Genomic DNA, 56,469 nt, shown 5'->3' with positions numbered 1-56,469 from the left:
GATCAAACTCTCCAATAAAGTGTTTGACTTGCTCATTTCTTAACTGACGAGAATTTGTTCAATTCTCTTTATGCTCGATCACCCAACAAACCAAGGCTTGTACATGATGATTTCGCAATGGATTTCACTAGTGAAATCCTTACTCACTCGTTGTTCAGTTTTCAAAGATCAATCATTTTTTTGTTTGTCATCCGCATCTCAGCGGCGACTTTTATAATATATCATACTAGCTTGCTGTTGGTCAAGAAGTTTTTTTGATTATTTTTTCAACCAATTGTCTACCTGACCGGTGAATCTCTATCACCCAGAATCAAACGGGCGAACATTAATGTATCATAAAATATAAGCCTGCGTCAACTACCTAATATCGTTATTTTTAATCCAACAAGAAGGGCCACGCCCGGCAAGCCCAGAACCATGACGGTTCCTATGGTCATCGGATTCAGAGGAATATACGTTTCGGCCGCCAATCCCGAGAAATTCACAACATAGATAGCCACTGCCGAGAGAGCAAGATGGGCACCGAATACGGTTAACCATCCCAGCCCAAGCTTTTTTCTAAACACAACATAGATAAGCAATAAGAGCGATATGCAAAGCGTGCCCAGTACAATCAATTTCATAGTTACCCCTCCTTTAAGTCATTACGAATCCTCTCATCTCTCATTTAGCCGTTCTCTCTTTTTTGCTCGATATATTGCATCCTCGCTCCATCCAGATTGAGCTGTTTGGCTTGCTTGAGATTCATCTGGTATTTGCGCTCCGCTGCCTCCAGCATATAGATTGCATAATCAATCTGATCCTGTCCCGTAGCCTCTTGAAACAGCAAGTGCGCCCGCTCCCACTCCATCTGGGACCTCTGGACATCCAGGAATACATGCCACATCCGTTCCTGATCCTCTGCCGTGATATACGTTTCCTCCTCTTGCTTCTTCGACTGCTTCCACCATATCTTCATCACGTTCACTCCCTATGAATATGAATGTAGACACTGCCCTTAATAAGACCGTCTGTAACATTCATATCGAGAGAGGGACAAACTTAGAACCAAAAGAACTCTTCCACCCTCTACTTTTGCACGATGTAATAAATAAAAAAACGAGCCATCAGAATCTCTTCCGATGCTCGTTCTCGTATATATGCTTTCAAATCTCAAACAGATGTTGCAGGAATTACAAAATATCAGTTCAGCTCTCTTCGGCCCTCAAGCGCCTTGGATAAAGTCACTTCATCTGCATACTCCAAGTCACCGCCAACAGGCAGTCCATGGGCAATTCGGGTCACCTTAATGTCAAAAGGACGGACCAGGCGCGATATGTACATCGCCGTTGCCTCTCCTTCGATATTGGCATTCGTGGCCAGAATCAGCTCTTTCACTCTCTCATCGCTAAGACGCGTCAGCAGCTCCTTCAGACGGATTTCATCCGGTCCGATCCCTTCCATCGGAGATATGGCTCCGTGGAGGACATGATAGTAGCCATCGAATTCCTTCGTACGCTCCATCGCCACAAGATCCTTGGCATCCTGTACAACGCAGATGGTCGAAGCATCCCGGGTCTTGTCCTGACATACCCGGCATGGATCCGTATCGGTGATGTTGCAGCAGACGGAGCAGTAGTGCAGATTCCTTTTGACACTGACTAGCGCTTTGGCAAAATCAATAACGTCATCTTCCTTCATGTTCAGAACATGAAAAGCCAGGCGGGCGGCCGTCTTCGGCCCCACACCCGGCAGTCGCGTAAAGGCGTCGATGAGCTTCGCGATCGGTTCAGGATAGTACAAATGTAACTACTCCTTCTAGGTTAGATTAGAACAAGCCCGGAATTTTCATGCCGCCTGTGAATTTGCCCATATCAGCATTTGCGATTTCTTCAGCCTTGGCAAGTGCATCGTTAACCGCAGTCAGTACCAGATCCTGCAGCATTTCCACATCATCCGGGTCAACCGCCTCAGGCTTGATGTTGATGGACAAAATTTGTTTATGTCCATTCGCTTCCACGGTAACCACGCCACCGCCGGAAGTTCCTTCAACGGTTTTCGTAGCGAGCTCTTCCTGAGCCTTCAGCATTTGCTCCTGCATCTTTTTCACTTGCTTCATCATTTGGTTCATATTATTCATGATTCATCTCTCCTTATAATAGGGTGCACGTAGGGACGTGCTAGTCTTTTATGACAACGAGGTCTTCTCCAAACAACTGGATCGCCTCATCAATCCATGGTTTCTCCCCACCGGCCTCCGCTTCTTCATGCTCAAGCTTAAGCTCCTCTGCCTGAGGCTTGCCCACTCCTTCTACCGCGTCACTCCAATCACGAAGCATCATGGTAACCAGATGATACGGCTTGCCAAGCGTGGACTCAAGAACCCCTTCAATCACCTGTTTGTTGGCAGGTTTCTCCGTGGTTTCGCGGTGGATGTTGTTTTTAAAAGCGACAAGAACCTTGTCTTCCCATACGGACACAGGTTCTCCATCCATCAACCAAGCGTGGACCGTCACCTTCTCCTCTTTCACATTCTGCAAAATTTGGGCCCACTGCCGATGAACAGAAGTATAATCCTCCCCCGTTCGGCAAGATATATACTGATCCATATGCTGCGGGATCTTGGCTGATGAAGCTGCTTTCGGTGCCGGTGTACGGGTAGACTTGGCCGGTTCACGTTGACCAGATGCAGGAACACCGTTTTGTATCAGTCGCTCCAGCTTTTTCTCAAGTGAGGCTACATGCTGCTTCAGCTGAGCGAGCTCCCCCGCATCGGCTGTATTCTGAGCTCTGGCCCCACCCGCTGATTGAGTTATACCGGAAAGCTTGAGCAATGCCACCTCAAACAGAGTCTGCGGCTGCGAGGCGTATTTCATCTCACTCTGATACCGGTTCAGCGTATCAATCATTTGAAATAGTTCGTCTCGGCTAAAGGCATTCGCCATCTCCTGAAACTCTGCCGGATTCAAAACCCGGTCGGTCAGCTTATCGGCGCTAGGAACCATCTTGATCATCAGCAAATCGCGGAAATAATACAGGAGATTCTCCATGCATTTATCTGCACTTTTTCCCTCCTGCATGAATTGCTCCACGATCTGCAGCACAAGTCCGGCATCCCCCTGTTTCACGGCACTGGCCAGACGGCCAAACTGCTCCGAGGCAATCCCGCCCGTCATGTCCATGACCTGCTGGTAAGATACCGTGCCTCCTGTGAAGGAGGCAATCTGATCCAAAATGCTCAGTGCATCCCGCATACCGCCATCCGATAGACGTGCGATATACTGCAGTGCTTCAGGCTCTGCCGTAATGCCTTCTTCTCCGCAAATCTGCTCCAGACGCCCGGTCTGTTCGTCCAAGGAAACCCTCCGGAAGTCAAACCGTTGACAGCGTGAGATGATCGTTGCCGGAAGCCTGTGCGGCTCTGTTGTCGCTAGTATAAACATCACGTGTGCCGGCGGTTCCTCCAGCGTTTTTAATAATGCATTGAACGCTTCCGTCGTCAGCATGTGTACTTCATCGATAATATAAACCTTACGCCGCACCTCGGTCGGTGCGTATTTGACTTTCTCCCGCAAATCACGGATTTCTTCGACACCGCGGTTGGATGCAGCATCGATCTCCTGAACATCCATGACGGCTCCGGACGTTATACGCCGGCAGGCCTCGCATTCATTGCAGGGTTCCTCAGCCGGACCATGCTCGCAGTTCACGGCTTTGGCCAAAATTTTAGCGGCACTGGTCTTGCCCGTACCCCGTGGACCGCTGAACAGGTAGGCATGGGAAACCCGCTGCTCGCGAATGGCATTCTGCAGGGTCTGGATAATATGCTGCTGGCCCACCATGTCGCCGAACGACTGTGGTCGCCAAGCACGATATAACGCGATATGTTCCACTGTGCTTTACCCTCTTTCAACTTCCACTTCACGAGATCGAGAAAACCTTAAGTTTATACTAAACTCGATCCTCGCGTGCTTTACTGTTGCATTCATGGTCATTCCCAGCCAAAAAGGCGTGAGTTTAACGGTTATATTATACTACATTCTATACTACTTTCCCCTGCCTTAGCAAAACGTTTACTTGGAAAACTTTATCCAAAGTGCACATGAAGGATCAGCTTGAATGGATAGCCGTTTCGACAAAAAACACCCTTGCCAATATGGCAAAGGTGTTATGTGCAGATATGTATACCGTGCACCTGTTATTGATAATTGCGATCCGAGCGGCAATCCTGAGCAACAACTCGGGCTAGGCACCCCTCCGGCACAAAAGCGATCTTGCTTATGGCTGCTTCCTTCCGGACCTGACCAGGTTCACAAGTGCTCATTGCGGAGGACCCAACCGTCAACGTTGAGCGCAGGGACCAGCCTCACATCGACAATACCTCTAACAGGAATTCAACCTCGCTACAGCGGATTGCGAGTTACAGGGCACCGCTACCTCCCCGTCTAGCACGGCGAACTTTAGTATATCGCATGGCTATCAAAAAAGCAACCAACGGAAGAAGTTGCATACTCCTCCAGCCCTGTAAACAGACAAAAACCCTTCGACCACAAGGGCGAAGGGTTTGTTTATTAGATACCGTATTTCTTCTTGAATCTATCAACACGACCGCCAGCATCCAGGAATTTCTGTTTACCTGTGAAGAACGGATGACAGTTCGAGCAAATCTCTACACGAAGATCTGGTTTTACAGAACCTGTTTCAAACGTATTACCGCAAGCACAAGTAACTGTAGTAACGTGATATTTCGGTTGAATATCTTGTTTCATTGTAGCTTTCACCTCTTTCCGCCCTGAGCCTCATGCGGACCCAGAGTTATATGGACACATAAATGGAGTATATCACGAGCAAAATGAATGCGCAATAGCTCATACACAAATCATCAGACAAGTCCACAATTGGAATTTCAACCTGTTTTTAACACATCCGATATTCAGTACGGTTCTGTTAAATAATCGAGGATCTCTTCTTCGGTCTTGCCTGTCCTGCAGGCGGCACATGCGTATAGGAGCCAATCACCACATCTGGCAATTCCTCCTGCATAATCTCAATAGCCTGCTTCATCCCCAGAATCTCGCCTTGTGCAGGCGGAATAAGCTCGAGATAGCTCTCAGGGTCAATGTTGAGATTGCGGAGTTGAATCAATTTGAGACCGGTGCGGCGGGCAAACTCAATCATGGCTTCCAGCTCTTCCTCGCGATCAGTTACGCCCGGGAAGATCAGATAGTTGATGGAGGTATACACACCTTGATCGGTTGCATAACGAAGAGATTTCTCCACATTGGCCAGCGTATAGCCCCTTGGCTTGTAGTATGCGTTATAATGATCATCCAATGCACTGATCGTGCTGACCCGCATCAGATCAAGACCCGCATCCACGATACCACGGATAAAATCGGTCAGTCCCGCATTGGTATTAATATTGATGTATCCCATATCAGTCTGTGCCCGAACTTCTCTCATGGCTTCTATAATGATCTTCGCCTGCGTGGAGGGTTCTCCCTCACAACCTTGGCCAAAGCTGATGATCGACTCCGGTGTCTTCAGATGCTCCAGCATGACCTGCACCAACTCATCCACTCTCGGACGGAAGTTCATACGGGTCTGTGGCGAGACAAAGCCGCTGTCATCCGGCTGTTCCGAAATACAACCGAAGCAACCGGCATTGCAAGAGTATGATACGGGAACAGCGCCTTCCCAGCGATTCAGGAAGGTATTGGATGCCGTCAGGCATTCATATCCTAATGCACAGTTAGACAGATGCTCATAGAGCCGATTCTCCGGATATTTCTCCTTCAGCGTCTTAACCCCGAGCTCAAGATCGTTCAGATCGCAGTTCACCGGGTTCCACTTCTCCGGGTCATCGGATAAACGCGCTGTTGTATAGAAAGCGCCATCCTTCCATACCACCGCCGAGTAACCAAATAGCGGCAGCTTATATTCCTTGTCCGACTTCACGTATCCTGGCAAGCACAACCGGGTATAGCCTTGCGGCAACAGCGCTCCGACAGCAGTGTACCCGTCCTCAAGCGGCATCATATCACCGGTCTCTGGATCCATTCCGATCGCTCGGGTGCTCGGTAGTCCGACCAATGTAGCCCCCTCTGGCAAAGGGATTAATTCATCATCCAATATCTCAACGATCATATCTCCGCTGCGGGCAAGCCCGAACAGATCGGAATGATCATATACATTCCCTTGCTCATCTGCATAAACCAAATACATGTTGATCTCCTATTCTCCGGTTGATTCAGGACTAGCTCTGAGGGGCCGTCGCAGCCGATGCGCGCGATGGGCGTCTAGCTGTCTGGCCCTGAGTCCCGGTTCCGCTCCCGTTATTGGCATTCACATCAAATGATGCCAAGAACTCTGCGTTATTCTTGCTGTCACGCATTTTTTTGAGGAATCCTTCCACAAAGTCAGCAGAGTCGTTCATATTTTTACGGATCGCCCAAATGGTATCCAATTCATCCTTGTTCAGCAGCACCTCTTCACGCCGGGTACCGGAGCGACGAATGTCGATCGCCGGAAAAATACGGCGTTCCGCAAAGCGACGGTCTAGGTGCAGCTCCATGTTGCCTGTACCTTTAAATTCCTCATAAATAATGTCATCCATCCGCGATCCGGTTTCAACCAAGGCTGTAGCCAGAATCGTCAAACTTCCGCCTTCCTCCACGTTACGCGCCGAACCGAAGAAACGTTTCGGACGATGGAATGCCGCAGGATCAATACCGCCGCTCAGCGTTCTGCCGGACGGAGGAATGACCAGGTTGTACGCACGGGCAAGACGGGTGATGCTGTCCAGCAATATAACAACGTCCTTCTTATGCTCCACCAACCGCAAGGCACGGGACAATACCAGTTCCGCCACTTTAATATGGTTCTCCGGAAGCTCGTCAAAAGTAGAAGCAACCACCTCGCCCTTAACGGAACGCTGCATATCCGTCACTTCTTCAGGCCGTTCATCGATGAGTAAAACAAACAGTTCAATCTCTGGATTGTTGGTTGAGATGCTGTTGGCGATTTCTTTTAAGAGGAGCGTTTTCCCTGCTTTTGGCGGTGCTACGATCAAACCGCGTTGTCCTAAACCTACAGGTGCAAGCAGATCCATAATTCGGGTTGACAACTGATTAGGGGATGTTTCAAGAACAAGCTTTTCTTGCGGATATAGAGGAGTCAAGGCTGGGAAGTGCAATCGTTCCGCTGCGACGGCAGGATTCTCACCATTCACGGCGTTGACCTGCAGCAGCCCGAAGTAACGTTCGTTCTCTTTAGGTGTCCGGCATTTGCCCGAAACCAAATCTCCGGTCCTTAAATCAAATTTACGAATCTGGGAGGCCGAAATGTAGATGTCCTCCGTGCTCGGTAAATAGTTGATCGGTCTAAGAAAACCGTAACCTTCCGGCAAAATCTCAAGTACACCCTCCATGAACATCAAGCCGCTCTGTTCAGCCTGCGCCCGGAGAATGGCAAATATCAATTCTTTTTTCTTCAACTGGCCATAATAAGGGATCTGATACTTTTTGGCTAGCTTATACAGATCCGTCAGCTTCATGCCTTCCAAATCGGCTATTTGTAAATCCATTCAATAACCACCTATTCAATTATTTGTTTCTGTCACAGCAAGTCCCTGCTGCATGTAGTCTATTATTCTATGAGAGCTTTACTAGGAGCATTACCCAAATCAGAGGGAGATATGCAGTTTTAACCACATATTTCCCTCATTTTGGTAAAAAAATCATTCTTCCTCAGTCTCACGCCATACGTCGGCACCCAGCATACGCAGATTGGATACCAGATGGTCATAGCCGCGGTCAATGAATTCTACGCCACTTACCTCCGTTACCCCTTCGGGTACGGTTAGTCCAGCAATGACAAGAGCCGCGCCTGCGCGCAGGTCGGTCGCTTTGACTTTGGCTGCGTTCAGCGGACCGCCTTCTATAATAGCAGAACGTCCCTCCACGCGGATTTTGGCACCCATGCGAACTAACTCCGGAACATGTTTAAATCGGTTACTATATACAAAATCACTAAGGACACTAACGCCTTCCGCTTGCGTAAGCAGGCTGGTCATCGGTGATTGCAAATCCGTTGCAAATCCAGGATATATAAGCGCCTTAACGTCCACATGCTGGTATCGATCCTTACCGATCACGCGAATGCTTTCGTCCAACTCCTCAATACCAACACCCATCTCGATCAGCTTGGCCGTAAGGGCTTCAAGATGTTTCGGGATGACATTGTCAATCAGAACATCGCCGCGTGTAGCTGCGGCAGCAATCATATATGTACCGGCCTGAATCCGGTCTGGAATAATGGAATGTCGGCAGCCATGCATCTCAGTTACGCCTTCAATCCGGATCGTTTCCGTTCCAGCGCCCTTAATGACAGCTCCCATGGAGTTTAAAAGTGTTGCAACATCTATAATTTCAGGCTCTTTCGCCGCATTTTCAATAATTGTGGAGCCTTTGGCCTTAGCAGCCGCCAGCATAATATTAATGGTTGCACCAACACTGCTCACATCCAGATAGATCTTCGCGCCCCGCAGCTCTTTGGCATGCAGATGAATCGAACCGTGTTCATTGGTGACGGTTGCGCCAAGCGCTTCAAAACCCTTGATGTGCTGATCGATGGGACGAGGTTCAAAATTACAGCCGCCCGGCAGGCCGATCACGGCTTCTTTAAATCTTCCAAGCATGGCGCCCATCATATAGTAGGACGCGCGCAGTTTCTTAACGGGTCCGTTAGGCATCGGAATAGATTTGATATCAGAAGGGTCAATTCTCATCTGATTGCCTTCCCATGAAACTTGCCCGCCCAATTCTTCCAAAATCTCAGCATAAACAGCCACATCGCTGAGAAGCGGCAAATTATCAAGTACGACTTCCGATTCCGCCAGGATTGCGGCGGGAATTAACGCAATAGCACTGTTTTTGGCACCACTGATTGTTACAGTACCTCGCAGTGGGCGTCCACCGCTGATCATCAATTTTTCCATAAGCTTTCGGGTCCCCCTACATCACTTCGCAGCCGGAAATGGTTCTGATGGCCGTCATACAAGAAAAACGTCTTATCGACGTTCCTAAAGGATGACAGACCGCATTTTGCGTTCTTTTTTGTTCTCGATTATCCGGTTGTGAAGCTCACAACCCGCTTGTACTTTTGATACTTAATAAATGAAATGGAAAAACACCGGCTATGCGGTGTGCTTTCCATTTCATTGTATACAGCATAAGACAGCCTAAATATCTTAGGTGATTCCAATCATCATGTTGTGGCCATTAGGACTACAAACGACTTTATTAAGCTTGATTGTTGGAACCAAACTCACGGATTTTGCCAACCACAGTTTCCTTGATTGCCTCACGGCCTGGTTTCAGGAATGTGCGTGGATCGTAAGCTTCTGGTTTAGCAGCAAGCACTTCACGAACAACTTTAGAGAACGAAATTTGGTTCTCGGTGTTCACGTTGATTTTGGAAGTACCCAAGGAGATAGCTTTCTTAATGTCATGCGTCGGGATGCCTGTACCACCATGAAGCACCAACGGAAGTTTCACAGCATTGCGAATCTCTTCCATCTCTTTGAAACCAAGGTTTGGTTCGCCTTTGTAAGGACCATGAACAGAACCAAGCGCAGGTGCCAATGTGTCGATGCCTGTTTCGTTCACGATGCGAACGCAATCGTCAAGCTTCGCGTACATTACATCACCGATGACGTCATCTTCTTGTCCGCCGACCATGCCGACTTCAGCTTCAACGGAAACGCCTTTGGCATGAGCATACTCAACGACTTGTTTCGTTGTTGCAATATTCGTCTCAATCGGGCTGTGGGAATCATCGATCATAACCGAAGTGAATCCTGCATCGATTGCTTCTTTACATTTCTCAACACTTGAACCGTGGTCAAGGTGAATGGCAACAGGAACTGTAACTTTCAGGTCCTCCATCAAACCTTTTACCATGTGTACGACGGTGCTGAATCCACCCATATAACGAGCTGCGCCTTCGGAAACACCAAGAATTACCGGTGATTTCTCTTGCTCAGCCGCTTCAAGAATCGCATATGTCCACTCCAGGTTATTGATGTTGTATTGACCAACAGCATATTTACCTTCGAGTGCTTTGTTCAGCATGTCTGTCATTGATACTAATGGCATGGTTTCATCCTCCTATAGATGCTTAGTTTGTCTATGGTTTTTAGCCGATATAACACACGGACTTATTATACCACATCGCGTCATAAATACTAAACAAGCATTTCCTAAAATGCTGCGAAGGACCTCACATTCTGGCAAAAAAAAGAATTCCGCCCTTTGAGCAGAATTCATCATTCAACCGATATTATTGGCGGTCCCTTTCAGCTGCATATTGACGGCTTGCCGCATCTCATCAATATCAAAGGGTTTGGTAAAATGCATCAACGCACCAAGATCGGTTGCTTCCTTGATCATGTCAAGCTCTCCATAGGCAGTCATCATGATCACCTTAATGTCCGGATTCATCTGTTTAATATGCTTCAAAATCTCAAGCCCGTCCATTCCAGGAATTTTCATATCCAGCAGCACCAAATCCGGGGCATGCATCTTCACAATTTCAAGTGCAGCCTTGCCATTCGCCGCTTGAAACGTCTCATATCCTTCACTGCTGAACACTTCTACAAGCAGGATGCGGATACCATTCTGGTCATCCACAATCAGCACTTTGTGTTTGCTTTCTTTGCTCATCCCTTCAACCTCCCCGATACTTAAATCGTACAATGAGTATATGCAAACTCGAAAGTTCCTAACTTTCCCATAAACCGACCATTATTTGTATTCGCCTGTAGATGTCGAATTCCTTCCTGTCCTAAAAAAAGTAAGAAAAAAAGATGTATGAATTTGTTGTATCCGAAAGCGACAGCTCCGGACATCCGATCTGAACATTCGGCTTACCCTGTCCACAATTATGACAACGGCTTTATACGCAAAAAAGAGCCTCTTCAAAAGAGGCTCTTCCCATTATGCCTGATGCTGGATCGAGGCTTTTACAAATTCACGGAACAGCGGCTGCGGACGGTTCGGACGGGAAGTGAATTCCGGATGGAATTGCACAGCAAGGAACCAAGGGTGTCCTGGCAGCTCTACAATTTCAACCAGACGTCCATCCGGAGAAGTACCGGATATACGCAGGCCTGCTTTTTCAATATCTTCGCGGTATTGATTGTTGAACTCATACCGGTGGCGATGTCTTTCATAAACCAGCTCGTCCTGGTAGCAAGACTCTGCAAGTGATCCTGGAACCAGCTTACATGGATACAGACCCAGGCGCATCGTTCCGCCAAGATCCTCGATATCCTTCTGCTCCGGCAGTAGGTCGATGACTGGATATTCGGTAGCCGGATCAATTTCCGAGCTATTCGCGCCGTTCAGGCCGACAATCGAACGGGCATATTCAATAACGGACACCTGCATCCCAAGACAAATGCCGAAGAATGGAATATTGCGTTCGCGAGCATAACGGATCGCGCTGATCTTGCCTTCGATACCCCGATCTCCAAATCCACCCGGTACAAGGATACCGCCAATGCCACTCAACGCCTCTTCCACGTTGTCTGCCGTAATTTCTTCGGCATTCACCCAGCGGATCTTCACGTCGGCATTAGCATCAAAGCCTGCATGAGACAGGGATTCAACAACACTGAGGTAGGCATCGTGCAGTGCGACATACTTACCGACAATCGCAATCTCAACGGTCTTCTCCAGCTTGGATACACGCTCCACCAGATCCTCCCACTCGCTCATATCCGGCGCAGGGGTGGTCAATTTCAAATGATTGACAACAATTTCATCAAGGCCTTCTTCACGCAGATTCAGCGGTACCTCATACAGCGAGGAGGCATCGCGACATTCTACAACCGCGTTAGGGTCAATGTCGCAGAAGAGCGCGATTTTTGCTTTCATCTCGGTTGAAAGCTCATGCTCCGTACGGCACACGATAACATTCGGCTGAATGCCGATACTGCGGAGTTCTTTTACACTGTGCTGGGTCGGCTTGGTTTTCACTTCACCGGCTGCCTTAATATATGGAATGAGGGTTACATGAATATACATCACGTTCTCACGGCCAACGTCACTCTTAATCTGACGAATAGCCTCAAGGAAAGGAAGGCTTTCGATATCGCCAACCGTACCGCCGATTTCGGTAATAACCACATCCGAACCTGCTTCACGGCCTGCACGGAACACGCGCTCCTTGATTTCGTTCGTAATATGAGGGATTACCTGCACGGTACCGCCCAAATATTCTCCCCGACGTTCCTTGCTGATAACAGAAGAGTATACTTTCCCTGTTGTCACATTGCTGTTCTTCGACAGGTTAATATCGATGAAGCGCTCATAGTGTCCCAGGTCCAGGTCGGTTTCCGCACCGTCGTCCGTAACGAATACTTCGCCATGCTGGTAAGGACTCATGGTGCCCGGATCTATATTAATGTACGGATCGAATTTCTGAATCGTTACCTTGAGCCCTCTGTTCTTAAGCAATCTACCGAGCGAAGCGGCGGTAATTCCCTTACCAAGAGATGACACGACCCCGCCTGTTACAAAAATATACTTTGTCACTGTTAAAAACCCTCCTATATAATCTCCATAACTTCAGGCGACATATGATGTTTATCCTAACCCGTTTTCCCCTGATTCATCAGAGGGACCAACAAAAAGCATCGCTCGCTTCCAAAAATGGTGAGCGAGCTGACCTCCGACCTATTACAAACCGCATATATTGAAGCTTAAATGATCCTCATATCGAGCCGCTTAACCCGGCATACGTTATGAGGCTTCAAGACGAGCGGTTCCCATACCTCATCTTAAACAACTTGGAATATTCACTGCAAGAAACCATGAAAGTCCAGTCCACACAAGAAGGATGCTTCCACAGCCCGAAGAAAAAATGTCCATCGACAAACTTCCAGAAGACAGACTGCTTTTGATAAGGTAGTTTCTCTAGCGTTATTAGGTTCAGAAGCTAGCGTCGTTTCCACTTTCTGAGCCTTAAAAACAAAAAAAGTGACCCCGAATAAATAACGGGGCACTTTTATATTAAACATATTTAATCCACAATCATAAGCCCAAGCAATAGTTTACTCTGTGCCTTGTCTGCTTGTCAAGAGAAGAAGCAACCTCAAAATTGCCCAATTGGCTGACACTGTAAAACACAGTCATTATCAGCGCAGACAAGTCCTAAAGACCCTGCTGTATGACGGATTAATCCTTATCGTCTTCCTCAAAGGCTTCCTCTTCCAGATCATCTTCCTCTTCGGATTCCGAATCCTCGTCATCCAATTCGTCATCATCCAGAACAACCTCTTCGTCTACATCGTCCTCGGCATCGTCATCATCCGGGAAGAGATCATCGTGATCATCATCTTCGTCATCGATGCTGTCGAAATCCTCCTCGGCATCGTCACCGCTGTAAGTCTCCTCTTCATCGGTGAAGTCATCGTCATCATCATCTTCATCGTTGATGATCCGCGGACGCTTGGCGTTCGCAATCGGATCTTCGGACTTCTCCAGCGGATACCAGCGCTTTAGTCCCCACAGATTCGTTCCTACACATGCGAAACGTCCGTCTATATTGATCTCGGTATATAACTGGGCAATCGTTTCGTTAATTTCCTTTTCCGTAAAGCCACGAAGCTTGGCCACCTCATTCATAAGGTCACGGTAATAATACGGCGTATTTGCCGCCTTCAGAACCATAAAAGCCAGGTCAACCATTGGGATTTCCTGAATCTTCTCCGGATCGATCTTTAAATTGAGCGGATTACTCACTAACGCACACTTCCTCTCACACAATCTTCACGTTATACCCTCAACATATCCATTATCAAAACTAAGTAAAACCTATTTGGAAATAAAAATCAAGTTTTTATGCACCATTACCCATCAGATACCAAAAAGGAAAAAGACGGAGACAATTGTCCCCGTCTTCTGACTGTACCCGCCCCAAGGATCGACTCCTTACGGGATTAGATAAGAGAACCTTGATGTTCTCTTCATGTATCTTATGTTAGCCCTGCTGCTTTGACACGGTAAACAGGGCCTATTTCCCGGAAAAAGGGCAACATCCCATTCGGGCACTCTCCCCGGTTCATACAATACTGAAGCAACGGTTCATCGAGAAGGGAGATTGCCACATATGGATTACACCCGGATCATGCAATCACTACTTACAGAGACGAACCCTATGCGGAACGTCCGGGAAATGAACCGGCGGCTCCTTACGTTTCATGACCCTCAGCTGTACCAAGAATGTATCCGCGAATGGAATCGACTTGTCGGGGAAAGGCGTTTCCGGAGTTTAGTCAGCTGTTCGCCGCTTACCCAAACCATCATCGCTCCAGCTCCCCAAACCGCGAAGTTTGAAGCGGAGTTTCGGAATGAACTGATGGTTGAAGAGGATGACCAGGTTCATATCCAAGCCACACAAGGGACAATTGGAACGCTAACCGGAATCCCATGGGGTATCAAGCAAATTAAAGCCCCTCAAGCCTGGTCTATCTCGACAGGACACCGCGTGAAGATTGCCGTTATCGACACGGGGGTGGATTTTGCTCACCCCGATCTGAAGTATTCGCTGACTCGAGGGGTTAACCTCGTCCACCGAAACCTACCGCCATATGATGACAATGGGCACGGAACACATATTTCGGGTACCATCGCTGCTGCGAACAGCACGCAGGGAATGATTGGCGTTGCTCCAAGATCTGTAGTGTATCCAGTCAAAGCCTTTGATCATAACGGATCCGCCTTTGTGTCGGATATCATTCTGGCCATCGACTGGTGCGTACGAGCCGAGATCGATATCATTAATATGAGTTTCGGTATGCAGACCCGAAGCCGTACGCTGCTGGATATTGTAGGCAAGGCCAACCAAGCAGGCGTCATTATTGTTGCCTCCTCCGGCAATGACGGTAAACGCCGTACCGCGGACTATCCTGCCCGTTATCCTCAAACCATATCCGTCGGAGCTACCGACCGCAGTCGGAAGATCCCTTCCTTTAGCAATCGTGGACAATTTGTCGATATTTATGCACCTGGAGATAAAATCGTGTCCGCGTGGCTGCAAGGAAAATACCACGAGATGAGTGGCACCTCCATGGCGACTTCACACGTCAGCGGAGCGATTGCCCTGCTGCTTGCGCAAAAGCCTGACCTGAAAAAAACGGCTACCCTTAAGGCCCTGCTGCGACGCACCTCCTCTCCCCTAAAGCTCAAAAAAGGACACAGCGTCTCCGATGGAGAGGTAAATGCCTTGAAATTTTTGCGCGAGGGCATGAAATTATAAACTGATTCTTCAACAACTATAAAAGAACGTCCGTTTATAAATTAAAAACAGCCGCCTTTCCTCGGAAAGACGGCTGTTGTCACATATTAAAGCAAATTCCATTACATCCGTTCCGGCGCCGATACGCCCATCAGGCGAAGCACGTTAGCGATGACCGTACGAACAGCTCGAAGCAAAGCCAGGCGAGCCTGAGTTTGATCCGCATCCTCCGTAATCACGCGCTCGGCTCGATAGTAGCTGTGGAACAAGGAAGCCAGCTCATATACATACCGAATGAGTCGGTGCGGAGCATAGTTCTCAGCAGCAAGCGACACTTCCTGCGGGAGCTCTCCTATTTTGCGCAAAATGTCGTACTCATGCTCGGTTGTAAGAACGCTCAGGTTCACATCGGAAAGCGGCAGGAGGTTAACGCCTTGCTCCTCCGCTTGGCGGAATACGCTGCAAATACGTGCGTGGGCATACTGCACATAGAAGACCGGATTCTCATTGGACGTAGACACCGCCAGATCCATATCGAAATCCAGGTGCGAGTCCATGCTGCGCATGGTGAAGAAATAGCGGATTGCGTCCACGCCGACTTCATCCATCAGATCTTCCATCGTGACCGCTTTACCGGTACGCTTGGACATCTTCACTTTCTCGCCATCCTGGAACAGACTGACCATCTGGGCGATCAATACAATCAGTTTGTCCGGATCATTGCCGAGTGCCTCCATAGCAGCCCTCATCCGTGGAATATAACCATGGTGATCGGCTCCCCAAATATTAAGAATCTTGTCATAGCCGCGCTCGTATTTATTGCGGTGGTATGCAATATCCGGCGTCAGGTAAGTATAGGTTCCGTCATTCTTCACGAGGACGCGGTCTTTGTCGTCCCCATAGTCGGTTGTACGAAGCCAGGTTGCCCCATCCTTCTCATAAGCTTCGCCCTTCGATTTCAGCTCTTCCAGGGATTTCTCCACGAGTCCATTCTCATACAGGGATGTCTCACTAAACCATTCGTCAAAATGAACGCGGAATCGATTCAAATCGCGTTTGATTTTCTCCAGTTCCTTCTCAAGTCCGAACTGACGAAGGAATGCCGTTCTCTCGCCTGGATCCATGGACAGCAAAGATTCGCCCTTCTCAGCTACAAGCTCTTTGGCAAACCCTTTGATATCTTCGCCGTGGTATCCATCTTCCGGCATTTCGGCATTCTGACCGAGCTCCTGCAAATAACGGGCTTCGAGGGATTTGATCAGGTTCACCACTTGATTGCCAGCATCATTTATATAGTATTCGCGCGTAACTTCGTATCCTGCAAAATCAAGCACATTGCAGAGGGCATCGCCTACCGCCGCTCCGCGGGCATGCCCCAGGTGCAGACTTCCGGTGGGATTAGCGCTAACAAACTCCATCTGAACCTTTTGCCCCTCGCCCGTAGCAATCCGTCCGTAGTTGTCACCCTGTTCTTCTACCAATGCAACGATCGGATAGAGGTACCCCTTGTCCAAGGTAAAATTAATGAATCCTGGTCCGGCTATTTCTGCTTTTTCAATCGAAGCTTTCGCCATGTCCAAATGTTCCAAGATAGACTCCGCAATTTGCCGCGGGTTCTTCTTGGCGATTCGTGTCAACTGCATCGCTACGTTCGTAGCCAGGTCGCCATGCGACTTATCCTTGGGAACTTCCAGGGTTATGCCCGGCAATTCCTCACGGGAAACCAGTCCTGCAGCAACGGCAGCGTCAGCCACCGCTTCTGCAACCAGCCCGTTAATGTGATCTAATGGATTCATTGTCATGATTCATGTGCCTCCTGAATAGTCAAACTAATAGAAAAGTGTCCCGATAACTCGCCCGACACATATAAATCGTACGCCCAAGCTGCTCGTCCGGACACGCCTTCAAGCGCTAGCTCCAGACGCTGCGTGTACGTAGAGAGATTAAATGAAGTGAACGGGGAGCGATAATACCCCGGCAATCGTTGGCCTAATCGAAACGACTGCTCGGACTCCACCTCGCCGTGACGGATTAACTTCAGCTCGTCCTCCGTCAGCTTAAGCATCGCCCGGGTCTCCCCTTGATGCGGTCCAAGCGCTGGTTCTGTATAGCGAACATACAAGACATTCCCTTTAATAAACGCCTCTGCCGGAAGCTCCTGTATCGTATTCTCCCCTTCGTGAAGGCTTTGAAGACGGATGCTCACTTGTTTTCGGTCGTTCATGTACGTTCCTCTTTTCCTTACCTATTGTATTACTATATCCAGTATAGCCTTGCAATTCAAATGAGGATTTTAGCAAAATGAGAAGAAAAAACACCGAACAACGCATACTCACTAAGACAAACCGTGTGCAAAGGGTTTCTTCCCGCGTTTATCGAACGTTTCAGCCTGGCCCGGCCTAGCTAATCTACTATATAGAATACCAAAACATTACACACTATGTGCATAAGAACAATGGAATAGCCTGATTCTGGAACGAATCAGGCATTCACGTAACTACTTAGGTTACAACGGCAGCAGGGATACCATCTTCCGTGCCTCCAGCTGGGTCATCATATCGACCCAAGCTTGAGGTTTCTCCGGCAGCACCGAATAGTAGCGTTTCAGGAAGTTCACAATCAACTCGGCTGGAAGTTCAGCAGCAGCATCGTCCCCCGGCATGAAACAGAGATCCAGGCCGCTTACCGCTTCGCCACCCTGGCTCCACGAAGGATGAACATAATCAATATCCGTGCGTTTGTAGCCAAGATGCGACAATACCTCGCGACGGACGAAAGGGTCCATCGGCTTTACCCCGCCAAATTCATAATCCTGCACCCGGTACGGATCGTAAATCTCAGCAAACATGCCTAGCAGCTCTTTGCCGTTTGCTGCCGCCAATTGATTTAGATCCTTCAAGCGATGCTGTGCCAGGAATCGTCCGATCCCGAGCCCTTCACGCCCGATAATGGTAAAATCGGTCATCGCTACATTCCAGTCCTCGTAATACCGATATTCCGTCGTACCGACCACCTCGCCCTCATGCAAGGCAACAAATACCCGAATGCCCGGATCTTCAAGCGGCTCCTTCCATAGACTGAACTCCAGCACCTCTTCCGGAGGGAACACTTCCTTCATCAGATTGTGCATGCTGCGGAACAAAGGATCATCAATGCTCGTAATGCGAATATATTCCATTAAATGAAACCTCCTCATTAGTAAAGTAATTTAATCTGTATACTTGGCGGAATAACTTCGATCTTAATATACCTTGAATTATGATATCTCAATGTCCCACTTTATGAGATTGAACATCCATGATCTGCAAAGCACCAAACACGAGAAAAAATATTGTCATGATAATAAGCGAAATGCCGATCCACATAAACCATCTCTTATCCTTTTTATCTTTCTTTGATTTAACAATAAAAAGGATTCCTATTACCAGAAATAATAACGCAATGATAATTACCAATGAAACAACCTCCTCTTTGGTTGAAGCCGTGTTCAAATATCCGGTGTAAAATGAAACGATTATCCTCTAAATGGACTCTTCCATTCCATTAAGGCCCCGTAATTGCAGGACTCCTCATCCTCCAAATACTCTGCCGCTACCCCAACGGGCGTCCGGCCGCAACGAAGCAGGAAGGTAATCACCGGATCCTTGAGATCACCCCGGACAACAGCGTCCAGATACTCCGCAGCCGACATTTCATGGGCATGCCGATGATAGCCGGGCATCCGTCCGCCGCCAAGCAGTCGGTCCAGTCCCCGATTCACCGTCACATGATACAGCGACTGAATCAGCCATTTGCCGAGTCCAAGCTTACGGAAGCGCGGCCTGACACAAATGTCGGCAATGTATAGCGTATTCCCGTCCGGCTTATGGGTCCGGATATACCCGTTATCCGTGGTCTCCGCCCAGGAGTGCGCAGGCTCCCGTGGATCGTAATCCACAATGAGCGAGGTGATCGACCCGGCGAGCATCCCGCCCACTTCAACGCACAGAGCGCCCTCAGGGAACAAGGTGACATGCTGATTCAGCTGCTCCTTGTTCCACCACTGCTCCGGCGGATATGGGGGCGGGAACGTCTCGGATTGAATGAAGATCAGCTCGTCAAAATCCGCTTCCGTGTAGCTTCGAATGACAACCGGCACCGGCCGGGCGGCGTCAAATACGTAAAACTGTTGATGAAACCGGGCCATTTCCTCTGCACCGCCTTTGTCCTATTTTCCTCAAGTGATGATAAACGGGCTTATTCCCAATCCGGATACAAATCCGTGCGGCGATCGCGCCATGTCGTGACGGAACCCTTCTCACGCACTTGATACAATAAATCCAGATCAAGATCGGCGGTAATGATCATGTCGTTGTTCAGCTCTCCCTCGGCCAGCAGGCCCTGCGGAGGAAACGGGATATCGTTCGGGGTAATGATGGCCGCCTGTCCGAAGTTGGCACGCATCAGATCCACGGTTGGCAGCGAGCCAACGGTACCGGTCAGCACCACATAGATTTGATTCTCAATGGCGCGGGCATGGCTGGTGTAACGCACGCGGTGGAACCCGTGACGATCATCTGTACAGGATGGACAGAAAATGACGTCAGCCCCTTTAGCCTTGGCCATGCGCACAATCTCAGGGAATTCGATGTCATAGCAGGTCAGCATCGCAATGGTGCCTTTTTCCGTTTCGAACACTTCGAGTCCTTCACCCGCTCCCATATTCCATCCGCTAATCTCCGAAGGCGTGATATGGATCTTGGCTTGCTCCGCAATGCGGCCGTCCGGATAGAACAGATGCGCTACATTGTACAGCTTCCCTTCCCGCCGAATGACGTGCGTCCCGCCAATGATATGCATGTTATATTGCTTCGCAAAGCCTTGAAACAGCTCGCGGTAACGGTCTGTGAAATCCGGAAGGTCATTGATCGTCAATGCCTTGCCCTGATCATCCCCGATGGACATCAGTTGGGTTGTAAAAAATTCCGGAAACAGCACAAAATCGACTTCAAATTCCTCCGCCGTCCGGATATAATGCTCCGACTGACGGGCAAAATCGTCAAAGGATTGAATGGTGTGCAGATGATATTGCACGGCAGAAACGCGGAATTTCATGCTTCTCCTCCTTAGGCATGGTTAGATGCTTTCATTATATCGGATTCCGGGCTTCGAGAACATGGGGACATGAAGTCATCATCCCTTGGAAACCATAACCTTACGGAGCGTGCTACCAACACACTTAAACGGTTATCATCAAATCCACTTGCGACAAAGAAAGTTCAATTTATGAAAAAATACATGTCATTCATACCCACGCTTAACAATTCTCCTGTATACTGTCGTATGTAAGCCTCTTGTCTACACTATGAATCTCGGCCCTTACAAGCATATATTGCAGCCTATTTAACTTTGGGCTGACTGCTTACAAAATTATAATGAGAGGTGTTCTGTTCACAATGATTACTCGTTCGATGGATTGGCTTCAGCAACATGACCACCTTATCTTCCGCTGGTTAAACCGCAAGATCAGCAACAAAACGGTGGATTCGATGCTCGCGCTGGTCACCCATATGGGGGGTGCTATCTTTACCATTGTGCTGACACTTTCGATAGCGTTTTTTGCACCTGAGCCATGGAATACGATGGGGTGGCAGAGTTTTATTGCACTTTCCCTCAGCTTCCTGATTACGGCCCTCATCAAAAAGAAGATGCGGCGCATCCGGCCCTATCTGGCACTTGAAAAGGTGCGGTTCGAAAAAAAACCGATGAAGGACCACTCGTTTCCTTCCGGACACTCGACGGCCATCTTTTCCATTATCACGCCGTTTCTGTTCATAACGCCTTGGCTGTCATTGCTCTTGATCCTGCTGGCCCTTACGGTCAGCCTGTCACGCATTTATCTTGGCTTCCACTATCCTTCGGATTGTTTGGCCGGCTGTTTCGTCGGAACCACCTCGGCGCTGCTTATCGTGCTCAGTTAAAAAAACAGGTGTCCCCACATGGCTTTACGGCTATGGATGGGATGCCTGTTTTTTTATTCCTCCCCGCACTCTGTAAATTTTCCGAAAAAAGATTGAACCATTTGGGCTGGTAAATCGTACTAATTAAGTACATTCATAATAAGGAGGAATTTATTCATTGAAGAAAAGACTATCACGGATGCTCGTAACCCTTCTCGCAGTCACACTGGTTCTTCCTGCTGGGGTAATGGCAGCAGATAACAGCCAAGTTGCCGCTGGAGGAGGCCTTCAGAAAACCGCCGCAGAGAAAGCCAAGCTGCTCACCGAGACTTATGGTACGACAAGCGTTCAATATGCCCTTATCGACAACGGAGTGATTACCGTGTCCGGGCAAGCGGGCGTCAATGATATCGAAGGAAAGAAACCGCTGACCAAGGATACGATGTATGGCATCGGCTCCACGAGTAAAGTGTTCACCGCCGCTGCGGTCATGAAATTGGTGGATGAGGGGAAAATCAACCTGGATACGCCTCTGGTTCAGTACATACCCGAATTCACGATGAAAGACGAACGCCACAAAAAAATTACGCCGCGCATGCTGATCAACCATTCCTCCGGACTGCAGGGTTCCAGCCTGAACAATGCATTTTTGTTCGAAGATAATGACCCTCATGCACATGACACGCTGCTCAAGCAGTTGTCCACCCAAAACCTAAAAGCGGACCCGGGTGCGTTCTCCGTTTATTGTAATGATGGATTCACGCTGGCCGAGATACTGGTAGAGAAAGTGAGCGGCAAGGATTTTACCGCATTCATTCATCAATATTTTACCGAGCCGTTAGATTTGGACCACACGAAGACATCCCAAGATACGTTGGAGTTAAGCCAAATGGCGGGTCTGTATTATCCTACTCACCAAGGGCAACTTCCTAACGAGACGGTCAATGTGATCGGAACCGGCGGCATCTATTCTACGGCTGAAGACTTGGTGCAGTTTGCGCAGATCTTCACCGGGGAAGCCGAAGGCATTCTTTCCGACAAATCCGTCAAAGCCATGGAGCAGGAAGAATATAAAAAGGGTCTGTGGCCCGAAGATGCTGATAACTCGTTCGATTATGGGCTTGGCTGGGACAGCGTAAGACTATTCCCGTTCAATCAATATGACATGAAGGCCGTAACCAAAGGCGGAGACACTATCTTGTATCACGCTTCGCTCGTAGTTCTTCCAGAGCAAAATATGGCTGCCGCTGTTTTATCTTCCGGGGGTTCCAGCTCAACCAACCAATTGTTGGCTAATGAGATTTTGCTGCATGCTCTTAAGGAGAAAGGCACGATCAAGGAATTCAAGCCGGAAAAATCCTTCGGCAAACCGGTAAAGGCTGATATGCCAAGCGACATCACCAAATATGCCGGTTATTATGGCGTGACGAATCAGCAAATGAAAGTCGACCTCAAGGACGGCGAACTGTCCATTACCGTTCCCATGATTCCGGATTATCCTGCGGAGAAATATGTATACACCGCGGATGGAACATTTGTCAGCGCGGATGGCAGCACGAAGGTCAGCTTTGTCAAAGAAAAGAATGACCGTATCTACTTATGGGTAAGACAATATGTTTCGATTCCTGGACTGGGACAGATGGCTTTATCGCAATATTTGGCCGAAAAAATGGAAGCGAACTCGCTGTCCAAGGAGACTGCTGCCGCATGGGCCAAGCGCGAAGGTGAAACGTTCTATCCATTGAACGAGAAATTCACATCGCTGATGTACTTCATCACGAAACCGACGGTAGAGATTAACAGCAAGAGCGGTCTGGAAGGATATCTGATCGACAAGAAGATCATCGACTCGGATACCGCGGTAAGCCAGCATCAGGTTCCGGCAATCGGCAGCCGGGATACGTCCGAATTCCGCTTCTATAAGGAAAAAGGCGTAGAGTATCTCGAAGGGGCAGGAGCCCTGTTTGTGAGCGGTAAGGACGTTAAGCCGCTTTATAAAGGAAAAAAATCAACCGTCACCCTGCAAGCCGATGGCTACGCCAAATGGTACACCGTCCCTAAACAAGCTGCAGGCAAAACGATGACCGTCACCCTGCCAGCACAAGGTGCATTCGCCGTGTATGACGAAAAAGGTACCGTTGTGAACTACAGCATCGTCAGCGGCAGTAATGAAGTGAAGCTCCCAGCCAATGGAGCTGTCGTATTTGCCGGTGCCCCAAGCTCAGCATTCGGTATCACCCTGAAATAACACGAAAGCAAGCAACCCGATTAGCCGCTAGGCTTAAGTAGGGTTGCTTGCTTTTTTTACTGTTAAAGGGACGTTGTGAGGCGCGCAGCCTGTCCGCTATCATTCAGTAAAGACCGCGAGATTCTCAAGCGTAGAATCCAAGCCCTCTTCGTGATCTTCCTGCCGTATGCCCTCAGGAACGTCCTCGCAAACAATCGTCACATCCGTGCCTTCCGCAAGTGCTGTCAACGTCCAAGTCATGGTCATCAAGCCCCCGTAAGCGGGATCTTCCGACTCAAATTCAACACATTGCACGATTTTCTTGTTTGGCACCAACTTCAGGAATTTACCTTGGACGATATCCGTGCCTTCCGATGATTTACCTAGGTTGGCGTGGTCCGTTCCATTATAGGTGAGTACCATTCGATAAGTCCCGCCTTCACGGGCATCAAAGGTGTCGATCTGACCTGACATCCCCTCTGGCGGAAGCCACGACACCCAAGCCTTGGGGTCAGTAAATGCCTGATATATGGTTTGTGGCGATGCCTTAATCAATCTAGAAGCAGAGTCAATTCTCTTCTTACTGGACGAATCTGCCATTGATGTTAACCTCCTTATTGGCGTCATCAAAATCCGGGTCAAGCTTTCTTAAGTTTATAACATATGACCACCCATAATTTCTTCTCAATTGCTCAGTTGAAAAAGCAAGCCGACCCCGATAGCCGCAGGCTTAGATAGGGAAGGCTTGCTTTTTCTTCAACAGCCGAGGGGCGAAGCCTCGGCTGCTCATGCACGCAATGCATGCCCTCGAGCCGCCCCGCCAGGGAAGCTGTCGAGAGGGCCGCGCCCACGCGAAAAAGCAAGCAACCCCGATAGCCGTAGGCTTAGATAGGGGAAGCTTGCCTTTTTCTTCAACAGCCGAGGGGCGAATAGCTCGGCTACTCATGCACGCAGTGCAGGCCCTCGAGCGACCCGCCAGGGAAGCTGTCGAGAGGGCCGCGCCCACGCGAAAAAGCAAGCCGACCCCGATAGCCGTAGGCTTAGATAGGGGAAGCTTGCTTTTTCTTCAACAGCCGAGGGGCGAATAGCTCGGCTGAAATATGGACGCTATAGAGGCCACGAGGACGTCCCCGCCAGGGGAGTCCGAGCGGTGGCCGGGCACAAGCACCAGCCCGCTCAGATCCTCATACCAACTCCGAGCACCAAAGTTCCGGGTGTCCAGAGGGCAGCGCCCTTGGGGCCCTCCCTGGCAGGGAGGGTTTGGGTGGGTGGACTACTTAACGAATCCCAACAACATCTCACGAATCAACTTCGCAGCTACGATCTGGGTCTGCTCCGAAGGATCATAGATCGGCGCCACTTCCACGAGATCGCAGCCGACCACGTTCACGTCGGAGCCAGCAATGAGGTGCACGGCTTCCAGCAGCTCCTTCGATGTGATGCCGCCTGCTTCTGCAGTACCGGTGCCCGGTGCGGCAGATGGGTCAAGCACATCGATGTCGATGGTCACGTAGACCGGACGGTTGCCCATGGAAGGCAAGGCTTCCTTAAGAGGGGCCGCGACTTCGAACGGATAAAAGTTAATGTTCTCCCGTCCATATTGGAACTCCTCGCGGGAGCCGGAACGGATACCGAATTGATAAATATTCTTGCCGCCCATAATGCCCGCCGCCTTGCGGACCGGTGTGGAGTGGGACAACGGCTCTCCCTCATAATGCTCGCGCAGGTCAGCATGGGCATCGATATGGATCAGAATAAGATCCGGATACTTCTCATACACCTTCTGAATGATCGGCCAGGATACGAGGTGCTCGCCGCCAAGTCCGATCGGGAATTTCCCGTCATCCAGCAGTTTGCCTACATAATCGCCAATCACTTCGAGACTGCGGCCCGCATTGCCGAAAGGCAGCATGAGGTCGCCTGCATCGAAATACGTCATGTCTTCAATGCTTTTATCTAAGTACGGGCTGTACTCCTCCAAGCCTACGGAAGCCTGGCGAATACGAGCTGGGCCAAAACGGGAACCCGGACGGTAGCTAACCGTGAAATCCATCGGCATACCGTAAATGACAGCCTTGGACCCCTCATAATCCTCAGAACTCAAAATAAACACGTTGCCGGAGTAACCTTGATCCAGTTTCATCAGTTTATCGCTCCTCCTTATTTCACCAGGTCTTCAACAAATTTAGGCAGCACGAATGCGGCTTTGTGCAGGCGGGGCGAATAGTACTTCGTATCCATCTCATCAATCGTGGACTCGTCCACTTCAAGCGGATCATACGTTTTGCTGCCCATGGTGAAGGTCCACAGACCACTTGGGTAGGTTGGAATGTTCGCTCCATACACACGGACGATCGGGAAGATTTCCTTCACGTCTTTGTTGACCTGCTGAATCAGGTCCGCTTTAAACCACGGGTTGTCCGTTTGCGCCACGAAAATACCATCTTCCTTCAGCGCTTCGTAGATCCCTTGGTAGAATCCGCGCTCAAACAATGGAGCGGCCGGGCCCACAGGCTCGGTGGAGTCTACCATAATGACGTCGTATTCGTTCTTATTCTCAATGATGTGCATATATCCATCGTTAACCAGTACTTCGACCTTCGGATCATCCAGCTTGCCGGCGATCTCAGGCAAATACTGCTTCGAATATTCAATAACTTTTCCATCAATTTCAACGAGTACTGCTTTCTCTACGCCCGGATGCTTGATCACTTCGCGAATGACGCCACCGTCTCCTCCGCCGACAACAAGAACCTTCTTCGGATTTGGATGCGTGTTCAGCGCGGGGTGAGCGACCATCTCATGATAGACGAATTCATCCTTAATTGTAGTCATAACCATACCGTCCAGAACGAGCATGCGCCCGAATTCCTCAGTATCGATCATATCCAGTTGTTGAAACTCCGTCTTCTCATGTACAAAAGTCTCCCGGATTTTAGCCGTGATGCCAAAAGTCGGGGTTTGCTTCTCTGTGTACCATAATTCCATCGTCGTCACTACCTTCTTTCCGCTAGAATAATGTTCAGCCGTCCAGATCCAAGCCGCAAAACTTTATTCGGGGCAGATGCCTTTAGCTTACAGTTTCACACTTTTCCTATTGTACCAAACAAATTAGATTATATTAAATCAAGCCCAAATTGCAACCAAAACTTCCGGCACAGATGAATGGAAGCAAAAACATCATCGCTTTCGATGAATATCCTTCCCTCAGCAGCCCCATACTATATAGAAAAAGAAGGCAACCAAGGAGAATTTGAGTATATCTCCATTGTTGGCAGCGTAAAAGCCTCGACTCTACAAAAAGGACTGGAAGGAGAACCACTGATGCCGGGACAAAAAAAATCACCCAAGCGCAAACGTCGTTTCGTCCGGCTTGCTACATTTCTGTTTGTACTCCTTGGCATTTCTATCATCGCCGGCGGCATTCTGCTCGCCTATTTATTTATAACGCCACTGCCCGTCGCGGAAACATCCCGCTACTCCCGTCTGCTTGACAGCCAAGGAGATTTAATCGCCACCTTCTCGACCACGGGGCATACATCCGAGCAAGTGAGCTTGAACGATATATCTCCTCATCTGATCCAGGCTACCTTGGCGGTGGAGGACCGGAAATTCTATGATCATCCGGGGTTTGATATGAAGGGCATGGCCCGAGCCATATTGGTCAACCTGCAGCATATGGATCGCAAACAGGGCGCCAGCACATTAACCCAGCAGCTTGCACGAAACTTATACCTATCTCATGAAAAAACATGGACACGCAAACTCAAGGAGGCCAAATTCACCGCCCAGCTTGAGATGAAATATACGAAAGATCAAATCCTTGAAATGTACCTCAACGAAATTTATTACGGCCACGGAGCTTACGGTATCGAATCGGCGTCCCTGCTCTACTTCGGCAAGTCGGCAAAAAAACTGACTTTGGCCGAAAGCGCGATGCTGGCCGGCATTCCAAAGGGTCCGACGTATTACTCGCCCTACAATCATATGGACAACGCGCTCAAAAGACAGCAGATTGTCCTGAATGCCATGGCGGAGACCGGATTCATTACCGAGACCGAGGCCGATAAAGCCGCCTCGGCCAAGCTCGCCCTGCTCCCTCAGGATCGTCAGGAGAATAAAGTGATTGCCTCCTATTTCCGGGACTATGTCCGGAGCCTCGTCACCAAACAGCTGAACATTACGGATCAGCAGCTCGAGCAGGGCGGCCTCAACATCTATACGACCCTGGATCCGCGGGCCCAAAAGGCAGCCGAAGAGGCTGTATCCGAAGGTATGGACAACAAGAGCGAGCTGGAAACGGCTCTCGTGTCCGTCGACCCGCGTAACGGGCACATCAAAGCCATGGTTGGCGGTAAGAACTACCGGGAGAATCAGTACAACCACGCGTTGGCCAAAACAAGGCAGCCCGGGTCGTCATTTAAGCCGATTATGTACTTAACAGCCATTGCATCCAAGGAAATGACGAGCACCAGCGTGTTCAACAGCCAGCCCACTCTGTTTCATTACGATAACAACCGCAAAACGTATCAGCCCAGCAACTTCGGCGATAAATATTTAGGAGAAATTCCCATGCGGGAAGCCATCGCCGCTTCGGATAATATTTATGCCGTGAATACCATCATGAAGATCGGCCCGGAAAAAGTAGCCGACATGGCGAAAAAGATGGGCATCACAAGTCCGCTTGCGCCTGTACCCTCGCTGGCCCTGGGAACCTCACCCGTCAGCCCGCTGGAGATGGCCTCCGCTTACGCGGTTATGGCTAACAACGGCAAACGGGTCTCGCCTGTCGCCGTGCTGAACATCACCGATGCCGCCGGCCGCAGCTTGTATACAGCGCCGGAAGAGTCGGGTGAACAAGTGGTTGAACCTGCTGCGGCTTACGTGATGACACGCATGATGGAGGGGGTATTCGAGACAGGTGGCACGGGCAACCGCGTCTCTACCCTAATGAAACGACCGGTTGCCGGGAAGACAGGCACCACCGACTCCGACGCTTGGCTCGTGGGCTATACACCGGAGCTGTCGACGGCGGTTTGGGTTGGATATGATAAAGGGCGGGAAATCAGCAAAGTCGACGGGCGGCGGGCAGCGCCGATTTTCGCGCAGTATACGGAGAAAGCGCTGGAGAATGTACCGCCGAAGATTTTTCCGATCCCGGATGAAGTCATCAGCGCTTATGTGGATCCCAAGACCGGGAAGCTCGCAGGCACCGACTGTCCTGGCAAAATTCTGGAGGTCTTCGTTAAGGGTACGGAGCCTACCGAATATTGTGATGAACACGGAAACGGAGAGCCTGCGAAGAAGGCGGACCCTGCAGATGCGGCCGAGAAACAGGAAGAACGTTCCTGGTGGAAGGATTTCAAACGATGGTGGGTTGAGTAACTCGGATCGAACCGTCACATCAAAAAAACAGCAAGCTCCTATTACGGGACTTTCCCGCAAGAGGGCTAGCTGTTTTTCTCTTTTTCACGATAAGTTATGTAGGTGACTTCATTATAAAACGGTTATATATTCGATCATGGAACTGCCCAGAATCACGATTACGAGCATTAGTGCAACGTAGACCAGCAGGATCGCATACAGCGGATCCAGGCCGCCAACCATTCTTCTCTTGTAGCTGGTCATGACGAATAAAGGCACGGTCATCACGGTGCTGATGAACGACAGAAGGATGATAACCTTCGATATATCACCATTCAGGAACAGGAACAGAAAACTAACCACATACAATACGAGGAATATGGGCAGCAAAGCGCCGAATCTTGCCATCACTTCTTTTAGCTTGGCAGTCGGGTTGAAGGACAGCTTGACCGCAGCGAAGGTAAAGACGTTCAGCAAGAATAAGAAAATCGCAGTCCATATGATAGGCTTTAGGACCAGATCTGCAAATGCCCCCTCAGGCAGCCCTTGCAGTTCATGATGAAGCGCTGCATACAGCGCGAGTGGAAAAAGAACAACATAGAGCATCATGGACACGATCGCATTGAAGAACTGACCGCTCTCCGTTCCGGCAGCTGCGCCAAAGGGATGTCTGAGTCCCTTCAGAAAATAATCCCCGTAGAGCTGCCCGTACAATTTTAAGCTGGTCCAATAAGGATTAGGCTCCTCTTCTTCTTCGGCATGCTGCCGGCCTGCCGCTCGGAACGGAATATCCGGCGGGGTATACACCGGCAGAGCCGATTCGATCTGGCGTGCATGAGGTATCTCCCCTTTACTGCTGGCACTTCGTCTATTCACACTATAGACCTCCGACGTTGCTGCTTGCTCTTTCATGGAGGCAAATACGGGTGAATCCTCGATAATCAGTCTTGCCCCGCATTTCTTGCAATACTTCCCATCTCCCGTTTCATATCGACATATTGGACAAGTCATACTCTGGCCTCCCCTATTCATACACATCCGCAAATCGAAGGATAGGTATTAGATAATGTACACATACGAATCGAAACGTTTGGCCCGTGCAAAGATGTTATGCAGCGCATGAGGTGTCCTGGACCCAGGTATGCTTCCTATGCGAATTTACATCTTTTTGCTAATAGTATAAGTTGGCGTGATATGAAATGGAAGGATTTTCTGAGGAGCGACGCTGCACCTAACCGTTGGTATTGGTTAATACTATAAGACTTGTCGATTCATTCTTGGACTGTGAAATGCTTGTGAACAATCAAATATCCGTTTGAATATTCTGTGTAAATCGGGTATATTATGACTAACAATCAAATCAACGTTTGAATATAAAGAATAAAGAGCACTTATTGCTCCTAATCCAAGGAGGTTGTTCCTATGAATGCCCGGACGATGAACGAAGAAGTCTCCCTTGAGCTGTGTGAAACGGAATGTCCTTCAACCGAAAGGGTTGCTTTGTTAAAAGAAACGATCTCCGATGATGATATGATCGGCATGGCAGAAATCTTCAAGGCTTTGGCCGATCCGACGCGGGTCAAGGTAGCCTATATGCTGGACCGTGGCGGCGAGCTATGTGTTTGTGATGTAGCCGAAGTACTCGGAAGTTCAACGGCAACAGCCTCCCATCATCTGCGTACGCTGAAGAACAAAGATATCGCCAAATCGCGGAAAGCCGGAAAGAATGTATACTACTCGCTCAAAGATGACCATATCCGGACACTGCTTCACATGACGCTGGAGCACCAGAAGGAGAAGATGTAGATGAGCACAGACAACCATCAACGTTCCAAATCATCTCCGGAGGTAAGCGGAGAACTTATTGAATACCGGGTACAGGGCCTCTCATGCCCTAACTGTACACGCGAAATGCAGGAAGAGATCCAGAAGCTGGATCATGGGAACAATGCCCGACTGAGTTACAACAGCGGGAAGCTGACCCTCTCTCCCCATGTGAATCTAAGCCGGGTAGAGACCATTCTGAAAAGTGACGGTGCGCGCATCGTTCATGCTCCGCAGACAGCCTTATCGGCCGCCGGCGCTGAAGCACAGCCTGCCCATTCATCGCATTCTCACGGATCGGCACAAGGTCATGATCACGAACATAGCCATGGTCATGCTCATGAACACAGTCATGGCGGCGAAGGGAACATGAAATGGCTGCTGTCGATCTCCGCTGTTTTCTATCTCTTAACCTTTCTATTAGAAGGAAAAGTCCCTGAACCGATTGTGATCGCATTATATGCAGGGGCTATGATTTTGAGCGGATATACGACATTTTTGCGCGGACTGCGCAATCTGACCCGCTTCAAATTCAATATGGATACTCTGATGACCGTTGCGCTCGTGGGCGCCGTCATCATCGGGGAGTGGCGGGAAGCCACGCTGGTTGCCATTCTATTTGGTCTTAACGAGCTGCTGGAAGGCTACGGCATGAATCGGGCCCGACAATCGATGGAAGCCCTGCTGGCTGCAGCACCGAAAGAAGCTGATCTATGGAAAGATGGTCAAACCCAGCGCGTACCGATCGAGAGCCTCTCTCCCGGAGACGTTGTCCGGGTAAGACCCGGGGAGAAGATTCCTTCGGATGGGGCCATAACCCAAGGAACCGGGGCGGTGAACGAAGCCGCCATTACCGGGGAATCGGTACCTGTTACGAAACGGGAGGGCGATGCTGTATTTGGCGGCAGTGTAAGTACCGATGGCGTTCTCTATATCGTCATATCGAAGGCCTATGAGGATTCCTCCCTTGCCAAGATCATGCATCTTGTACAGGAAGCACAGGACAGCAAGACGCCAACAGAGCTCTTCATCGATAAGTTTGCTAAATACTATACTCCGGCGATTATGATCATCGCGCTGGCGGTTACGCTAATTCCTCCACTGCTGCTGAATCAGCCCTGGATGACCTGGATCTATCAAGGGCTGTCCATCCTCATTGTCGGGTGCCCTTGCTCGCTTGTGCTTTCTTCTCCGATTGCACTGGTCAGCGGGATGACCCGCGCGGCACGCAACGGGATTCTGATCAAAGGCGGGGTCCATCTGGAGCAGCTTGGCCGACTGGAAGCCATCGCTTTTGACAAGACAGGAACCTTGACCAAAGGCGAGCCTGCCGTCTATGCGGAGACGGTATATGATGAAACCAAATTTTATGCCGTTGTAGGCGCACTGGAGCAATCCTCTCTTCATCCGTTGGCTAAAGCGGTCATGAAGCATCTGGAGATCAAGAATCCGCAGTGCATGTTTAATGAACCTCAACAGATAACGGTACTGCCAGGTGAAGGCATTCGAGCTGAAATTGGTGGGAAACTGTTCTGGGTCGGAAGCGAGGAAGTGTTGAAGCATGTGAACGGCCCGCAAGATCATATTAGCGCCGTAGAGGAAGACATTCGGCGTATGAAGGCCCAAGGCTATACGATCGTTGCCGCCGTGAGCGAGGATCGCGTATTAGGCCAGTTCGGCCTTGCCGACGAGATCAGACCGGAGACCGAAGCCGTTGTCCGTAAGCTCCATGAGGCCGGTATCACGGATACGGTCATGCTGACAGGCGACCACGAGCAGTCCGCACAGGCGATCGCGAAGCAATCCGGTGTATCTCGGGTATTCGCAAGCCTCCTGCCGGAACAGAAGGTTGCCAAGATCAAGGAGCTTTCTTCCCGCAAAAAAACCGGCATGGTAGGTGATGGCATTAACGATGCCCCTGCATTGGCCGCTGCCGATCTGGGTATCGCGATGGGGAAAGGAACTGACAGTGCCATCGAAACGGCCGACGTCGTATTAATGCAGGATCACCTTGGCAAGCTGCCGGGGGCCATCCAAACCGCAAGACGGGTCAATCAGATTATTAAGTGGAATATCGGGCTTTCCTTGTCGCTGAAGGCCGTTGCTTTACTGCTTACGATCCCGGGATGGTTGACCCTGTGGATCGCCATCATTTCGGACATGGGCGCAACCATTATCGTTACCTTGTTAGGTCTCACCATTCTGCTTGGCAAGGATCAGGAGCTGAAATCAGGATATTGATATCACCGGAGCTTCGCCCCATTAGGGCAGCTCCGGTTTTTTAGTTCGCCCTTTTGCGCGCCAGCTCTAATCCTTCGCCAACGCGTATATCATTTTTTACATGATTTTGCGATTGGGGTGAAACATTTTCCATTATTTAGCCGTTTATATAGGCGGGAGTGAAAACCAGAAGGAGGAAATGATATGAAATCCGTGCAAATCATCAAATTAGCAGGTACCGCATCCATAGCCATGTCTTTATTGCTTACGTCCTCATCGCTCACAACGATTCCTGCCCATGCGGCAGCAGCCTCCACATCACAGAGCAAGGTAACATGGAGCACGCTGGATGTGAAACATAAACCTTATACGAATAAAGGCGTCGTGTTCGTTCCACTAAAGGAAGTTTCCGAACAGCTGCAGCTGCAGTTGACGACCCCGGGAAAAAACGAGCTGTACATTAACAGCCCGACACAGTCTGTTCGCATTACCATCGGACAGTCGCGCGCAGTCAATGCCAAAGGGACCGCTCTGAAGCTCGAGGCCGCTCCGGTTGTGAAGAAAGGCGTGACTTATGTTCCAGCCAGTCTGATTACCAGGGCCTTTGGCATCCCTCTGAAGTATGACAGCAAATCCGGACTTAGAACGACCTTTGATGCTTGGTCAAAATACGCCTATGCTTTCAAAGCCAATATGCTATTCTGGGTAAATCGCGAGAATGGGATGCTGTCCATGGGTAAAGCTGGATCCATGCCAGCCCAAGTTGGCAAAATCCCCGTTGAGGAGATCGATCAAGTCAGCTTAAGCGCACACCGTATCAACAGCAATACCTATGTCGTTGACTTGTCCAATTATTACGGCGAACCTCATATTCATGAGGGAAGATACCGGGTGCTCATTCAGGACAACAAAATCCTGAAGCTATCCAAAACCAATCATTCCAATTTTGCCGGAATAAACTACAAACCGGACCAACTCAGCTTCAAAGGCAATATTGCCATGATGAACGGCAGTACGCTTGCGCTGGTTCACCCGACAGGCAAAACGGTCAAATCTTATGACCTGGCCGCGCTCACGGGAGTAAAGGATAGTTTTATCGTAGAAGCAATCGAACAAGACTTCCTGCTCGTCCGACCCTACACAAAGGCGACCCTGTATATCGTTCATCCGACAGGCAAGACAGCTGAGCTTATCTATCCTGAACTTCTGGACGAGGAAACCATCAAGGTCATTGAGGAAATGCCGCCGAACGAGGTGGGCTTCATTGGTGACGGTTTAACGTATATCGGATATGCCGGCGGCAAGCTGACGTTCCAATACAATAATCCGTTTCTCGGTCAAAAAGAAAAACGGACCTACACCCTTCCATTCTAACCATACGCAATGACAAAAAGACCGGCTGGATTCGTTCATGAATCCAACCGGTCTTTCCACTTTAGCATCTAGAATAATCACTTTTATTTATGGTATCATGCCTCGGTTCGAAGGGCTTCCTTGAATTCCTCTGGTGATGCATCCCACCATTCCTCGTTACGTGAAATCAGCAGCTCACGCAGTGCATTCTTCTCGACGTCGCCAAGTCCATCCAGAATGATCTTGCGCTTCATCGCCGCATCCATTTTATTCACATGATCGGCGAGGATCTTCCAGCCGCGGCGGGCCTCCTGGTCGATCCACATTTCACAGGCGGTCATGCCTGCATAATGCTGTCCTTCGGCGGTACGGTCTACAGCTACCCACACGATCCATACCTGGCGTCCATTCGGCACTTCATCCCGGTTCATGCTGAAACGGATACCCTTCTCCACCTTACTCTTCGCATGCATGGCTCCAATATCCACTCGGGCCTCGCCATTGTCGATAATGACGGGCGACAGACTGTTCAGATCGATGGAGCCTGATCCAAACCCTTTATGCTTACTCTTACTATTAATAATATTCAAAGCAATCGGTTTCTTCGCACCCTGCTTCTGCTCTTCATTCTCCACTGCTGCCGACCTCCTATATCAGAGCCGATTCTTAAGTATCAGCTGCTAAATTGATAACCTTTGTCCCAATAATTTTATTTTAACTAATAATCCCCCAAAAGCAAACATATACATGCACTAGATGCTTGTCAACGGGAGGTTGTTCGATATGGTCCCACCACGTGCCAAAGTCTTTCTATCATCCCTGCTTGCCATAGGTTTGCTTGCAGGATCGATGCCGATATTTCTGAATCCAGGGTCCTCAGCGTCTGCTCTTGCCCCAAATGCGGGCAAGCCCTCCGTCTCTGCTGTGGAGAAGGCCCCTCTCTCACCGCCTAAGGTGCAGCCTAATATTCCCGCTCCGGCCTTAAGCGACCGACTAGTGGAATATCATATGGATGTTCGGTACGAGCCTGAGGAGAACAAGCTTAAGGGCAAACAGACGCTCACTTGGACTCATCCAGGCAAAAAAAGCGTAAACGAGCTGTACTTTCATCTGTATCCCAATGCATTTGCTTCCAATGATACGACTTTTATGAAGGAATCGGGTGGCCGGCTTCGTTCCGATCCCATGCCAGACGACGGATACGGCTCCATGACGATTACCAGCGTGAAAACAACCGAAGGTCTGGCCCTGACCCATCGCCTTCAATTTGTCCAACCCGACGACGGTAACATCAAGGATCACAGCCTTGTTAAGCTCCGATTGCCTAAACCCATCAAGAGCGGGGAGAGTGTCACCATTCACTTGGAGTTTGAGGTCGAGCTCCCCAAAATATTTGCTCGCATGGGTACCACCGAGAATTTTATTATGGCGGGGCAATGGTTTCCTAAAATTTCGGTCTATGAACCGGCTGGTCTTCGCGGAAGAACAGAGGAAGGCTGGAATCTTCATCAATACCATGGCAATTCCGAATTCTATTCTAACTTCGGCATTTACAGCGTTCGCATCAGAGTGCCCGAAAATTACATTGTAGCCGCGACCGGATTCCCTACCAAGCCTGCCCAAAAAATTAACGGGGAAAAAATTTATCAGTTCTATGCGGATGATGTGCATGATTTTGCCTGGTCGGCATCGCCGAACTTTGTCACGGCAGAAGAAGCATTCTCCGCACCAGGCGTACCGGGCGTCCGCATCAAGCTGTATCTCGATCCAGCCCATAAAGACTTAAAGGAGCGTTACTTTGATGCTGCCAAGTCGGCCCTTGCTTCGTTTGGAAAATGGTACGGAACCTATCCATATTCCACGTTGTCCATTGTCGTTCCGCCGGAATCGGGCAACGGTGCAGGCGGCATGGAATACCCGACGCTGGTCACGGCCTTCGGGGCCAAAAACGATTCGCCGGGATATGAGCTGGAGCGGACCGTCATTCATGAAATTGCCCATCAATATTTTTACGGAATGATCGCAAGTAACGAATTTGAGGAAGCATGGCTGGACGAGGCCTTTGCAACCTATGCAGAAGAACGAGTGATGGAAAAAGAATACGGGATTACCTCCAATACGGCGGCTCAGGGAGCATCCATCACTTCCCCTGCACCGCTGAAGATGGAATCCTGGAAATACAGCTCGCACGAAAACTACGCACTGAATGTTTACACGAGGGGCAAGCTGGTGCTGCAAGGCATCGAACGACAGGTCGGTCCGCGGATGATGGAGAAGATTCTTCATACGTACGCCCAGAAATACCGCTTCAAGCACCCGACCACGTCCGACTTCCAGAAAGTTGTAGAGCAAGTAAGCAAAACGTCCTGGCAGCCGTATTTTGACCAATATGTATATGGAAGCCAGATGGCGGACGTTGCCATCGACGTGATCAAAACCAAAAATAAAGGCACGGCGGAACATCCTCGGTATGAATCTACCATCAAGATAACGAGCAAGGACGGGGATATAACCGATGTGCCAATCGTGTTCGCCTTTGAGGACGGCAAAACGGTGGAGCGAACCTGGAGCGGCAAAGACGGCAAAGTTACTTACACCCTGGAGTACAGCACTCCGCTCGCCTGGGCCATGGTTGATCCGAAATACTCCATCGTCCTGGAGAATAAACACATCAATAACTATATGAAGACAGGAATGGATCCGAAGGTGGTTACACGCTGGAATCTCAGTATTACCAAGCTTGTGGAGACGCTGTTCGGCAGCCTGTCATGGTGAGGGGGGAGCACATGAAAAGTTACGCAGGCCAAGGGTGGATCAGTGTTAAAGACCAGCTATACGTCTCGATTCTGCTCTTCTTGTACCGTTTGCTGTGGGGATACTGCCTGTACCGACTTGTAAAATCGGCAGTCGTTCCCCTTCTGATGCGATATCCGGATTCTGCCCCTAACGAGCTCAGCCGTCTTTTATTCTTCTACGAGGGCGAGATGAGCCTATCCCTTAGCAGCACGGTCCACATCTACGGATGGCTTCTGGCCGGTTTGCTCTTGATCCGGATGATCCTCACCCCGCTCATTCGGGCCGGCATCTTCTACAACCTTCACCAGGAAGCTAAGGGCGAGCGCGGTTTATTCTTCTTCATTGGCATGCGGAAACTGTGGAAACCCGTAACGCTATTCTATCTGATTGAGCTCATTCTCACATTTTCGCCCGGTTACTGGATTCTGCCCAAAATCCTTCCGATTCTGCTGAATGGGATTCAAGAGCCTGTTCTGCTGCTTCATGCACTGCCCTATGCAGCTGGGTGGTTCTTGTACGCCTATCTGATCCGCCTGTTATTGCTCTATATGCAATTCGGGCGCACTGGGGGTTTCGGTATGATCAGCTCTATTCTGGCACTCTTCCGCCGCTTGGGCACGGCAGTGCTGTTGTCCATCACCATCGGCGGATCAGCCTGTGTCATTCTGTTGCTCCTGAGCTCGGCTTCGCTCTTCTGGGCCGGGTTGATCGGCTTAATTATTCAGCAGGCCTCTTATTTCCTGAATGGACTATTCCAAATTTGGGTAATTTCCACCCAATATCATTTGTGGAGAGATTCCTCCTCACAGCATTCCTAATCGTTACAATTCGTTACCCTGAAATGGTGAATCATGCTCGCGAATAAGCTGTAATCCGAAGTGACACGTTTCTATCCCGAGCTTGATTTTACAAAGAATAAGCATTCATTTATCCTCTATATTACAAATTTCTGAGCGCCAAATTACAAAAAAACCTGTTTCCCCAAGATGGGGACAGGTTTTTTTGTTTAAAAATGATCTTTCCTCGTTTGCCAAATTGTTAATACTCTGCTAAAATAACGAATATGTTAGTAACAACTTTGTCATCTTTACTGTAACTTTTTTATTGGAACGATGTAAATTCGTTAACTATGTTGGAACGTCAGACGTCAATGAATGGGTTCATCAACATTTTAAGGAGCCGAATTCCCATAACGATATGGGAAGCGGGGGATCCGTTTTGGGTGAATTGATCTCGCAAGAGAGGGATCATAGGGACCTTTCAACCGAACCCTTAAGCTAACCTCGCAGGCAATGGAAGGAGCTTTTTGTTTTGAAAAAGAAGTTAACGGCTGTTTCTCTCGGCCTCGCACTCGCACTCACGTTAGGGACCGGAAGCGCTTTCGCCGATTCCAAATTAAATACAGCAATCAAACCAGCCATTGGTGTCTCTTATAAAACGGGTGGAACCACAACGAATGGTTTTGACTGCTCCGGATTCACCAGCTATGTTTACAAGAAGCTTGGCCTTAGCCTGCCGCGTACGTCTGCAGCTCAATACAAAGTAGGAACGGCAGTATCCAAGAGCAGCCTGAAAGCTGGCGATCTCGTGTTCTTCAACACATCCGGTAGAGGTATATCTCATGTGGGTATTTATGTTGGGAGCGGCAAATTTGCTCATTCCTCATCTTCGCGTGGTGTCATGATCAGTCCGCTAAGCCAGAGCTATTACGCCAACCGATATGTAGGCGCTAAAAGAATTATGAGTCAGAATACGTACAAATCTGTAGCTGTGAACTACAATTAATGTTAGAACTTTATTGATTTACTCTTATAAGAAGCCCTGGGTTTATGAGATTGTGCCGATCTCATCCAGCGGCTTTTTTCTTTTGTTGATTGTGTGTATACCTTTATAACGTTTAAGACAACGAAAAAGTTTCCACTTTTCAAAAAAAAATGAATGAAGATATTGAAATGACTTCGTTTGGTTATTCCATCCCCAATCTCCTCTTATTCTTTATATACCCTTCTCTCCCTTCATTAAACACCGTTTTGGAAAAATATTGATTTTATTTGACGCTTCGACAGCTAATCCGATTGAAAAATAGCAAAATCCATCAAGAAATAATTGCCAATCCCGCTTGCTGTCTGATAGAATGGACGCAGTAACAACTTTGTCATTAATGTAAGTGCTTTAATACATAGATTGCTATGCCTCGCGGCAGCGAAAAGGAGCTTTCCATGCTGAAGAAAACATTATCAACAGCAGCCCTTAGTATAACACTGCTGTTCACTTTGGGCGTTGGCAGCGTGTTTGCTGATAGTGCGCTGGATCAGGAAATCGATAAGGTGCTAGGTACACGATACAGCTACGGCGGTACGACCACGAGCGGATTTGACTGTTCCGGCTTCACCATGTATGTATATGCCAAACTCGGTTTGAAGCTCCCGCATCAATCCGGCTCTCAATTCGACATGGGGACAAGCGTGTCCCGTAAGGATCTGCGCGCTGGCGATTTGGTGTTCTTCAACACATCGGGCCAGGGCATCTCCCACGTCGGCATTTATATCGGCGATGACAAATTTGCCCATGCCTCGACCAACCGCGGCGTGGTTATCAACCGCCTTGCAGAGGACTACTACGATCAGCGCTACGTGGGTGCAAAGCGTATCATGAGTGATGATACGTATGAAGAATCGGCTGGTGAATCATCCTAAGCTTTAGAGGCTAATCATCCCTATACATACTGCTTGCCCGTTAAAGGAGCCCTTACCTCTCTTTGACGGGCTTTTTTGATGCGACTTGGATGTTCGGAAAAGGGTTATCATTCATATATACGATAGGAGGACTTCACCAATGGATGCAACACCGATTTCATTTCACACCGTAGTCATGCGTGAAGAGCACGCGAAGGAAATATGCGCCTGGACCTATCCTCCTCCCTATAATATCTATGGCTTTCTTCCCTGGGAGCAGATGAAAGGGCTTGAGGTCGAGTTTGGCGATCCGGACATTCGCCAGAGGCAGTACATCTCGATTCTGGATGAACGGGAGGCCCTGTGGGGATTTGCCCAGCTGTTTCCGATGCACGAGGTGACACGAATCGGACTTGGCATGCGGCCTGATTGGTGCGGGCGCGGAATGGGTAAACGGTTTATGGGGGCGATTGTTGGGGAAGCCAGGCGGAGGCGGCCTGCCGACGAAATCGACCTTGAGGTAATGACCTGGAATGAGCGCGCGATCCGCGCTTATCAAAGGGCAGGCTTTCACATTACCGATACGTATGAGCGGCTTACGCCAACGGGAAATGCCCTTTTCCACTGTATGGTGTATGAGCCCCCGGCAAATGAGGAATAGTAATCTTTGTCTATATGAAAAAGCACAATTTTGTGTACTTTTTATGAAGCTACGCCGTATAGTTGCTTTTTTTGTCACAACTGGCTATGCTGTCTATGGATGTTGGTTTATAATGGAGACAAGTGCAAAAGTGCAGTATACATAGAAGGGACGATATGACGATGCAAAAATGGATCATGAGCGGATTGTTCTTCGTCGCATGTGCGTTGGCTATCGCGCTGATGTTTACGCTCCCAGGTAAGGAACAGGTAGCTCAGGAAGAGAAGCCGACCATGCCGGAAGTGACTCTCGATGCTGCCGCAGCGGAAGCCACACTGAAAGCAAGCTGCATTAGCTGTCACGGCGACCAACTTCAAGGCGGCGCTGGGCCGGCTTTGAATCAAGTAGGCGGGCACATGGATGCGGACGCGATCTTCAACGTTGTAACCAAAGGTCGTAAGGGAATGCCTTCCTTTAAAGATCAACTTAAGCCTGAAGAAATCGCAAACATCGCGCTGTACCTTGCTGAGAAAAAATAAATCAGCTTATACGCAAAACACGCTTGCACCTGGAGTTCTTCCCGGCGCAAGCGTGTTTTTACATATTCGGGACCTCTGAGGGGACTAACCGTCTCCTACTGTGCCGCCTTGCCATCCTTCGAACGACTCTTCTCATAGGCTTCGTTAAACTGCTGCGCTTCCTTAATATCCACAGCCGTAATGCCACCGTCGTCCCAAGAGGTGAGACGAAGTGTAACGACTTTATAATCTATGGTGATGTAGGGGTGATGTCCGAAAGCTTCTGAAATAGCTGCCACTTCATCAACAAAAGCGATTCCCTTCATGAAGGAGGAGAAGGTATACTTCCGTACAATCCATCTCCCTTGTTCAAATTCCCAACCCTCAAGCTTTTCCAGATGAGCCTCTACTTCTTGCTGCGTATAAAGCATCTTTTATCTTCCTCCCCGAAAAAAACCTATCTTAAAGCCGACTTACACGTAATATGGTCTTTCTGTCATCTATTCTATTCTGCCCTGTATCTGTTGATAACTGGAGTGATTACACAAGAGCCACAAAGGCCAACTCTTCTTCACCAATCAAAATATGTATTCGATGGTTCGTTTGATCATGCATGACCACGCCGCTGCCAACGTTAATCACCGGCTCTGTGCCTAGCGCATAGAACAAATCCTCAGCCAGCGCTTCATGAACCTCATTTCTCTCGGCTTCACCCAGATTGCCCCAATCCTCAGCTTCCATTTCAAAGAAGACATAGCTGTCGGTAATTCGTCCGACCGCCTCGGTCAGTTCTACCAGAATTTCGCCGTAATCTCTTCCGTGTTTAACGCCCATCTCCATCACTCCTTTCCTTGCCGTACTTAGCTTCGTTTCCCTTCCTTCCATTATACCGGAAATTACAACTAAAAAAAAAAGCCCGACCTGACGATAAATAGGATAACGCCCCACATAAGGGGCCCGGTTCTCCATGAGAGCCGTTCTGACGAATGGATTCGTTATTTTATTTCTCACGGATGAGGTGTGGTATGGAAATTTCAACAATTATAGGCTTAATACTCGGTATCGTCGCGGTACTGGTGGGCATGGTTCTGAAAGGTGCCTCCCTTCTCGCTTTGTATAATCCGGCAGCCTATCTAATCATTCTTGGCGGTACGGCAGCAACTTTATTCATCGGGTTCCCGCTAGTCGAGCTGAAAAAGATTCCGAAGCTGGTCAAGATGACCTTTGTGAAACAGAATCTGATGGACAAAACGGAAATGATCAAGCTGTTTATGGAATGGGCTTCGATCACACGCCGTGAAGGTCTGCTGGCTCTGGAAACCAAAGTCGATGAGATCGATGACACCTTCCTGCGTAATGGGATGCGCATGATCATCGATGGCAACGATCAGGAATTCGTACGTGATGTATTAATGGAAGATATTAATGCCACCGAAGAGCGCCATCGTTCCGGTTCATTGATCTTCTCGCAGGCCGGTATGTATGCACCTTCCCTCGGGGTACTCGGAGCCGTTATCGGTTTGATCGCTGCACTATCCCACATGGAAGATATGAGCGAACTCGCTCAAGCCATCGGGGCCGCGTTTATTGCTACCCTGCTCGGTATCTTCACCGGTTATGTGCTCTGTCACCCGATTGCGAATAAACTCAAGCGTCTATCCAAACGTGAGGTTGAAATCCGCCTGATGATGGTAGAAGGCCTGCTGTCCATTCAATCCGGTGTATCCACCATTGCAATCAATCAGAAGCTCTCCGTGTTCCTGACACCGTCCGAACGGGCAGAGCTCAGCGAGAGGGAGGCTGGTGCTAGTGAGCAAAAAGACTAGACACGAGCCGCATGAGGAGCATGCCGACGAATCCTGGCTTCTTCCTTACGCAGACCTACTGACCTTGCTTCTGGCCTTGTTCCTGGTGCTATACGCCATGAGTGCGACGGATGCACGTAAATTTCAAGAAATGAGCGAAGCCTTCAGTGTTGCTCTCACCGGCGGAACCGGTGTCCTGGATTATAGCAAAACGGAATCCAGCGATGATCCGCCCAATATTAAGGATCATAAGGCGACATCCCCTTCCGTTCCCGCAACAACACCTGACCAACGGCGTGCAGAGCTGATGCGTCAGGAACAACAGGATCTGGAGAAGCTGAAGAAGCAGCTCGATAATTATATTAAAAATAACGGTTTAACCTCGGAGCTCAGCACCAAGTTGAACCACTCCCAGCTTGTCATTACGATACGGGATAACGCCTTATTCCCTTCCGGCGAAGCCGTTGTGAAGCCAGAAGCCCGTAAACTGGCCAAGGCCATCTCGCAAATGCTTCACAAGTTCCCGGACTATGAAATCATTGTATCCGGCCATACGGATAATGTGCCAATCTCTAACAGCCGATATCCGTCGAACTGGGATTTAAGCTCGGATCGAGCCTTGCAGTTCATGAAGATTCTGCTTGCCAACTCGGAGCTGGATCCTAAACGGTTCATGCCGATCGGTTATGGTGAATACCATCCGATTGCTGATAACAACACCGCTGCTGGGCGAGCGAAGAACCGCAGAGTCGAGGTATCCATTATACGTAAATACCAGGATAGCGCCACCTTTACAAGCGTGAATGAATAACCCAAATGGGAACGGGTCCCTACAGACTATAACACACAATAAACAACCGATGCATCTGGTCTTACAGATCCCATCGGTTGTTTTTGTTTAAGATTATAGAAGTATTTCAGCCAGCTACTCGAGCCTGTAGTTCAGCAGCTGACCAAGCTCTTCCTTCTCCTTCTCGTTAAGATCACGCCATGAACCGATGCGTTGACTGCCAAGACGGATATTCATAATCCGGATTCGCTGCAGCTTTCGGACCTCATAACCAAAAGCGCTGCACATTCTGCGGATTTGGCGGTTTTTACCCTCGGTCAGTATGATTCGGAATACGCGCTCGGACATTCGAGTGACCTCACAAGGTAACGTCATCTCACCCAAAATCTTTACGCCGCTGGACATCCCGCTAAGGAAGGATTCCGTTACCGGGCGATCCACCGTCACAATGTATTCTTTCTCATGTTTCCCCTCAGAGCGAAGGATCTTATTGACGATATCTCCATCATTCGTCAGCAAAATCAGTCCCTCAGAGTCCTTATCCAATCGTCCGATAGGAAAAATACGCTCGTTGTGGCCTACAAAGTCTACAATATTGCCCTTAATATGCGGTTCGGTGGTGCTTGTAATCCCGACCGGCTTATTAAGAGCAATATATACATGTTTCTTCTTATCCTGAAGCGGCTTTCCCTGAACTCGGACATCGTCGCCTTCCTCTGCCTGGCTTCCCAGGACAGCAACCACGCCATTAATGGTGACCTTCCCGCTCTCCACCAGCTTATCTGCTTCACGACGGGAACAATATCCCGTTTCACTGATAAATTTATTGATTCTCAAGATGCCATCCCCTTATCTGTAACTACTTCTTGCTTAATTCTCAATAGCATTCGGCTGAACTACAGGCAGAACTATACTCACCTTCGTGCCCACACCTACTTCACTCTCGATTTCCATCATACCCCGGTGACCCTGAATAATACGCTGGCTTACCATCAATCCTAGCCCTGTGCCCGTCTCCTTATTCGTAATAAACGGTTCGCCAAGATGCGGCATCAGATCTTCCGGAATGCCCTGCCCTTCATCCCGAATATCGATCTGTACCCATTCGCCCTTCGGCCTTGAAAGCTCAATCCAGATACTGCCGCCATCGGGCATCGCTTCAATCGCATTCTTGAGCAAATTGATAAACACCTGCTTGAGCTGGTTCTCCTCACAGTGTACGTAGGTAAGTTCATCAGTAAATTTCAATTTGAACTCGATGCCGTACAAATGGGCTTGGCTGTCGAGGAATGAAATGACATCTCCCATGATGAGTCGTACATCCCTCTCTTGGAAATGAATCGCCTGCGGCTTCGCTAATATCAGAAATTCACTGACAATGAGGTTAATTCGATCCAGCTCCGACAGCATCAGATCAATATGGTCCGGATTAACCTTGTGGGTCTGCTGTTGAAGCTGCAGAAATCCACGGAGGGTCGTAAGCGGATTCCGGATCTCATGAGCAACGCCAGCAGCCAACTGGCCAACGGTATTGAGTTTCTCCGAACGACGCAGCAGCTCCTCGATCCGATTGCGTTCCGTCACATCCCGAGACACGCTAATCATGGAGGTGACCTCACCGTTCTCATCATGCACCAGCGAGGTGCTAATACTGACCTCGATCGTGCTTCCATCTTTGTGAAGACGGATCGTCTCCACCGGAGGAAGCCGTTCCCCGGCCCGCAGGCGACGGATGCGCTCCTTTTCTTCTTCCTCTTTGGCCGGAGGCACAAGTGCAGGCTTCCGTCCAACCACTTCGTTCGCTTTCCAACCATACAATTGCTCAAACGCTTTATTCACACTAATAACCCGTTCATAGGTATCGGTTGTATGAATGGCATCGGCTGTCTGATTAATGACCGACTCCAGATATTCCTTAACGGACTGATTCTCATCGACCATTTGCTTCAACTGGCTCGTATAGTTGCCCAGATTACGTGTCATCGCATTGATTCGACCCGCAAGCTGCCCCAGCTCGTCCCGGCTGCTTACCTCCAGCCTTCGATCAAAGTGACCATCCGACACATCGTTTACCGTCCCCAGGATGGCCTGAATCGGCTTGGTAAAATACCCCGCAACAATATAACTGCCGAATATCACGATTTCCAATAAAACCAATGAGATGGCCACAAGACTGATCATCTGCTCCCTCATCACGGAAGAGATGGCTTCATAATCCATGACGACACTGATGACACTGGTCGGTTTATTTTCGGTTACGATGGGGATGAAGCTTTTTAGCACCTTCTTGTTATTGATAGTACTGACAAACACCACATTATCGCCGGTAGAAACGGCCTTCTGCACAGCTTCCGCATCTTGGTCCAGGCTCCCATAGTCGTAGGTGCCGAATGTAATTGGTCGATTGCGAAGCTTGTGGTGAACATCATCCGTTCCATCTTCTCTCATATATTCATTGCCAAACGTTTCAGGGTTGATTCCTGTTACTTCCAATATTCGCGGATTCGACTTCAAGGTCTCCTTCACAACCGTATCCGGACTTGTAATCTTCACAAAGTCCTTGATATTCGAATTCCTTATGTAGGGATCAATAATATAATTGCGCTTGCTATCGTAATAGTATCCCCATTTATCAATGAATTCCGGATTGGATGTGGAGAACTCAAACGGTCCTGACCAAAAATGATCGGCGCGCTGACCCTCGGTAACGGAGACGACTTTACCATACTGGAACAATTCCAGAAAAGCCGTATGCCAGTACCCCCAGTTCTTTGTTGAAAGGCCGATTTCATCTGGAGTGGAGGATCGGGCAACAACGACATCATCATTCGTCCGGACCAATAGTGATATGTGGGTGACGCCGATCTCTTTACTCAATTCCACCAATTGCTGATTGGTTATATTGTTAATATCCGGATCCAAAGCTTTTGCCGCATTGACCGCGGCTACCTTCAGCATATCACCGAATATATTATCCACATATGCAGAACTAAAGCCGGTTTGCTGGACCGTGATGGCGATCTGAGTAGCGGCCATCACCATTTTGGTTTCACTATCCTGCTGCAAATTTTCCTGGGTGGTGTAATAGTTCAGCGTAATGTTGAGCAGAAGAATAAATAATACCGATATGGACATGATCATCGATAATTTCGTCTTAATCGACAAGTGGCATCTTCACCTTTCTGCTGTCACATAGACGACTTGCGAATCTAATACCCTCATGATACCTTGATCACGAACGTTTGAAAAGACAAGCGGCTTTACGGCTATATGGTTTTTTTCCACAATCGCATTGCTATTGAAATAGGGAATCCTTACAATATAAGAGGCCATTCCCGGTAAAACAAACAACGTATCCACAGATTGCGCACAAATACACAACTTATCTGTGGATAATGTGCATAACTTTGTGCATAATATTTTAGTTATACACAATTCTGTCCACAACATGTTAACAAACGAATAAATGTTCGTTGAACATTGGGTATAAATACAGGGTTTTAACGGGCTGTGAAAGGAGACTTTAGTTTGATATCAAATTCAATAGACCCACTGACTGTGGATAACGATAATCATGAACGCTGGATGAGAGAAGCCATCGCAGAAGCACGGAAAGCCGAAGAACTCGGCGAAGTTCCTATCGGCGCTGTCATCGTGCGGGGTGATGAGGTTATTGGCCGTGGATACAATTTGCGTGAAACGACTTATGATGGGACGGCCCATGCCGAGATGGTGGCTATCCGTGAGGCAAGCAAACATCTTGGAGCATGGCGGCTGCTCGACTGCCGATTGTACGTGACGCTGGAGCCCTGTCCTATGTGTGCGGGTGCTATCGTCCAATCCCGGGTCCCACAGCTGATCTATGGCACTAGCGATCCCAAAGCCGGCTGTGCCGGCACACTGATGAATTTGCTTCAAGAACCACGTTTTAATCACCGTACTAACGTGGTTGAAGGCGTGCTGCAGGAAGAATGCGCATCACTACTCACTCAGTTCTTCCGACGTTTGCGCGGGAAAATATAATCTTTGTAGAGTAATATGTATAGAAACGTAAAAACCCGGCCATGATGGCCGGGTTCTGTTGTCTGCGATGAATAATATTAATAAGTGCCCATTTGGCTCATGGATTCCTCAAATTGCTCCATCGTGATGACATCAGCATCTTTTGGAATACCGATTTTGAACTCTTGTTTAGCGTTGATGTTGTTGTATTGGGTGCTACCCTTCACAGCCAACTTCACGTTCTCATTCGTTTCTGGATCATTGAAATCAACGTTCAACACAACATCCTGATATGCAGGGAAATCCTTTTTATCGATAGCCGTGTTGATGTTGAAAGTGTTGATCTTCAGATACTTCTGCATCTCTTCCAAGCCCGCTTTGAATTCGTCTTGGTTAACGTTGGATACTTCAGCTTTAGCAGCGTCGATATCTTCTTGGGTCAGACCGAGCAATTCGCGGTACTCGTCTTTAGCTGCAATGTCAACAACCTTAGGTGCAACCTTGTTTACCATAATATCCAATGCTTCATTCAGGTTATCATTGGTTACAAAGAATTGAACAACTTGTTTGGCATCCACGCCTTCTGGAAGGCCAGCATCTTTAACATTGATCTCTTTGAAGTATTTCGCTTGGTCATATTCACTCAGCAAAGCTTCAAGGATTTCGTTTACGAATTTTTGGGATTTCTCGGTATCCAGGCTTTCCGGATTAAATGTTTCACCGGATTGCTCAGCAAGCTCTTTCATATCCATAACGAGGAACTTACCAACAACGTCCTCTGGGAATGGCAGCATTGGAATGCTTGGAATCTTAACGTAGATTTTCTCTTTCGTCATCACCATATCAATATTGAAGGACATTGCCATGTCACCCTTCAGATTGATACCCATGTTCATCTCGGTTTGCATTGGATCCGCTTGGTAGATACCGTCCAGCGTAACCTCTGCATTCTTCAGCATCGTCATTGCCTGTGTTACGCTTGGATCGCCTTCAACTGCAGGTATGTTAACTTGAAGGTCTTCAATGACAAATTTACTCTTCATTTCGTAGGATGTCATCTTCATCGCGTTCGTAGCAGCATTCGTCATCGCTGCCTTAGGCTCTTCTTTTTTGGCGCAGCCGGAAAGTACAACTGTCACTGTGAGCAGCAGTGTCAGCATGATAGCTGCAAACTTCTTGTTCATTAAAATTTCTCTCCCCTCTAACAGTCAAAAAAATAACAGACCTTCTAATCATAAACCATTTAACCAAAATGAGAAACACTTTCTGGAATATTTACTGAAATTTTATTTCCTTTCTTTTTCCATCCATCTTAAATTCAAACTTCTTAACATGCGAATAAGGTGGGGCCCCAAAATATTATACTTGAACACTAATACGGAAGTTGGACGCAAAAGGTTTCAGAACGAAAAAAAGAACTTCCTGTCGAAATACAGGAAGTTCCCTCGATTCTTGCTTTCTAGCCTCTCCGTATTTGGCTCCTACAGGCTTCTAGCCCTCCGGATTGAAATGTCCATCCTGTTTACGGATCTTCGCTCTGTGCGAGCCTGACAGCGGCTCCTGGCCGCCACGGTCATGATCCTTGCGCTGCTTCGGCTGCTCCTGTGCTTCCGGTACCGGAATCGCCTTTGGTTTGCTCATCTGATAGCCCTCCATTTCATGGATCACAACGATGTCCTACGCCTATCCTACCTTTGATGTCCATATCATGAAGGACAGTATGGAAACTGTCTCACTCATTCATGGACTAGTGATGCGTGATTTGCTGCAGCGTTTGGGCACACTCATGAATATGGCGCGTATAATCGCCCACCATGCCCTGAATGTTCTCATTACGCTCATCCGTCGTCGCACCCTCACGCTCTACATCGACCAGATCGACCTTCACTTCCCGCGAATCCACATACGTGCATTGAAAATCAAACGAATAATCCTGGCGACCTGCTGCATCAATGTGAATGCGGATGGCGTTCGGATCCCCTTCGTCTGCTGCCACTTCTGCGCGATCCCCCGGCTTTAATATGGTGGACAGCCTTTCCTGCCAGGCATTGACCAGCGTCGACTGATCTACATTCAGTTCTGAGTTCATGTTCACACCTCCCCTTCTCTATAAATTGCGATAACAGGGGATGTTTTATACAGCCGCCTCCATAAAGCAGAAACCTACTGAAGAACAGTACACTCCATGCATTCCTCTAGTAAAAAAGGCAATAAAAAAACCGATTCCTTAAAGGAAACGGTTTGCGTTTGAATATGTATGGCGGAGAGGATGGGATTCGAACCCATGTGGGCTTGCACCCTAACGGTTTTCAAGACCGCCCCGTTATGACCGCTTCGGTACCTCTCCACGTGGTAATGATTCATGCAAATGAATCACGTGCAAAAATCATTATACCACAAGGCAACCTATTTTATCAACTCATTTTTTCTGTTCGATGATACTAACATTCCCCATGTACGGGCGAAGTACTTCGGGAATAACTATGGATCCGTCAGCCTGTTGATAGTTCTCCAGAATCGCAGCGACGGTACGGCCTACTGCGAGCCCGGAACCATTCAAAGTGTGGACAAATTCCGGCTTGCTCTTCGGTTCCGGACGGAATCGAATGTTGGCACGGCGAGCCTGGAAGTCCCCGATATTCGAACATGAGGAGATTTCACGATATACGCCGCTCTCTGGAAGCCAAACTTCCAGATCGTATGTCTTCATGGATCCAAAGCCCATATCCCCGGTACAGAGAGCCATGACGCGATAAGGAAGATTCAGCAGCTGAAGCACACGCTCCGCATCGGCCGTCATCTTCTCAAGCTCTTCAAAAGATGTTTCCGGATGTACAATCTTCACCATCTCAACCTTGTTGAACTGATGCTGACGAATGAGCCCCCGTGTGTCACGCCCTGCCGCGCCGGCTTCCGAACGGAAACATGAGCTGTACGCCACGTAATATTTAGGCAGATCCTCACTATTTAAGATTTCCTCGCGATGGTAGTTCGTCACAGGAACCTCAGCGGTTGGGATCAGATAGTAGTCGGTATCGCTAATTTTGAATAAATCCTCTTCGAATTTAGGCAGCTGTCCTGTTCCGTACAAGCTGTCCCGGTTGACGATATATGGAGGCAGCATTTCCTCATAGCCGTGTTTGTCGCTGTGCAGATCCATCATAAAACTGATCAAGGCCCGCTCAAGACGAGCACCCAAACCTTTGTAGAACGTAAACCGTGAACCCGTTACCTTCGCACCTGCTTCAAAATCCAAAATACTCAGATTCTGAGCAAGCTCCCAGTGGGCCTTAGGCTCGAAATCGAAAGCTTTTGGCTCCGACCAGCGGCGGATTTCCACGTTCTCCTCCTCCGAAGCGCCAACCGGCACACTCTCGTGAGGGATATTCGGAATCGCCAAAGTAAGCTCGGATATGCTGGCTTCCAGCTCACGAACTTCCTCATCCATCGCTTTAATCTGGTCTGACACTTGTCGCATTTCCAGAATCAGATCATCGGCATTCTCACGATTCTTCTTCAGCTTGGCTACTTCAGCCGACACGGTGTTGCGGCGATTCTTCAAACTTTCGCTTTCCTGCAGCAATTCCCGGCGCCGGGCGTCAAGCTTAGGAAAATCCGCAATCAGATCGAGCGATTTGCCTCGATTCTTCAGCGCTTCTTCTACACGACTGTACTCGCTGCGCAATATTTTTACGTCTAACACGGGAAACCCTCCTAAAGTAAAACATCCATCAAGTATATCGAAGCAGCTGCCCTATATGTTGATAAAAAGCCTTGGGACAAGGCTGCATTTTACGTTATTTCATACGATACATCTTATTGTATTTCAGCGAAAAAGACAACTTGACTCCCACATACTGCCAAAGAGTCAAGATGTCTTCTACTGTAACTATTACGTCTGTGGTGCCGTAGACTGGGATCGAACCATCTCCACAAAATATTGATGAAGTCGATAATCGTCCGTCAGCTCCGGATGATAGGAAGCTGCGAGCAGATGCCCCTGTCTGGCTGTGACGATCTCATCCTTATAAGTGGACAGGACCTCAACGCCCGCACCCACTTCCAGAATGAGCGGCGCACGGATGAAGACAGCCCGTACCGGTTCCTCGATTCCTTTTACAGGCAAATCGGTCTCGAAGCTTTCACGCTGACGTCCAAATGCATTCCGCGCCACCGTGATATCCATCAGCTTCAGGTGAGCCTCTTCGTCCCCTTGAATTCGCTCAGCCAGCACGATCAGTCCGGCGCATGTTCCGAATATCGGTTTACCCTGGGCTGAGAACTGACGAATCGGATCCATAAAATCATACTTGCGCATCAGCTTGCCGATGGTGGTGCTCTCGCCGCCAGGGATGATCAAGCCGTCAATGCCGTCCAACTGCTCGACCTTCTTAATCAGCACCCCCTCGGCACCAGCAAGCGTAATGCTCCGTATATGCTCTGCAACGGCACCCTGAAGTGCCAGTACGCCGACCTTCATGTTACCCCTTCTCTCTTACCAGCCGCGATCCTGCATGCGCTCAGCTGGACTAAGCTTGGATATCTCGATGCCTTTCATCGGAGTACCCAGGTTCTTGGATACTTCAGCAATCAATTTATAATCATCATAATGCGTAGTCGCCTCAACAATCGCACGAGCGAACTTCTCAGGGCTGTCCGATTTGAAAATACCGGATCCAACAAAGACCCCGTCAGCGCCTAAATGCATCATCAATGCGGCATCTGCAGGTGTTGCCACACCGCCAGCTGCAAAGTTAACGACAGGCAGCTTGCCTGTCTCATGAATGCCCTTCAGGAGGTCATAGGAAACACCGAGGTTCTTCGCTTCCGCATACAGCTCGTCCTTCGACATGTTACGAACTTTACGGATTTGACTGTTGATGAGGCGCATATGGCGAACGGCTTCCACGATATTACCTGTTCCCGGCTCGCCTTTCGTACGGAGCATGGATGCACCTTCACCAATACGACGAAGCGCTTCACCGAGGTCCTTCGCACCGCATACGAACGGTACCGTGAAATCCCATTTATCGATATGGAACACTTCATCCGCCGGAGTCAGCACTTCACTCTCGTCGAGATAATCCACGCCAAGAGATTCAAGCACTTTCGCCTCGACATAATGACCGATACGAGCTTTGGCCATAACTGGAATGGATACAACTTTCATGACTTCCTCAACGATGGTTGGGTCAGCCATCCGTGCTACTCCCCCAGCAGCGCGAATATCGGAAGGAACGCGCTCCAGCGCCATAACTGCCGTTGCACCGGCAGCTTCAGCGATCTTCGCTTGTTCCGCATTCATGACGTCCATAATGACGCCGCCTTTTTGCATTTCCGCCATACCTCTTTTTACAGTTGATGTTCCTGTTTCCATGTCCCCTAGCCTCCCGATTATATGTTGTATCTCATCGCCATTACAGCATTCCCTGGCGATCTAGTCTGTACCTGTATAGGTGCATGCTTGCAATGAATCTAACTTGATATTTTACCGCATCAAAATCAAATACACAACCCATTTACTCGGAATTTATCGGCGGTTAGAAAAGATTTTTGATGGAATCAAATAAATCGGCGAAAAAGTCTCCAATCGCCCGCAGGAACAAACTGAACCAGCCTGCCTTCTCAACTTCCTCCGCGGTGATTAGATTCACCGTTTCGGTCTGGGTGTCCTTCATACCTTCTATTTTATATGTGTAGGTCACCGTACCAACCTTCGTATCCTTAGCAACAGGAGCTGTCAAGCTGGAGGAGTCCTGCTTGGCTTCAAAGGTAATGTTCTTGCCTGTCGAGCCTTTAGGTACAACAAAAGTGACTGCTTTATCGGTTACGAGTGCAGCTTCCTTGCCTTTACCCTTCTTTACTTCGACGTTTTCAAAGCCTTGCACGGTTGCACCGGCAGTTTGAACTTCCTTCACTTCGAAGTTGTCAAAGCCGTAATCAAGGACTTTTTTGGACTCTACAAAACGGGCTCCTTCGGATTTCGTACCCATGACCACACTAATCAGTCGCATGCCATCACGCTCAGCGGTGCCCGCGAAGCAATACTTAGCCGCATTGGTATGACCTGTTTTTAAACCATCCAATCCTTCATAAGCATATTTCTTGAAGTTGGTAATATCTTTATTGGCTTCAAGCATCCAGTTATAGTTGATGATCGGATTCGTATCCCGATCCCGGAATTTGTGGGATTGTATAGCTGTAAATCTTGCAAAATCAGGGTGATCCTCGACGATAAATTTGGCAAGCAAAGCTGTATCCATTGCCGACATAACCGTTTCCTTATCCTCTTCAGGACGATATTTCTCGGGCATATCCGCACGGCTGAGGCCTGTAGAATTGATGAAAAAAGCCGTTTTCAAGCCCATCTTTTTCGCCGTATCGTTCATCATGGCAACAAACTCTTCTTCGGAACCAGCCACATGTTCAGCCAATGCTACCGTAGCATCGTTCGCTGAACCAACAGCCATAGCTATGTAGAGCTCTTCCACTGTATGTTGGTCACCCTCAGCCAAGAATATCCGTGAGCCTACCGTTTTAGCTGCATTTTCTTTTACAGTAACCTCGTCATCCCAAGCTAATTCGCCTTGCTTTACTTTTTCTGCCACGATATATTCCGTCATCATCTTCGTCATGCTCGCCGGTGGTAATGCCTCATCAGCATTAACGGATAGTAGGACCTGTCCTGTTGATGGCTCTATCAGTACGGCAGAGCTTACTTCCAGTCCAAGCTGATCAATCGATGGCACTTTATCCGGCTTCGCATTATTTGTTGTCGCCTTCTCGGTTGTCGCTTTGTCCTCTGTGGCGTTCGTTGTATCCGCTGTTGCCAGCATATTAGGTGCCGCGAGTGAAACCGCAGGTGCAGCAGAGAAACAAAGTATATTAAACAGCATCAAGGATGCCAACGTTCTTTGAATGCGTTGCCGCTTATTCTTCTTTACAGACGTGTCTATCAATGGAACTACTCCCCTCTAATTCTCAATAAGTCATTAACTTGTTCTATTCTATCATAGGGGGGGTATCAAAAAAAGACAAGCTAGATGAATTTCATCCAGCCTGTCCAGGAAATAAATGACATATATTGTTTATCCTTGTTCTTTCGAATGAATTACAAGGAATAGTTAGGTGCTTCTTTGGTAATTTGGATATCATGCGGATGGCTCTCGCGAAGTCCTGCGCCAGAGATACGGATAAACTGGGTGTCCGTCCGTAGTTCCTCCAGGTTTTGCGTACCACAATAACCCATGCCGGAGCGCAATCCACCGATCAGCTGATGGATGGTATCTGCCAAAGGCCCTTTGTAAGCAACACGACCCTCGATACCTTCCGGGACCAATTTCTTGTCGTCATCTTGGAAATAACGATCTTTACTGCCTTGTTTCATGGCAGCAAGGGAACCCATACCGCGGTAAGCCTTGAAACGGCGTCCTTGATAGATCTCAGCTTCGCCTGGGCTCTCCTCCGTACCAGCAAACATGCTGCCCAGCATAACGGCATTTGCACCGGCTGCGATCGCCTTCGTAATTTCGCCTGAGTATTTGATACCGCCATCTGCGATAATCGGGACTCCGTACTCCTTAGCAACCGTTGCACAGTCATAAATTGCTGTGATTTGCGGTACGCCAATCCCGGCAATGACACGGGTCGTACAGATCGATCCAGGCCCAATTCCGACTTTAACGACGGATGCACCGGCTTCGATAAGCTCTCTTGTGCCCTCACCTGTAGCCACGTTACCAGCGATAATCGTCAAATCCGGATACACTTCGCGCAGTTTGCGAACGGAGTCAATGATATTGATGTGATGACCATGGGCAGAGTCAACGGTAATGACGTCTACGCCAGCTTTCACAAGCGCCTCTGCTCTTTCGAAGGTATCCTTGGAGATTCCGATCGCTGCACCTACAAGCAGGCGACCCTGGGCGTCCTTCGCTGCTCTAGGGAACTGAATCGCTTTCTCAATGTCTTTAATGGTGATAAGTCCTTTAAGAACATTATCATCGTCTACCAAAGGCAACTTCTCAATCTTATGCTTCTGCAGAATCATTTCGGCATCTTGAAGAGTCGTTCCGACCGGAGCTGTCACCAGATTCTCGCTGGTCATCACTTCACTGATTACCGTATTGTAGTCATGAACAAAACGAAGATCACGATTCGTCAAAATCCCGATCAGCTTATTGTTCTCATCTACGATCGGTACACCGGAAATCCGGAACTTACCCATGAGCTCCTCTGCATCGGATACAAGATGATTAGCATGGAGGGAGAAAGGATTCGTAATAACACCACTTTCCGAGCGTTTAACCCGATCTACCTCTTCTGCCTGTTGCTCAACGGTCATATTTTTATGAATAATGCCGATTCCGCCTTCTCTAGCAATGGCAATTGCCAAAGGAGCTTCCGTTACGGTGTCCATCCCAGCACTGATGAGCGGGATGTTTAATTTCACATGCTCGCTCAATTTGGTGCTAACATCCACTTCTTTTGGAAGTACCTCGGATTTTCTAGGAACCAACAATACATCGTCAAAAGTGAAGCCTTCCTTGCTAAACTTATCTTCCCACACCTGGGTTATTCCTCCTTTTTGTCGTCTTCCTGCGGACTACAACTACTGTCAGAGCTGGACCGGACGGCATTTTCAAGTATTTTCAGAAATATATTATTGCCATCTTAGCAAAGGGCCCATAGGCTGTCAAGGATTGAAATTCGCCCTTTGCCTGAAGTTCGCAAGTATCCATCCAGCGCGTTATCCTGTCCCTTAGGAATGGACAAACGGACTGAGTTTCTTCTATTAAATGGAGAATCACCCACGTTTAAGCCTCGTCTGCCAATATGCCAATCCCTTAAGGCATTTCCTAGAGGTTCAATGAATAGCTGTCGTTTAGTATCACCCAACCTGGTACGAGATAGTCTCGATTCCATAAATACATGTTATTGAATATAGGAAAAGACCGTCATCGATCACTCGATAACGGTCTTTATGGTTGTTCGCTTGGCGACGTCCTACTCTCCCGGGACCCTTCGGTCCAAG

At 48.8% G+C, this 56,469-nt stretch carries 51 protein-coding genes, 1 tRNA gene, 1 other RNA gene and 1 riboswitch; of the genes, 16 read left to right on the top strand and 37 right to left on the bottom strand.

Annotated features, from left to right (window positions below):
* Positions 1-353 precede the first annotated feature (353 nt).
* The 14 genes from CRG97_RS00595 to rpoE all read right to left on the bottom strand — a co-directional run bounded on the left by CRG97_RS00595 (position 354) and on the right by rpoE (position 13,787).
* Complete coding sequence (locus tag CRG97_RS00595) at positions 354-623, bottom strand: pro-sigmaK processing inhibitor BofA family protein (RefSeq protein WP_098741283.1); 270 nt, start codon at positions 621-623, stop codon at positions 354-356.
* A gap of 44 nt (positions 624-667) precedes the next feature.
* The gene (locus tag CRG97_RS00590) at positions 668-958 is read right to left on the bottom strand and encodes a hypothetical protein (RefSeq protein WP_076326395.1); all 291 of its coding nucleotides are present in this window, start codon (positions 956-958) and stop codon (positions 668-670) included.
* Positions 959-1,182: 224 nt separating this feature from the next.
* Positions 1,183-1,782 carry a recombination mediator RecR gene (recR, locus tag CRG97_RS00585; protein ID WP_071222338.1) on the bottom strand — a complete coding sequence of 200 codons (600 nt, stop codon included), beginning with the start codon at positions 1,780-1,782 and terminating at the stop codon, positions 1,183-1,185.
* 25 nt (positions 1,783-1,807) lie between these two features.
* A complete protein-coding gene (locus tag CRG97_RS00580) occupies positions 1,808-2,119 on the bottom strand; it encodes a YbaB/EbfC family nucleoid-associated protein (RefSeq protein WP_009595540.1) in 312 nt (103 codons plus the stop codon).
* A gap of 40 nt (positions 2,120-2,159) precedes the next feature.
* Positions 2,160-3,872 (bottom strand): DNA polymerase III subunit gamma/tau, encoded by a 1,713-nt coding sequence (gene dnaX / locus CRG97_RS00575; protein ID WP_098741282.1) that lies wholly within the window; start codon positions 3,870-3,872, stop codon positions 2,160-2,162.
* A 294-nt stretch (positions 3,873-4,166) separates the two neighbouring features.
* An RNA gene (gene ffs, locus CRG97_RS00570) (signal recognition particle sRNA large type) lies at positions 4,167-4,433 on the bottom strand.
* Positions 4,434-4,550: 117 nt separating this feature from the next.
* Positions 4,551-4,748 (bottom strand): 50S ribosomal protein L31, encoded by a 198-nt coding sequence (gene rpmE, locus CRG97_RS00565; RefSeq protein ID WP_006207505.1) that lies wholly within the window; start codon positions 4,746-4,748, stop codon positions 4,551-4,553.
* A 178-nt stretch (positions 4,749-4,926) separates the two neighbouring features.
* Entirely contained in the window at positions 4,927-6,204 is a 1,278-nt protein-coding gene (locus CRG97_RS00560) for a radical SAM family protein (RefSeq protein WP_098741281.1), read from the bottom strand.
* Positions 6,205-6,235: 31 nt separating this feature from the next.
* Positions 6,236-7,564 (bottom strand): transcription termination factor Rho, encoded by a 1,329-nt coding sequence (gene rho, locus CRG97_RS00555; protein ID WP_098741280.1) that lies wholly within the window; start codon positions 7,562-7,564, stop codon positions 6,236-6,238.
* Between the two features lie 153 nt (positions 7,565-7,717).
* The gene (locus tag CRG97_RS00550; RefSeq protein WP_071222334.1) at positions 7,718-8,977 is read right to left on the bottom strand and encodes a UDP-N-acetylglucosamine 1-carboxyvinyltransferase; all 1,260 of its coding nucleotides are present in this window, start codon (positions 8,975-8,977) and stop codon (positions 7,718-7,720) included.
* Positions 8,978-9,281: 304 nt separating this feature from the next.
* Positions 9,282-10,136 (bottom strand): class II fructose-1,6-bisphosphate aldolase, encoded by an 855-nt coding sequence (fba, locus tag CRG97_RS00545; RefSeq protein WP_076326392.1) that lies wholly within the window; start codon positions 10,134-10,136, stop codon positions 9,282-9,284.
* Positions 10,137-10,310: 174 nt separating this feature from the next.
* Positions 10,311-10,703 carry a response regulator gene (locus tag CRG97_RS00540; protein WP_098741279.1) on the bottom strand — a complete coding sequence of 131 codons (393 nt, stop codon included), beginning with the start codon at positions 10,701-10,703 and terminating at the stop codon, positions 10,311-10,313.
* Between the two features lie 273 nt (positions 10,704-10,976).
* Positions 10,977-12,578: a CTP synthase gene (locus CRG97_RS00535; RefSeq protein ID WP_071221150.1), complete on the bottom strand. Its 1,602-nt coding sequence runs from the start codon at positions 12,576-12,578 to the stop codon at positions 10,977-10,979.
* 642 nt (positions 12,579-13,220) lie between these two features.
* Complete coding sequence (gene rpoE / locus CRG97_RS00530; RefSeq protein WP_076326390.1) at positions 13,221-13,787, bottom strand: DNA-directed RNA polymerase subunit delta; 567 nt, start codon at positions 13,785-13,787, stop codon at positions 13,221-13,223.
* A gap of 367 nt (positions 13,788-14,154) precedes the next feature.
* On the opposite strand from rpoE, the gene CRG97_RS00525 reads away from it, so the two are divergent.
* Positions 14,155-15,303 (top strand): S8 family peptidase, encoded by a 1,149-nt coding sequence (locus CRG97_RS00525; RefSeq protein WP_098741278.1) that lies wholly within the window; start codon positions 14,155-14,157, stop codon positions 15,301-15,303.
* A gap of 101 nt (positions 15,304-15,404) precedes the next feature.
* Here the strand turns inward: CRG97_RS00525 and argS are convergent, their stop codons facing one another.
* The 5 genes from argS to CRG97_RS00495 all read right to left on the bottom strand — a co-directional run bounded on the left by argS (position 15,405) and on the right by CRG97_RS00495 (position 20,376).
* Entirely contained in the window at positions 15,405-17,084 is a 1,680-nt protein-coding gene (gene argS, locus CRG97_RS00520) for an arginine--tRNA ligase (protein ID WP_098741277.1), read from the bottom strand.
* Complete coding sequence (locus tag CRG97_RS00515) at positions 17,081-17,506, bottom strand: YwiB family protein (protein ID WP_076326387.1); 426 nt, start codon at positions 17,504-17,506, stop codon at positions 17,081-17,083. Before CRG97_RS00515 ends, argS begins: the two co-directional genes overlap by 4 nt.
* A gap of 282 nt (positions 17,507-17,788) precedes the next feature.
* On the bottom strand, positions 17,789-18,460 hold the full coding sequence (locus CRG97_RS00510; protein ID WP_098741276.1) for a GNAT family protein: 672 nt from the start codon (positions 18,458-18,460) through the stop codon (positions 17,789-17,791).
* A gap of 336 nt (positions 18,461-18,796) precedes the next feature.
* Complete coding sequence (locus tag CRG97_RS00500; protein WP_098741274.1) at positions 18,797-19,468, bottom strand: GNAT family N-acetyltransferase; 672 nt, start codon at positions 19,466-19,468, stop codon at positions 18,797-18,799.
* A 50-nt stretch (positions 19,469-19,518) separates the two neighbouring features.
* Positions 19,519-20,376 (bottom strand): carbon-nitrogen hydrolase family protein, encoded by an 858-nt coding sequence (locus CRG97_RS00495; RefSeq protein WP_098741273.1) that lies wholly within the window; start codon positions 20,374-20,376, stop codon positions 19,519-19,521.
* A 341-nt stretch (positions 20,377-20,717) separates the two neighbouring features.
* Here CRG97_RS00495 and CRG97_RS00490 point away from each other — a divergent pair, with 341 nt between their 5' ends.
* A complete protein-coding gene (locus tag CRG97_RS00490) occupies positions 20,718-21,242 on the top strand; it encodes a phosphatase PAP2 family protein (protein WP_098741272.1) in 525 nt (174 codons plus the stop codon).
* A gap of 157 nt (positions 21,243-21,399) precedes the next feature.
* Entirely contained in the window at positions 21,400-23,469 is a 2,070-nt protein-coding gene (locus CRG97_RS00485) for a serine hydrolase domain-containing protein (RefSeq protein WP_098741271.1), read from the top strand.
* Between the two features lie 99 nt (positions 23,470-23,568).
* On the opposite strand, the gene CRG97_RS00480 is transcribed toward CRG97_RS00485, so the two are convergent.
* The 3 genes from CRG97_RS00480 to speE form a co-directional block, all read right to left on the bottom strand.
* Positions 23,569-24,048 carry an SRPBCC family protein gene (locus CRG97_RS00480; protein WP_098741270.1) on the bottom strand — a complete coding sequence of 160 codons (480 nt, stop codon included), beginning with the start codon at positions 24,046-24,048 and terminating at the stop codon, positions 23,569-23,571.
* Between the two features lie 673 nt (positions 24,049-24,721).
* Positions 24,722-25,591, bottom strand: coding sequence for an agmatinase (gene speB / locus CRG97_RS00470; RefSeq protein WP_076326381.1), 870 nt, complete (start codon positions 25,589-25,591; stop codon positions 24,722-24,724).
* 17 nt (positions 25,592-25,608) lie between these two features.
* Positions 25,609-26,436, bottom strand: a complete 828-nt coding sequence (gene speE / locus CRG97_RS00465) for a polyamine aminopropyltransferase (RefSeq protein WP_076326380.1) — start codon at positions 26,434-26,436, stop codon at positions 25,609-25,611.
* A gap of 336 nt (positions 26,437-26,772) precedes the next feature.
* On the opposite strand from speE, the gene CRG97_RS00460 reads away from it, so the two are divergent.
* On the top strand, positions 26,773-28,833 hold the full coding sequence (locus tag CRG97_RS00460) for a transglycosylase domain-containing protein (protein WP_098741268.1): 2,061 nt from the start codon (positions 26,773-26,775) through the stop codon (positions 28,831-28,833).
* A 111-nt stretch (positions 28,834-28,944) separates the two neighbouring features.
* Here CRG97_RS00460 and CRG97_RS00455 read toward each other — a convergent pair whose 3' ends face one another.
* A complete protein-coding gene (locus CRG97_RS00455; protein WP_098741267.1) occupies positions 28,945-29,823 on the bottom strand; it encodes a hypothetical protein in 879 nt (292 codons plus the stop codon).
* A gap of 411 nt (positions 29,824-30,234) precedes the next feature.
* Between CRG97_RS00455 and CRG97_RS00450 the strand changes: the two genes are divergently transcribed.
* The 3 genes from CRG97_RS00450 to CRG97_RS00440 all read left to right on the top strand — a co-directional run bounded on the left by CRG97_RS00450 (position 30,235) and on the right by CRG97_RS00440 (position 34,230).
* Positions 30,235-30,618: an ArsR/SmtB family transcription factor gene (locus CRG97_RS00450; RefSeq protein ID WP_076326378.1), complete on the top strand. Its 384-nt coding sequence runs from the start codon at positions 30,235-30,237 to the stop codon at positions 30,616-30,618.
* On the top strand, positions 30,619-32,877 hold the full coding sequence (locus CRG97_RS00445) for a heavy metal translocating P-type ATPase (protein ID WP_098741266.1): 2,259 nt from the start codon (positions 30,619-30,621) through the stop codon (positions 32,875-32,877).
* A 183-nt stretch (positions 32,878-33,060) separates the two neighbouring features.
* A complete protein-coding gene (locus CRG97_RS00440; protein WP_098741265.1) occupies positions 33,061-34,230 on the top strand; it encodes a copper amine oxidase N-terminal domain-containing protein in 1,170 nt (389 codons plus the stop codon).
* Between the two features lie 95 nt (positions 34,231-34,325).
* Here the strand turns inward: CRG97_RS00440 and CRG97_RS00435 are convergent, their stop codons facing one another.
* Positions 34,326-34,844: a YwhD family protein gene (locus CRG97_RS00435; protein WP_098741264.1), complete on the bottom strand. Its 519-nt coding sequence runs from the start codon at positions 34,842-34,844 to the stop codon at positions 34,326-34,328.
* Positions 34,845-34,992: 148 nt separating this feature from the next.
* Between CRG97_RS00435 and CRG97_RS00430 the strand changes: the two genes are divergently transcribed.
* The 6 genes from CRG97_RS00430 to CRG97_RS00405 all read left to right on the top strand — a co-directional run bounded on the left by CRG97_RS00430 (position 34,993) and on the right by CRG97_RS00405 (position 40,859).
* On the top strand, positions 34,993-36,984 hold the full coding sequence (locus CRG97_RS00430) for a M1 family metallopeptidase (RefSeq protein WP_098741263.1): 1,992 nt from the start codon (positions 34,993-34,995) through the stop codon (positions 36,982-36,984).
* A gap of 11 nt (positions 36,985-36,995) precedes the next feature.
* Entirely contained in the window at positions 36,996-37,823 is an 828-nt protein-coding gene (locus CRG97_RS00425; RefSeq protein ID WP_098741262.1) for a hypothetical protein, read from the top strand.
* Between the two features lie 349 nt (positions 37,824-38,172).
* Positions 38,173-38,312: riboswitch (cyclic di-AMP (ydaO/yuaA leader) on the top strand.
* A gap of 4 nt (positions 38,313-38,316) precedes the next feature.
* Positions 38,317-38,790, top strand: coding sequence for a C40 family peptidase (locus CRG97_RS00420; protein WP_098741261.1), 474 nt, complete (start codon positions 38,317-38,319; stop codon positions 38,788-38,790).
* 437 nt (positions 38,791-39,227) lie between these two features.
* Positions 39,228-39,701, top strand: a complete 474-nt coding sequence (locus CRG97_RS00415) for a C40 family peptidase (protein ID WP_098741284.1) — start codon at positions 39,228-39,230, stop codon at positions 39,699-39,701.
* A 139-nt stretch (positions 39,702-39,840) separates the two neighbouring features.
* Positions 39,841-40,341 carry a GNAT family N-acetyltransferase gene (locus CRG97_RS00410; protein WP_098741260.1) on the top strand — a complete coding sequence of 167 codons (501 nt, stop codon included), beginning with the start codon at positions 39,841-39,843 and terminating at the stop codon, positions 40,339-40,341.
* 161 nt (positions 40,342-40,502) lie between these two features.
* Entirely contained in the window at positions 40,503-40,859 is a 357-nt protein-coding gene (locus tag CRG97_RS00405; RefSeq protein WP_006207476.1) for a c-type cytochrome, read from the top strand.
* A gap of 95 nt (positions 40,860-40,954) precedes the next feature.
* Here the strand turns inward: CRG97_RS00405 and CRG97_RS00400 are convergent, their stop codons facing one another.
* Complete coding sequence (locus CRG97_RS00400; protein ID WP_098741259.1) at positions 40,955-41,269, bottom strand: 4a-hydroxytetrahydrobiopterin dehydratase; 315 nt, start codon at positions 41,267-41,269, stop codon at positions 40,955-40,957.
* A gap of 109 nt (positions 41,270-41,378) precedes the next feature.
* Positions 41,379-41,672, bottom strand: coding sequence for a hypothetical protein (locus tag CRG97_RS00395; RefSeq protein ID WP_098741258.1), 294 nt, complete (start codon positions 41,670-41,672; stop codon positions 41,379-41,381).
* A 191-nt stretch (positions 41,673-41,863) separates the two neighbouring features.
* Here CRG97_RS00395 and motA point away from each other — a divergent pair, with 191 nt between their 5' ends.
* Together motA and motB are read left to right on the top strand one after the other, a co-directional pair.
* Positions 41,864-42,664: a flagellar motor stator protein MotA gene (motA, locus tag CRG97_RS00390; RefSeq protein ID WP_098741257.1), complete on the top strand. Its 801-nt coding sequence runs from the start codon at positions 41,864-41,866 to the stop codon at positions 42,662-42,664.
* Positions 42,648-43,454 (top strand): flagellar motor protein MotB, encoded by an 807-nt coding sequence (motB, locus tag CRG97_RS00385; RefSeq protein WP_098741256.1) that lies wholly within the window; start codon positions 42,648-42,650, stop codon positions 43,452-43,454. The genes motA and motB overlap by 17 nt, the downstream gene beginning before the upstream one ends.
* A 114-nt stretch (positions 43,455-43,568) precedes the next feature.
* Here the strand turns inward: motB and rluF are convergent, their stop codons facing one another.
* Positions 43,569-44,270: a 23S rRNA pseudouridine(2604) synthase RluF gene (gene rluF / locus CRG97_RS00380; protein ID WP_098741255.1), complete on the bottom strand. Its 702-nt coding sequence runs from the start codon at positions 44,268-44,270 to the stop codon at positions 43,569-43,571.
* 33 nt (positions 44,271-44,303) lie between these two features.
* Positions 44,304-46,598: an ATP-binding protein gene (locus tag CRG97_RS00375; RefSeq protein WP_098741254.1), complete on the bottom strand. Its 2,295-nt coding sequence runs from the start codon at positions 46,596-46,598 to the stop codon at positions 44,304-44,306.
* Positions 46,599-46,961: 363 nt separating this feature from the next.
* On the opposite strand from CRG97_RS00375, the gene tadA reads away from it, so the two are divergent.
* A complete protein-coding gene (tadA, locus tag CRG97_RS00370; protein WP_098741253.1) occupies positions 46,962-47,456 on the top strand; it encodes a tRNA adenosine(34) deaminase TadA in 495 nt (164 codons plus the stop codon).
* 77 nt (positions 47,457-47,533) lie between these two features.
* Here the strand turns inward: tadA and CRG97_RS00365 are convergent, their stop codons facing one another.
* The 9 genes from CRG97_RS00365 to guaB form a co-directional block, all read right to left on the bottom strand.
* Positions 47,534-48,619: a hypothetical protein gene (locus tag CRG97_RS00365; RefSeq protein WP_098741252.1), complete on the bottom strand. Its 1,086-nt coding sequence runs from the start codon at positions 48,617-48,619 to the stop codon at positions 47,534-47,536.
* A 307-nt stretch (positions 48,620-48,926) separates the two neighbouring features.
* Entirely contained in the window at positions 48,927-49,076 is a 150-nt protein-coding gene (locus CRG97_RS00360; RefSeq protein ID WP_098741251.1) for a small acid-soluble spore protein P, read from the bottom strand.
* 106 nt (positions 49,077-49,182) lie between these two features.
* The gene (locus tag CRG97_RS00355; RefSeq protein WP_076326361.1) at positions 49,183-49,524 is read right to left on the bottom strand and encodes a hypothetical protein; all 342 of its coding nucleotides are present in this window, start codon (positions 49,522-49,524) and stop codon (positions 49,183-49,185) included.
* Between the two features lie 169 nt (positions 49,525-49,693).
* Positions 49,694-49,782 (bottom strand) — tRNA-Ser (locus CRG97_RS00350).
* Between the two features lie 72 nt (positions 49,783-49,854).
* Positions 49,855-51,138 carry a serine--tRNA ligase gene (serS, locus tag CRG97_RS00345; RefSeq protein WP_098741250.1) on the bottom strand — a complete coding sequence of 428 codons (1,284 nt, stop codon included), beginning with the start codon at positions 51,136-51,138 and terminating at the stop codon, positions 49,855-49,857.
* A 189-nt stretch (positions 51,139-51,327) separates the two neighbouring features.
* Positions 51,328-51,915 carry a pyridoxal 5'-phosphate synthase glutaminase subunit PdxT gene (pdxT, locus tag CRG97_RS00340; protein WP_098741249.1) on the bottom strand — a complete coding sequence of 196 codons (588 nt, stop codon included), beginning with the start codon at positions 51,913-51,915 and terminating at the stop codon, positions 51,328-51,330.
* 15 nt (positions 51,916-51,930) lie between these two features.
* Complete coding sequence (gene pdxS, locus CRG97_RS00335) at positions 51,931-52,812, bottom strand: pyridoxal 5'-phosphate synthase lyase subunit PdxS (RefSeq protein ID WP_071221106.1); 882 nt, start codon at positions 52,810-52,812, stop codon at positions 51,931-51,933.
* 163 nt (positions 52,813-52,975) lie between these two features.
* Positions 52,976-54,394: a D-alanyl-D-alanine carboxypeptidase family protein gene (locus CRG97_RS00330; protein ID WP_098741248.1), complete on the bottom strand. Its 1,419-nt coding sequence runs from the start codon at positions 54,392-54,394 to the stop codon at positions 52,976-52,978.
* A gap of 152 nt (positions 54,395-54,546) precedes the next feature.
* Positions 54,547-56,004: an IMP dehydrogenase gene (guaB, locus tag CRG97_RS00325; protein ID WP_076326357.1), complete on the bottom strand. Its 1,458-nt coding sequence runs from the start codon at positions 56,002-56,004 to the stop codon at positions 54,547-54,549.
* Between the last annotated feature and the right edge of the window lie 465 nt (positions 56,005-56,469).

It is taken from the genome of Paenibacillus sp. EZ-K15 (assembly GCF_002573715.1).
Taxonomy (GTDB): domain Bacteria; phylum Bacillota; class Bacilli; order Paenibacillales; family Paenibacillaceae; genus Paenibacillus_AQ.
Note: the sequence above shows the minus strand (reverse complement) of the source record. Positions and strands in the feature narration are given on the sequence as shown.

Coding starts and splice junctions, on each gene's coding strand:
- CRG97_RS00595 (WP_098741283.1), bottom strand. CDS start 623: ATGAAATTGATTGTACTGGGCACGCTTTGCATATCGCTCTTATTGCTT.
- CRG97_RS00590 (WP_076326395.1), bottom strand. CDS start 958: ATGAAGATATGGTGGAAGCAGTCGAAGAAGCAAGAGGAGGAAACGTAT.
- CRG97_RS00580 (WP_009595540.1), bottom strand. CDS start 2,119: ATGAATAATATGAACCAAATGATGAAGCAAGTGAAAAAGATGCAGGAG.
- rpmE (WP_006207505.1), bottom strand. CDS start 4,748: ATGAAACAAGATATTCAACCGAAATATCACGTTACTACAGTTACTTGT.
- CRG97_RS00560 (WP_098741281.1), bottom strand. CDS start 6,204: ATGTATTTGGTTTATGCAGATGAGCAAGGGAATGTATATGATCATTCC.
- rho (WP_098741280.1), bottom strand. CDS start 7,564: ATGGATTTACAAATAGCCGATTTGGAAGGCATGAAGCTGACGGATCTG.
- CRG97_RS00550 (WP_071222334.1), bottom strand. CDS start 8,977: ATGGAAAAATTGATGATCAGCGGTGGACGCCCACTGCGAGGTACTGTA.
- fba (WP_076326392.1), bottom strand. CDS start 10,136: ATGCCATTAGTATCAATGACAGACATGCTGAACAAAGCACTCGAAGGT.
- CRG97_RS00540 (WP_098741279.1), bottom strand. CDS start 10,703: ATGAGCAAAGAAAGCAAACACAAAGTGCTGATTGTGGATGACCAGAAT.
- CRG97_RS00525 (WP_098741278.1), top strand. CDS start 14,155: ATGGATTACACCCGGATCATGCAATCACTACTTACAGAGACGAACCCT.
- argS (WP_098741277.1), bottom strand. CDS start 17,084: ATGACAATGAATCCATTAGATCACATTAACGGGCTGGTTGCAGAAGCG.
- CRG97_RS00515 (WP_076326387.1), bottom strand. CDS start 17,506: ATGAACGACCGAAAACAAGTGAGCATCCGTCTTCAAAGCCTTCACGAA.
- CRG97_RS00510 (WP_098741276.1), bottom strand. CDS start 18,460: ATGGAATATATTCGCATTACGAGCATTGATGATCCTTTGTTCCGCAGC.
- CRG97_RS00500 (WP_098741274.1), bottom strand. CDS start 19,468: ATGGCCCGGTTTCATCAACAGTTTTACGTATTTGACGCCGCCCGGCCG.
- CRG97_RS00495 (WP_098741273.1), bottom strand. CDS start 20,376: ATGAAATTCCGCGTTTCTGCCGTGCAATATCATCTGCACACCATTCAA.
- CRG97_RS00490 (WP_098741272.1), top strand. CDS start 20,718: ATGATTACTCGTTCGATGGATTGGCTTCAGCAACATGACCACCTTATC.
- CRG97_RS00480 (WP_098741270.1), bottom strand. CDS start 24,048: ATGGCAGATTCGTCCAGTAAGAAGAGAATTGACTCTGCTTCTAGATTG.
- speB (WP_076326381.1), bottom strand. CDS start 25,591: ATGAAACTGGATCAAGGTTACTCCGGCAACGTGTTTATTTTGAGTTCT.
- speE (WP_076326380.1), bottom strand. CDS start 26,436: ATGGAATTATGGTACACAGAGAAGCAAACCCCGACTTTTGGCATCACG.
- CRG97_RS00460 (WP_098741268.1), top strand. CDS start 26,773: ATGCCGGGACAAAAAAAATCACCCAAGCGCAAACGTCGTTTCGTCCGG.
- CRG97_RS00455 (WP_098741267.1), bottom strand. CDS start 29,823: ATGACTTGTCCAATATGTCGATATGAAACGGGAGATGGGAAGTATTGC.
- CRG97_RS00450 (WP_076326378.1), top strand. CDS start 30,235: ATGAATGCCCGGACGATGAACGAAGAAGTCTCCCTTGAGCTGTGTGAA.
- CRG97_RS00445 (WP_098741266.1), top strand. CDS start 30,619: ATGAGCACAGACAACCATCAACGTTCCAAATCATCTCCGGAGGTAAGC.
- CRG97_RS00440 (WP_098741265.1), top strand. CDS start 33,061: ATGAAATCCGTGCAAATCATCAAATTAGCAGGTACCGCATCCATAGCC.
- CRG97_RS00430 (WP_098741263.1), top strand. CDS start 34,993: ATGGTCCCACCACGTGCCAAAGTCTTTCTATCATCCCTGCTTGCCATA.
- CRG97_RS00425 (WP_098741262.1), top strand. CDS start 36,996: ATGAAAAGTTACGCAGGCCAAGGGTGGATCAGTGTTAAAGACCAGCTA.
- CRG97_RS00410 (WP_098741260.1), top strand. CDS start 39,841: ATGGATGCAACACCGATTTCATTTCACACCGTAGTCATGCGTGAAGAG.
- CRG97_RS00405 (WP_006207476.1), top strand. CDS start 40,503: ATGCAAAAATGGATCATGAGCGGATTGTTCTTCGTCGCATGTGCGTTG.
- CRG97_RS00400 (WP_098741259.1), bottom strand. CDS start 41,269: ATGCTTTATACGCAGCAAGAAGTAGAGGCTCATCTGGAAAAGCTTGAG.
- CRG97_RS00395 (WP_098741258.1), bottom strand. CDS start 41,672: ATGGGCGTTAAACACGGAAGAGATTACGGCGAAATTCTGGTAGAACTG.
- motA (WP_098741257.1), top strand. CDS start 41,864: ATGGAAATTTCAACAATTATAGGCTTAATACTCGGTATCGTCGCGGTA.
- CRG97_RS00365 (WP_098741252.1), bottom strand. CDS start 48,619: ATGAACAAGAAGTTTGCAGCTATCATGCTGACACTGCTGCTCACAGTG.
- CRG97_RS00360 (WP_098741251.1), bottom strand. CDS start 49,076: ATGAGCAAACCAAAGGCGATTCCGGTACCGGAAGCACAGGAGCAGCCG.
- CRG97_RS00355 (WP_076326361.1), bottom strand. CDS start 49,524: ATGAACTCAGAACTGAATGTAGATCAGTCGACGCTGGTCAATGCCTGG.
- pdxT (WP_098741249.1), bottom strand. CDS start 51,915: ATGAAGGTCGGCGTACTGGCACTTCAGGGTGCCGTTGCAGAGCATATA.
- pdxS (WP_071221106.1), bottom strand. CDS start 52,812: ATGGAAACAGGAACATCAACTGTAAAAAGAGGTATGGCGGAAATGCAA.